The organism is Pseudomonas sp. NCIMB 10586 (genome assembly GCF_023127895.1).
GTDB classification, from domain to species: domain Bacteria; phylum Pseudomonadota; class Gammaproteobacteria; order Pseudomonadales; family Pseudomonadaceae; genus Aquipseudomonas; species Aquipseudomonas synxantha_A.
Genome location: NZ_SPKQ01000007.1, coordinates 1 through 55,959, shown reverse-complemented (window position 1 = coordinate 55,959; position 55,959 = coordinate 1). Strand labels below are relative to the sequence as shown.

At 59.9% G+C, this 55,959-nt stretch carries 55 protein-coding genes (1 of these 55 only partly in view); 23 read left to right on the top strand and 32 right to left on the bottom strand.

The genetic code is table 11. From position 1 onward, the window contains the following. Together E4P01_RS02375 and E4P01_RS02370 are read left to right on the top strand one after the other, a co-directional pair. Positions 1–2 carry a 2-nt sliver of a cytochrome c oxidase assembly protein gene (locus E4P01_RS02375; RefSeq protein ID WP_078822713.1) on the top strand. It extends 550 nt beyond the left edge of the window, so a 2-nt sliver of its 552-nt coding sequence is all that appears in the window; the start codon falls outside the window, past its left edge; its stop codon straddles the left edge of the window (only 2 of its three bases are visible, at positions 1–2). A 35-nt stretch (positions 3–37) separates the two neighbouring features. Next, positions 38–925 (top strand): cytochrome c oxidase subunit 3, encoded by an 888-nt coding sequence (locus E4P01_RS02370; RefSeq protein ID WP_005783427.1) that lies wholly within the window; start codon positions 38–40, stop codon positions 923–925. A 6-nt stretch (positions 926–931) separates the two neighbouring features. On the opposite strand, the gene E4P01_RS02365 is transcribed toward E4P01_RS02370, so the two are convergent. Further along, complete coding sequence (locus E4P01_RS02365) at positions 932–1,135, bottom strand: twin transmembrane helix small protein (RefSeq protein WP_032878566.1); 204 nt, start codon at positions 1,133–1,135, stop codon at positions 932–934. 32 nt (positions 1,136–1,167) lie between these two features. On the opposite strand from E4P01_RS02365, the gene E4P01_RS02360 reads away from it, so the two are divergent. From E4P01_RS02360 to E4P01_RS02340, 5 genes are read left to right on the top strand one after another with little or no spacing between them, the layout of a single operon-like run. After that, positions 1,168–1,932: an SURF1 family protein gene (locus E4P01_RS02360; RefSeq protein WP_078822714.1), complete on the top strand. Its 765-nt coding sequence runs from the start codon at positions 1,168–1,170 to the stop codon at positions 1,930–1,932. Beyond that, positions 1,898–2,482, top strand: coding sequence for a hypothetical protein (locus tag E4P01_RS02355; protein WP_005783430.1), 585 nt, complete (start codon positions 1,898–1,900; stop codon positions 2,480–2,482). The genes E4P01_RS02360 and E4P01_RS02355 overlap by 35 nt, the downstream gene beginning before the upstream one ends. A gap of 10 nt (positions 2,483–2,492) precedes the next feature. Next, entirely contained in the window at positions 2,493–3,572 is a 1,080-nt protein-coding gene (locus E4P01_RS02350) for a COX15/CtaA family protein (RefSeq protein ID WP_216090520.1), read from the top strand. Further along, positions 3,560–4,459 (top strand): heme o synthase, encoded by a 900-nt coding sequence (gene cyoE / locus E4P01_RS02345; RefSeq protein ID WP_216090521.1) that lies wholly within the window; start codon positions 3,560–3,562, stop codon positions 4,457–4,459. Before E4P01_RS02350 ends, cyoE begins: the two co-directional genes overlap by 13 nt. Beyond that, complete coding sequence (locus tag E4P01_RS02340; protein WP_005783433.1) at positions 4,456–5,091, top strand: SCO family protein; 636 nt, start codon at positions 4,456–4,458, stop codon at positions 5,089–5,091. The genes cyoE and E4P01_RS02340 overlap by 4 nt, the downstream gene beginning before the upstream one ends. A gap of 143 nt (positions 5,092–5,234) precedes the next feature. Here the strand turns inward: E4P01_RS02340 and E4P01_RS02335 are convergent, their stop codons facing one another. Genes E4P01_RS02335 through E4P01_RS02325 form a run of 3 tightly spaced genes read right to left on the bottom strand, consistent with a single transcriptional unit; the run spans position 5,235 to position 7,738 of the window. Then, the gene (locus E4P01_RS02335; protein WP_032878561.1) at positions 5,235–6,005 is read right to left on the bottom strand and encodes a MetQ/NlpA family ABC transporter substrate-binding protein; all 771 of its coding nucleotides are present in this window, start codon (positions 6,003–6,005) and stop codon (positions 5,235–5,237) included. Between the two features lie 51 nt (positions 6,006–6,056). Then, positions 6,057–6,731 carry a methionine ABC transporter permease gene (locus E4P01_RS02330; protein WP_005783435.1) on the bottom strand — a complete coding sequence of 225 codons (675 nt, stop codon included), beginning with the start codon at positions 6,729–6,731 and terminating at the stop codon, positions 6,057–6,059. After that, positions 6,731–7,738: a methionine ABC transporter ATP-binding protein gene (locus E4P01_RS02325; RefSeq protein ID WP_103734077.1), complete on the bottom strand. Its 1,008-nt coding sequence runs from the start codon at positions 7,736–7,738 to the stop codon at positions 6,731–6,733. The genes E4P01_RS02330 and E4P01_RS02325 overlap by 1 nt, the downstream gene beginning before the upstream one ends. 265 nt (positions 7,739–8,003) lie before the next feature. Between E4P01_RS02325 and katE the strand changes: the two genes are divergently transcribed. Then, entirely contained in the window at positions 8,004–10,145 is a 2,142-nt protein-coding gene (katE, locus tag E4P01_RS02320; protein ID WP_216090522.1) for a catalase HPII, read from the top strand. A 100-nt stretch (positions 10,146–10,245) separates the two neighbouring features. Here katE and E4P01_RS02315 read toward each other — a convergent pair whose 3' ends face one another. The 4 genes from E4P01_RS02315 to E4P01_RS02300 are packed head-to-tail and all read right to left on the bottom strand — an operon-like array spanning position 10,246 to position 13,048. Next, complete coding sequence (locus E4P01_RS02315) at positions 10,246–10,965, bottom strand: PA5502 family lipoprotein (protein ID WP_005783438.1); 720 nt, start codon at positions 10,963–10,965, stop codon at positions 10,246–10,248. Positions 10,966–11,002: 37 nt separating this feature from the next. Further along, complete coding sequence (gene znuB / locus E4P01_RS02310; RefSeq protein ID WP_032878556.1) at positions 11,003–11,791, bottom strand: zinc ABC transporter permease subunit ZnuB; 789 nt, start codon at positions 11,789–11,791, stop codon at positions 11,003–11,005. Continuing rightward, positions 11,784–12,554 (bottom strand): zinc ABC transporter ATP-binding protein ZnuC, encoded by a 771-nt coding sequence (gene znuC, locus E4P01_RS02305; RefSeq protein ID WP_005783440.1) that lies wholly within the window; start codon positions 12,552–12,554, stop codon positions 11,784–11,786. Before znuC ends, znuB begins: the two co-directional genes overlap by 8 nt. Then, positions 12,554–13,048 carry a Fur family transcriptional regulator gene (locus E4P01_RS02300; protein ID WP_177327430.1) on the bottom strand — a complete coding sequence of 165 codons (495 nt, stop codon included), beginning with the start codon at positions 13,046–13,048 and terminating at the stop codon, positions 12,554–12,556. Before E4P01_RS02300 ends, znuC begins: the two co-directional genes overlap by 1 nt. 46 nt (positions 13,049–13,094) lie before the next feature. Between E4P01_RS02300 and E4P01_RS02295 the strand changes: the two genes are divergently transcribed. Then, positions 13,095–14,024 carry a zinc ABC transporter substrate-binding protein gene (locus tag E4P01_RS02295; protein ID WP_216090523.1) on the top strand — a complete coding sequence of 310 codons (930 nt, stop codon included), beginning with the start codon at positions 13,095–13,097 and terminating at the stop codon, positions 14,022–14,024. A gap of 112 nt (positions 14,025–14,136) precedes the next feature. On the opposite strand, the gene E4P01_RS02290 is transcribed toward E4P01_RS02295, so the two are convergent. Then, positions 14,137–15,090, bottom strand: coding sequence for a homoserine kinase (locus E4P01_RS02290; RefSeq protein WP_216090524.1), 954 nt, complete (start codon positions 15,088–15,090; stop codon positions 14,137–14,139). 55 nt (positions 15,091–15,145) lie between these two features. Next, a complete protein-coding gene (locus E4P01_RS02285; RefSeq protein ID WP_003187366.1) occupies positions 15,146–15,436 on the bottom strand; it encodes a DUF2782 domain-containing protein in 291 nt (96 codons plus the stop codon). Between the two features lie 74 nt (positions 15,437–15,510). On the opposite strand from E4P01_RS02285, the gene polA reads away from it, so the two are divergent. Then, positions 15,511–18,306, top strand: coding sequence for a DNA polymerase I (polA, locus tag E4P01_RS02280; protein ID WP_078822721.1), 2,796 nt, complete (start codon positions 15,511–15,513; stop codon positions 18,304–18,306). Between the two features lie 268 nt (positions 18,307–18,574). Here the strand turns inward: polA and yihA are convergent, their stop codons facing one another. Next, complete coding sequence (yihA, locus tag E4P01_RS02275; protein ID WP_005783451.1) at positions 18,575–19,216, bottom strand: ribosome biogenesis GTP-binding protein YihA/YsxC; 642 nt, start codon at positions 19,214–19,216, stop codon at positions 18,575–18,577. A 192-nt stretch (positions 19,217–19,408) separates the two neighbouring features. Between yihA and E4P01_RS02270 the strand changes: the two genes are divergently transcribed. The 6 genes from E4P01_RS02270 to E4P01_RS02245 all read left to right on the top strand — a co-directional run bounded on the left by E4P01_RS02270 (position 19,409) and on the right by E4P01_RS02245 (position 24,888). Further along, positions 19,409–19,630 carry a cytochrome gene (locus E4P01_RS02270; protein WP_032878550.1) on the top strand — a complete coding sequence of 74 codons (222 nt, stop codon included), beginning with the start codon at positions 19,409–19,411 and terminating at the stop codon, positions 19,628–19,630. Between the two features lie 33 nt (positions 19,631–19,663). Continuing rightward, a complete protein-coding gene (locus E4P01_RS02265; protein ID WP_005783455.1) occupies positions 19,664–20,290 on the top strand; it encodes a cytochrome c4 in 627 nt (208 codons plus the stop codon). Positions 20,291–20,456: 166 nt separating this feature from the next. Then, positions 20,457–21,092 carry a thiol:disulfide interchange protein DsbA gene (dsbA, locus tag E4P01_RS02260; RefSeq protein ID WP_216090525.1) on the top strand — a complete coding sequence of 212 codons (636 nt, stop codon included), beginning with the start codon at positions 20,457–20,459 and terminating at the stop codon, positions 21,090–21,092. A gap of 10 nt (positions 21,093–21,102) precedes the next feature. After that, positions 21,103–21,981: an endonuclease/exonuclease/phosphatase family protein gene (locus tag E4P01_RS02255; protein ID WP_005783460.1), complete on the top strand. Its 879-nt coding sequence runs from the start codon at positions 21,103–21,105 to the stop codon at positions 21,979–21,981. Next, positions 21,978–24,023: a GGDEF domain-containing protein gene (locus E4P01_RS02250; RefSeq protein ID WP_032878547.1), complete on the top strand. Its 2,046-nt coding sequence runs from the start codon at positions 21,978–21,980 to the stop codon at positions 24,021–24,023. Before E4P01_RS02255 ends, E4P01_RS02250 begins: the two co-directional genes overlap by 4 nt. 88 nt (positions 24,024–24,111) lie before the next feature. Further along, positions 24,112–24,888, top strand: a complete 777-nt coding sequence (locus tag E4P01_RS02245; RefSeq protein ID WP_078822724.1) for an N-acetylmuramoyl-L-alanine amidase — start codon at positions 24,112–24,114, stop codon at positions 24,886–24,888. Between the two features lie 32 nt (positions 24,889–24,920). Here the strand turns inward: E4P01_RS02245 and E4P01_RS02240 are convergent, their stop codons facing one another. Together E4P01_RS02240 and algB are read right to left on the bottom strand one after the other, a co-directional pair. Then, on the bottom strand, positions 24,921–26,708 hold the full coding sequence (locus tag E4P01_RS02240) for an ATP-binding protein (protein ID WP_078822725.1): 1,788 nt from the start codon (positions 26,706–26,708) through the stop codon (positions 24,921–24,923). 10 nt (positions 26,709–26,718) lie between these two features. Further along, entirely contained in the window at positions 26,719–28,065 is a 1,347-nt protein-coding gene (gene algB, locus E4P01_RS02235) for a sigma-54-dependent response regulator transcription factor AlgB (RefSeq protein ID WP_032878543.1), read from the bottom strand. Between the two features lie 392 nt (positions 28,066–28,457). On the opposite strand from algB, the gene E4P01_RS02230 reads away from it, so the two are divergent. From E4P01_RS02230 to E4P01_RS02210, 5 genes are all read left to right on the top strand, one after another. Continuing rightward, a complete protein-coding gene (locus E4P01_RS02230; protein ID WP_032881167.1) occupies positions 28,458–28,742 on the top strand; it encodes a hypothetical protein in 285 nt (94 codons plus the stop codon). A gap of 78 nt (positions 28,743–28,820) precedes the next feature. Next, positions 28,821–28,985, top strand: a complete 165-nt coding sequence (locus E4P01_RS02225) for a DUF1328 domain-containing protein (RefSeq protein ID WP_003187386.1) — start codon at positions 28,821–28,823, stop codon at positions 28,983–28,985. Between the two features lie 2 nt (positions 28,986–28,987). Next, positions 28,988–29,455 carry an inhibitor of vertebrate lysozyme family protein gene (locus E4P01_RS02220; protein WP_216090526.1) on the top strand — a complete coding sequence of 156 codons (468 nt, stop codon included), beginning with the start codon at positions 28,988–28,990 and terminating at the stop codon, positions 29,453–29,455. Positions 29,456–30,196: 741 nt separating this feature from the next. After that, positions 30,197–31,528: a glutamate/aspartate:proton symporter GltP gene (gltP, locus tag E4P01_RS02215; protein WP_005783475.1), complete on the top strand. Its 1,332-nt coding sequence runs from the start codon at positions 30,197–30,199 to the stop codon at positions 31,526–31,528. Positions 31,529–31,626: 98 nt separating this feature from the next. Then, positions 31,627–32,856: a spore maturation protein gene (locus E4P01_RS02210; protein WP_005783476.1), complete on the top strand. Its 1,230-nt coding sequence runs from the start codon at positions 31,627–31,629 to the stop codon at positions 32,854–32,856. A gap of 92 nt (positions 32,857–32,948) precedes the next feature. On the opposite strand, the gene E4P01_RS02205 is transcribed toward E4P01_RS02210, so the two are convergent. The 19 genes from E4P01_RS02205 to E4P01_RS02115 all read right to left on the bottom strand — a co-directional run bounded on the left by E4P01_RS02205 (position 32,949) and on the right by E4P01_RS02115 (position 53,246). Beyond that, a complete protein-coding gene (locus tag E4P01_RS02205) occupies positions 32,949–33,560 on the bottom strand; it encodes an ABC-type transport auxiliary lipoprotein family protein (protein WP_216090527.1) in 612 nt (203 codons plus the stop codon). Beyond that, a complete protein-coding gene (locus E4P01_RS02200; protein ID WP_005783479.1) occupies positions 33,557–34,495 on the bottom strand; it encodes an MlaD family protein in 939 nt (312 codons plus the stop codon). The genes E4P01_RS02205 and E4P01_RS02200 overlap by 4 nt, the downstream gene beginning before the upstream one ends. Before the next feature lies 1 nt (position 34,496). Beyond that, positions 34,497–35,300 (bottom strand): ATP-binding cassette domain-containing protein, encoded by an 804-nt coding sequence (locus E4P01_RS02195; RefSeq protein WP_014716351.1) that lies wholly within the window; start codon positions 35,298–35,300, stop codon positions 34,497–34,499. Beyond that, positions 35,297–36,445: an ABC transporter permease gene (locus tag E4P01_RS02190; protein ID WP_216090528.1), complete on the bottom strand. Its 1,149-nt coding sequence runs from the start codon at positions 36,443–36,445 to the stop codon at positions 35,297–35,299. Before E4P01_RS02190 ends, E4P01_RS02195 begins: the two co-directional genes overlap by 4 nt. Before the next feature lie 54 nt (positions 36,446–36,499). Continuing rightward, entirely contained in the window at positions 36,500–37,531 is a 1,032-nt protein-coding gene (locus tag E4P01_RS02185; protein ID WP_005783485.1) for a DUF5924 family protein, read from the bottom strand. 69 nt (positions 37,532–37,600) lie between these two features. Then, the gene (locus E4P01_RS02180; protein WP_078822730.1) at positions 37,601–38,986 is read right to left on the bottom strand and encodes a pitrilysin family protein; all 1,386 of its coding nucleotides are present in this window, start codon (positions 38,984–38,986) and stop codon (positions 37,601–37,603) included. 58 nt (positions 38,987–39,044) lie between these two features. After that, on the bottom strand, positions 39,045–40,703 hold the full coding sequence (locus E4P01_RS02175) for a Na/Pi cotransporter family protein (protein WP_005783487.1): 1,659 nt from the start codon (positions 40,701–40,703) through the stop codon (positions 39,045–39,047). Between the two features lie 212 nt (positions 40,704–40,915). After that, the gene (locus E4P01_RS02170; protein WP_005783489.1) at positions 40,916–41,683 is read right to left on the bottom strand and encodes a TerC family protein; all 768 of its coding nucleotides are present in this window, start codon (positions 41,681–41,683) and stop codon (positions 40,916–40,918) included. 64 nt (positions 41,684–41,747) lie between these two features. Beyond that, positions 41,748–43,055, bottom strand: a complete 1,308-nt coding sequence (locus tag E4P01_RS02165) for a CitMHS family transporter (RefSeq protein ID WP_003187405.1) — start codon at positions 43,053–43,055, stop codon at positions 41,748–41,750. Positions 43,056–43,422: 367 nt separating this feature from the next. Further along, positions 43,423–45,384, bottom strand: a complete 1,962-nt coding sequence (locus tag E4P01_RS02160; RefSeq protein ID WP_216090529.1) for a DUF4105 domain-containing protein — start codon at positions 45,382–45,384, stop codon at positions 43,423–43,425. Next, positions 45,381–45,701 carry a DUF2388 domain-containing protein gene (locus E4P01_RS02155; RefSeq protein WP_005783494.1) on the bottom strand — a complete coding sequence of 107 codons (321 nt, stop codon included), beginning with the start codon at positions 45,699–45,701 and terminating at the stop codon, positions 45,381–45,383. Before E4P01_RS02155 ends, E4P01_RS02160 begins: the two co-directional genes overlap by 4 nt. Before the next feature lie 26 nt (positions 45,702–45,727). Continuing rightward, positions 45,728–46,036 (bottom strand): DUF2388 domain-containing protein, encoded by a 309-nt coding sequence (locus tag E4P01_RS02150; RefSeq protein ID WP_032878533.1) that lies wholly within the window; start codon positions 46,034–46,036, stop codon positions 45,728–45,730. A gap of 105 nt (positions 46,037–46,141) precedes the next feature. Continuing rightward, entirely contained in the window at positions 46,142–46,462 is a 321-nt protein-coding gene (locus tag E4P01_RS02145) for a DUF2388 domain-containing protein (RefSeq protein WP_032878532.1), read from the bottom strand. Between the two features lie 328 nt (positions 46,463–46,790). Then, positions 46,791–47,006: a DUF1127 domain-containing protein gene (locus E4P01_RS02140; protein WP_005783500.1), complete on the bottom strand. Its 216-nt coding sequence runs from the start codon at positions 47,004–47,006 to the stop codon at positions 46,791–46,793. Positions 47,007–47,324: 318 nt separating this feature from the next. After that, positions 47,325–48,818, bottom strand: a complete 1,494-nt coding sequence (locus tag E4P01_RS02135; RefSeq protein ID WP_122732785.1) for an acetyl-CoA hydrolase/transferase family protein — start codon at positions 48,816–48,818, stop codon at positions 47,325–47,327. Between the two features lie 179 nt (positions 48,819–48,997). Further along, positions 48,998–50,434 carry an NAD(P)(+) transhydrogenase (Re/Si-specific) subunit beta gene (locus E4P01_RS02130; protein WP_005783504.1) on the bottom strand — a complete coding sequence of 479 codons (1,437 nt, stop codon included), beginning with the start codon at positions 50,432–50,434 and terminating at the stop codon, positions 48,998–49,000. Beyond that, positions 50,434–50,757 carry an NAD(P) transhydrogenase subunit alpha gene (locus E4P01_RS02125; RefSeq protein ID WP_005783507.1) on the bottom strand — a complete coding sequence of 108 codons (324 nt, stop codon included), beginning with the start codon at positions 50,755–50,757 and terminating at the stop codon, positions 50,434–50,436. The genes E4P01_RS02130 and E4P01_RS02125 overlap by 1 nt, the downstream gene beginning before the upstream one ends. Positions 50,758–50,772: 15 nt before the next feature. Continuing rightward, positions 50,773–51,894 (bottom strand): Re/Si-specific NAD(P)(+) transhydrogenase subunit alpha, encoded by a 1,122-nt coding sequence (locus tag E4P01_RS02120; RefSeq protein ID WP_005783509.1) that lies wholly within the window; start codon positions 51,892–51,894, stop codon positions 50,773–50,775. A gap of 452 nt (positions 51,895–52,346) precedes the next feature. Continuing rightward, positions 52,347–53,246: a LysR family transcriptional regulator gene (locus E4P01_RS02115; protein WP_005783510.1), complete on the bottom strand. Its 900-nt coding sequence runs from the start codon at positions 53,244–53,246 to the stop codon at positions 52,347–52,349. Between the two features lie 156 nt (positions 53,247–53,402). Here E4P01_RS02115 and E4P01_RS02110 point away from each other — a divergent pair, with 156 nt between their 5' ends. Beyond that, complete coding sequence (locus E4P01_RS02110) at positions 53,403–54,584, top strand: acyl-CoA dehydrogenase (RefSeq protein WP_005783512.1); 1,182 nt, start codon at positions 53,403–53,405, stop codon at positions 54,582–54,584. Between the two features lie 13 nt (positions 54,585–54,597). Then, positions 54,598–55,818, top strand: coding sequence for a CaiB/BaiF CoA-transferase family protein (locus tag E4P01_RS02105; RefSeq protein WP_032878530.1), 1,221 nt, complete (start codon positions 54,598–54,600; stop codon positions 55,816–55,818). Positions 55,819–55,959: the final 141 nt, after the last annotated feature.

Sequence of the window (55,959 nt, the reverse complement as noted above, 5' to 3'; positions counted from 1 at the left end):
AGCTACTGTTTGCCCCCTCAATCAGGAGAGCGAATACATGTCGACTCATGATACGTACTACGTACCAGCGCAAAGCAAATGGCCGATAATTGCCACGATTGGCCTGCTGGTCACCGTGTACGGCCTGGCGGTGTGGTTCAACGACTTGAAGGCTGCGCGCCCCGAATCCCACGGGCCGTGGATCTTTTTCGTCGGCGGCCTGTTGTTGGCCTACATGCTGTTTGGCTGGTTCGGTGCTGTGATCAAGGAAAGTCGCGACGGGCTGTACAGCGCACAAATGGACCGCTCGTTTCGCTGGGGCATGACCTGGTTCATCTTTTCGGAGGTGATGTTCTTTATCGCGTTCTTCGGTGCGTTGTTTTATGTGCGGCACATGTCGGCGCCATGGCTGGCAGGTGAGGGCTCCAAAGGCGTTGCGCATATGCTGTGGCCGAACTTCGAGTTCGCCTGGCCCTTGCTCAATAACCCTGACCCCAAGCTCTATCCTGCGCCTGAAGGCACCATCAGCCCGTGGGGCCTGCCGTTGGTGAATACCATCCTGCTGGTGAGCTCCAGCGTGACCATCACCATCGCCCACCATGCCCTGCGTAAAGGCCATCGGGGTGCGCTGAAAATCTGGCTGGCGATCACAGTGCTGTTGGGCCTGGCGTTTCTCGGGTTCCAGGCCGAGGAGTACATCCACGCCTATAAAGAACTGGGCCTGACCCTGGGTTCAGGGGTATACGGCGCCACGTTCTTCATGCTGACGGGCTTTCACGGCGCCCACGTAACCATCGGCACCATCATTTTATTCGTGATGCTGATGCGCATCCTGCGTGGGCATTTCAACGCCGAGCACCAGTTCGGCTTCGAGGCGGCCAGTTGGTATTGGCACTTTGTGGACGTGGTGTGGATCGGGTTGTTTTTCTTTGTTTATGTGCTGTGAGGCGGATTACCAAGGCGCATGAGAGACCAGTTGGCCGCTGAAAAAGCCCCAGGCGATCAAGCCCACGGTGATCACGGCCAGTACCACACGCACGGTCAAGGCAGTGACGAGGCGGTTGGAGTTGCCCTCGTCCTTGACCAGGAAGAACAGGCCACTGAACAGGCTCACGACAGTCGCGATCAGCATCAGGGCAATGGCTGCTTTGAGCATGGTCTGGCTCCAGGGCTACAGAGGGAGGGGCGATGAGATCCAGTATAGCCAGTGCCATGCAGCGCTTTCGTCCAGGTATCGCGCCGACGCTGGTGGTGCTGGTGTTGCTGCCGCTCATGGTGAGCCTGGGGTTCTGGCAACTGTCCCGTGGGCATGAAAAACAGCTGCTGGTGGAGCGTTATGCCGAGCGCCGCGCTGCCGAGCCGATCAGCAGTGCGCAGCTCAATGATATGGCCGACCCTGCCTTTCGCCGCGTCCATCTTCGCGGGCAATTGGACGCTGCGCACAGCATATTGCTGGATAACCGTATGCGTGACGGCAAGGCAGGTGTCGAGCTGCTGCAACCCTTTCAGGACCAGGCTAGCGGCCTGTGGCTGTTGCTTAATCGCGGCTGGTTGCCGTGGCCGGACCGGCGCACGCCGCCGGCCTTCTCCACGCCTGAACAGGCATTGAATCTTGACGCCTGGGTGTACGTCGCCCCCGGCGAGACCTTCCAACTGCATGCCGACCCTGCCAGCGCGCAATGGCCACGTTTGCTCACCGCACTGCATCCCGCCGCGCTGTGGGACGAGCTGGGGCGCAGCGGCTTTGCCTACGAACTGCGTGCCGAAGCGGGCCCGGGTACGTACGAAACCACCTGGCCTATCGTTGCCATGGGCCCGGAAAAACACCTGGCCTACGCAGTGCAGTGGTTCGCCATGGCACTGGCACTGCTGGTGCTTTACCTCTACCTCGGATGGCACAACAAAAAGGAGAAGCCCCATGGGAGCGGCCATGAATCCACCCAGCACGTCTGAAACGCCGGACCGGCGCAAAGGGCGCTGGCAGCTGATTTTGATCCTCATGATGGTGATCGGTCCGATGGCGCTGGCCACCTTCATGTACAAGTTGCAGTTCTGGGTGCCGGACAGCCGCAGCTATCACGGTGAACTGATCGGCAACGGCCAGACCCGTGCCGATATCGGCGTGCAGGCCGGCGAAGGTCGGTGGCAACTGTTGGTCACCGCACCCACCGCCTGCGCCGCCGATTGCCAACAACTGGTGTACCTGGCGCGCCAACTGCAAATCAGCCTTGGCCGTGATGCGTCCCGCGCCAACCATGCCCTGGCGGCTGCGCAACCGCTGAGCACCGACTATGAGGCCAAGCTCAAGGCTGAGTACCCGCAACTGCAGCGCTACCCGCTGGATGTGTCGACCTTTGCCAGGAACGCCGCGGCGCCCGGTGAGGCTCAACTGTGGATCGTCGACCCCCACGGCAACCTGGTGCTGCGCTACGACGCCAAGGTCAAGGGCAAGGACTTGCTCAACGACCTGCGCCTGCTGCTGAAACTGTCGAACATCGGATAGGGGCACCGTCATGGCCAAGCCTGGATTTCGCCTCGCGCTGTTTGCCACCTTATTGGCGCTGATCGTCGTGCTGCTCGGTGCCTATACCCGGCTGACCCACGCCGGGCTCGGCTGCCCGGACTGGCCCGGGTGCTACGGCTTTATCGGCGTGCCGCAAAGCGAAGCCCAGTTGGCCCACGCCGAACTGCATTTTCCGGATACGCCGGTAGAGGCCGATAAGGGCTGGGCAGAAATGACCCATCGCTACTTCGCCGGCACCCTGGGTCTGCTGATCGCGCTGCTGGCGGCGCGTGCGTGGAGCCATCGACGCGACCCGGGCCAGCCGGTGAAATTGCCATTGTTTGTATTGGTGGTGGTGTTCGCCCAGGCGGCCTTTGGCATGTGGACGGTGACCTTGAAGCTGTGGCCACAAGTCGTCACCGGGCACCTGTTGGGTGGTTTTGCGACCTTGAGCCTGTTGTTTTTGCTGACCCTGCGTTTATCCGGCGTGCTGCCGGCGCTGATCGTGCCCAGGCGCCTGCAATATTGGGCAACGGCGGGGCTGGTACTGGTAATCGGGCAGATCGCGCTGGGCGGTTGGGTCAGTTCCAACTACGCGGCCGTGGCCTGTGTCGACCTACCGACCTGTCACGGCCAATGGTGGCCGGCGGCGGATTTTGCCAATGGCTTTCACCTGACCCAGCATATCGGCCCCAATTACCTGGGCGGCCAACTTGATAGCGAGGCGCGCACGGCGATCCACCTGACCCATCGCATCGGCGCGGTACTGGTCACCTTGGTGCTATTGGGGTTGGCCTGGCAACTGCGTGCAGTGGGCATGACGCGGTTGGCGGGCTTGCTGCTGATCGCCCTGGCTGCGCAAATCTGCCTGGGTGTGAGCAATGTGGCGTTCGGCCTGCCGCTGCCGGTGGCGGTGGGTCACAACGCGGGTGGAGCGGCCTTGTTGCTGAGCCTGGTGCTGGTCAATTACCACGCCCGCACGAGCCTGGTCCGGGTTCGCGCCCCGCTGACGCTCGGTTGGCGGTTCATCCCGCGCAAACAGGTCTCAGGCCTGATCACCGTTAAAGGAGAGATGCCATGGCGACCCTGATCGGCGCAGGTCACGATCGGGCAATCTGGCGTGACTATCTGGAGCTGACCAAGCCCAAAGTGGTGGTGCTGATGCTGATCACCTCGCTGGTGGGCATGTTCCTGGCCACCCGCGCTGGCGTGCCGTGGACGGTGCTGGTGTTCGGTAACCTGGGCATTGCCCTGTGTGCAGGCGGCGCGGCGGCGGTGAACCATGTGGTTGATCGGCGGATTGATGCGCTGATGGCGCGCACCCATAAGCGGCCACTGGCTGAGGGCCGTGTATCGCCCGCTGCAGCATTGGCCTTTGCGTTGTTGCTGGCGGTGGCGGGCCTGGCGCTGCTGTTGGCGTTCACCAACCCGCTGGCGGCCTGGCTGACATTGGCGTCGCTGCTCGGGTACGCGTTGATCTACACCGGTTTTCTCAAGCGGGCGACGCCGCAAAATATCGTCATCGGTGGCCTGGCCGGCGCAGCGCCGCCGCTGCTGGGTTGGGTGGCCGTCACCGGGCATGTGAGTGCCGAACCCCTGCTGTTGGTGCTGATTATCTTCGCCTGGACCCCGCCGCACTTCTGGGCGCTGGCCATTCACCGCAAAGAGGAATACGCCAAGGCCGACATCCCCATGTTGCCGGTCACCCATGGTGAGCACTACACCAAGGTGCATATCCTGCTATATACCTTCGCCTTGCTGGCGGTGAGCCTGATGCCCTATGTCATCCATATGAGTGGCGTGCTCTACCTGGCCTGTGCCCTGGTTTTGGGCGCACGCTTTCTGCAATGGGCCTGGGTGCTGTACCGTGGCAGCCAGCCGCACGCGGCGATCAACACGTTCAAGTACTCTATCTGGTACTTGTTGCTGCTGTTTATCGCCCTGCTCGTAGACCACTACTTACTGTTGAACCTATGACTCGAACTCAAAAAACCGTCTTCATCCTCGTGGCCCTGGTGGCGTTGATCATGGGCCTGACCGTCAACAAAGTGCTCTCGGGCAAAGGCCAGGGCGACCCGACCGCGCTGATCGACGCCGGCATCATCCTGCTGCCGCAAAGCCGCCAGTTGCCCGCAGTGAGCATGACCAACCAGGACGGCCAGCCGGTGCTGGCCAATGAATTGAAAGGCAAGTGGAGTCTGTTGTTCTTCGGCTACACCTTCTGCCCGGACATCTGCCCGACCACCCTCGCCCAGCTGCGCCAGATCAAGAGCGAGCTGCCTAAAGAGGCTGTGGATAAGTTGCAGGTGATTTTGGTCAGCGTCGATCCGAACCGCGATACTCCGGCCCAGCTCAAGCAGTACCTGGGTTACTTCGACCCGCAATTCCAGGGCCTGACCGGCGCGAATGTTGAGGATGTGCAGAAGGTTTCGAATGCCGTGAGCATCCCCTTCATTCCGGCAGATACCAGCAAGCCGAATTACACCGTGGACCACAGCGGCAACCTGGCGCTGATCGGCCCGGACGGTACCCAGCGTGGGTTTATCCGTGCGCCGTTGAACAACCAGAAGCTGGTAGCGCAGTTGCCAGGCTTGCTCCAACGCAAGTAAAGACAACACAAAACCAAATGTGGGAGGGGGCTTGCTCCCGATAGCGGTGGGTCAGTCAGCTCATGCATCGACTGACACCCTGCTATCGGGAGCAAGCCCCCTCCCACATTTTTGATCTTCAGTGTTTTGGAGATCTAGGCGGGTCAGAACGCCGGCTTGATCGCGCCTTTGTACTTCTCTTCGATGAATTTTTTCACTTCAGGCGTGTGCAAGGCTGCAACCAGCTTCTTCACTGCGTCCGAATCCTTGTTGTCTTCGCGGGTCACCAGGATGTTCACATAAGGCGAGTCGCTGCCTTCGATGACCAGGGCGTCCTTGGATGGATCCAGCTTGGCTTCCAGGGCGTAGTTGGTGTTGATCAGCGCCAGGTCGACCTGGGTCAGCACGCGCGGCAGGGTGGCGGCTTCCAGTTCGCGGAACTTCAGGTTTTTATCGTTGCCGGTGATGTCCTTGATGGTCGACAGGATGTTGGTCGGGTCCTTCAGGGTGATCAGACCGTTCTTGGCCAGCAGCAACAGCGCACGACCGCCGTTGGTGGCGTCGTTAGGGATCACCACGTTGGCGCCGTCAGGCAGGTCGGCCAGTTTCTTGTACTTGCTGGAGTAGGCGCCCAGCGGCTCCAGGTGCACGCCGCCAACGCTCACCAGGTGAGTACCCTTGGCCTTGTTGAACTCATCCAGGTACGGCTGGTGCTGGAAGAAGTTGGCGTCCAGGCGTTTTTCAGCCACCTGCACGTTTGGCTGCACGTAATCGGTGAAAACCTTAACCTGCAAATCCACGCCTTCTTTGGCAAGGGCGGGCTTCACGAATTCGAGGATTTCCGCATGAGGCACCGGCGAGGCAGCGACCTTGATCGTCTCGGCATGGGCGGAAAACGCGGCAACGGCAGCGAAGGCAACCAGTAGTTTTTTCATCCAGCAAGCTCCTTGTTCGGGCATCTGCCGGCTGTGAGCCGGCAATGGCCGTTATTTTCGAGAAAAATGCACCACCAGCCTGTCGCCGACGGTTTGCAGAATTTGCACCAGGATCAACAGCATTACCACGGTGACTACCATCACATCGGTCTGGAAGCGCTGGTAACCAAAACGGATCGCCAGGTCACCCAGGCCACCAGCTCCGACTACACCGGCCATGGCCGTGTAGGAAACCAGTGTAATCGCCGTCACCGTAATCGCCGCAAAAATGCCGGGGCGGGCCTCGGGCAACAAGGCGTTGGTGATGATCTGGCGGGTGCTCGCACCCATAGATTGGGTGGCTTCGATGATGCCGCGGTCGACTTCGCGCAGGGCCGTTTCTACCAGCCGCGCAAAGAATGGCGTAGCACCTACGACCAGCGGCGGGATCGCGCCGGCAACGCCCAGCGATGTACCGGTGATCAGGACGGTGAACGGAATCATCACGATCAACAGAATGATGAACGGCAGCGAGCGCAGAATATTCACGATCAGCGACAGCAGCGCGTACAGGCCTTTTTGTTCGAACAGTTGGCGCGGGCTGGTCAGGAACAGCAGCACACCCAGAGGCAGGCCCAACAGCACGGTGAAGAACAGCGAGCCGAACAGCATGGTCATGGTGTCGCCGGTGGCGAGCCAGATTTCGGACCAGTCGATATTGGCAAAGAAACTCAGGAAAACGTCCATCAGCGCAGGACCTCCATGTGAACGTCGGCGGCGGTGAAGCGCGCAAACGCGGCCTCCATGTCACCGCCGGTGACGGCGAGGGTCAGTTGCCCGTAAGGGATGTCTTTGATGCGGTCGATACGACCGGCCAGGATGCTGTAGTCCACGCCTGTTTCGCGAGCGACGGTACCCAGCAATGGCGCGTAGGTCGCATCGCCCTGGAACGTCAGGCGTACGATGCGGCCCGGCACGTGGGCGAAGTCGTCGCGCTGCTCGCCTTCGTCAACCTGTTCGGCTTCCTGAACGAAACGCTTGGTGGTCGGATGCTTTGGGTGCAGGAACACATCGGCGACCGAACCTTGCTCGACGATCACGCCAGCGTCCATCACTGCAACTTGGTCACACACGCGGCGGATCACATCCATTTCATGGGTGATCAGCACGATGGTCAGGTTCAGTTCGCGGTTGATCTCGGCCAACAGTTGCAGGACTGACGCGGTGGTCTGTGGGTCGAGGGCGCTGGTGGCTTCGTCGCACAGCAGGATCTTTGGCTTGGTCGCCAGGGCGCGGGCAATACCGACGCGCTGTTTCTGACCGCCGGACAACTGCGCCGGGTACTTCCTGGCGTGGTCCGACAGGCCGACGCGAGCAAGCAGCTCAGCCACGCGCTGGTCGATCTCCTTGCGCGACAATTCACCGGCAAGCGTCAGTGGCAGAGCGACGTTGTCGGCCACGGTCTTGGACGCCAGCAGGTTGAAGTGCTGGAAGATCATCCCGACCTGCTGACGGAAGCGGCGTAGGCCGTTGGCATCCAGGGCGGTGACTTCTTCATCGTCGACCGTGATCTGCCCGCCGCTGGGTTCTTCCAGGCGGTTGATCAGGCGCAGCAGTGTGCTTTTACCCGCACCCGAGTGGCCAATCAGGCCAAACACCTGGCCATTGGCGACGCGCAGGCTGGTGGGGTGCAGTGCGGGGATATCCTTACCGGCGACGCGGTAGGTTTTATGGACGTTTTGAAACTCGATCACGTAGCGAACCTTGTGGGGCGCATTGAAAAGGGATCAGCGGTTAGCCGGGCGCGCATTTTAGCCTGTCCATCTAGTGTTTCTTAGCATTTATTTCGTATCCATCCAGCGATTTGGCAATAACGAGACCAAAGGTCATAAAAAAGGAACGGCGCAAAACCCTGTCAGTCACTACTTAAGCAATTCGATCTCCCGGGTGCCGTGCCTGGGGTTTCGCTCAAACGAGCCGGGGACCGCTCTGGCCACTTTGACTAAGGAGTTTTGACTGATGAGTACCAAGAAGCCAGCCACCCCGCCCAAGAGTGAAGTCGCGGGCACTGATACCCTGGACCGAGGCAATACCAACGCCAAATTGCAGGCGTTGGAAGAATTCCGTTCCGATGCCACCGGCCAGGCCCTGCGCACCAACCAGGGCGTGAAGATTTCCGACAACCAGAACAGCCTGAAAGTCGGCGCCCGTGGCCCTTCGCTGCTGGAAGACTTCATCATGCGTGAAAAGATCACGCACTTTGACCATGAGCGTATCCCCGAGCGCATCGTGCATGCCCGTGGTACCGGCGCCCATGGTTATTTCCAGAGCTATGGTGACCATTCGGCACTGACCAAGGCCGGTTTCCTGCGCACGCCCGAGCATAAAACGCCGGTATTCGCGCGTTTTTCCACGGTGCAGGGCCCGCGCGGTTCCGGCGACACCGTGCGCGATGTGCGCGGTTTTGCCGTGAAGTTCTTCACCGACGAAGGCAACTTCGACCTGGTGGGCAACAACATGCCGGTGTTTTTCATTCAGGATGCGATCAAGTTTCCTGACTTTGTACACGCGGTAAAACCTGAGCCGCACAACGAGATACCTACCGGCGGCTCGGCACACGACACCTTCTGGGATTTCGTGTCGTTGCAGCCGGAGTCGGCGCACATGGTGATCTGGGCCATGTCTGACCGGGCGATTCCAAAAAGCCTGCGCGCCATGCAGGGTTTTGGTGTGCACACCTTCCGCTTGATCAATACCGAAGGTAAATCCAGCTTCGTGAAATTTCACTGGCGCCCAAAAGTAGGCACGTGCTCCCTGGTATGGGACGAGGCGCAAAAGCTGGCCGGTAAGGACACGGACTATCACCGCCGTGACCTGTGGGAATCGATTGAGAGCGGCGATTACCCCGAGTGGGAACTGGGTGTGCAGATCGTGGCGGAAGAAGACGAACACAAGTTCGATTTCGACTTGCTCGACCCGACCAAAATTATCCCTGAAGAGCTGGTGCCGATCACACCGCTGGGCAAGATGGTGCTCAACCGTAACCCGGATAACTTCTTCGCTGAAGTCGAGCAGGTCGCGTTTTGCCCTGGCCATATCGTGCCGGGCATCGACTTTACCAACGACCCGCTGCTGCAAGGCCGCTTGTTTTCCTACACGGATACGCAGATCAGTCGGTTGGGCGGCCCCAACTTCCATGAGATTCCGATCAACCGCCCGGTAGTGCCTTTCCATAACGGCCAGCGCGACGCTCAACATCGCACCGTGATCGATAAAGGGCGGGCCTCGTACGAGCCGAACTCGATTGATGGTGGCTGGCCGAAAGAAACGCCTGCCGGTCCTGCCGATGGAGGTTTCGAGTCCTACTACGAGCGCGTCGATGCCAATAAAGTGCGCGAGCGCAGCGAGTCGTTCGGCGACCATTTCTCCCAGGCCACGTTGTTTTACAACAGCATGAGCCACCACGAGAAAGAGCACATCATCGCGGCCTACAGCTTCGAGTTGGGCAAGGTTGAGCGCGAGTTTATCCGGGCGCGTCAAGTCAACGAGATCCTGGCCAACATTGACCTGGAACTGGCCAAACGCTTGGCGCAGAACCTGGGCTTGCCAGCGCCGACCAAGGGCACGGTGCCCGCACGTGAAACATCGCTGAAGGAATCACCGGCATTGAGCCAGGTGAATTTGCTGTCTGGCGATATCAAGACGCGCAAGGTGGCGATTCTGGCGGCTAACGGCGTTGATGGTGCGGCAATTGATGCGCTCAAGGCAGCGCTGGAGGCAGAGGGTGCCCATGCCAAGTTGCTGGGCCCGACTTCGGCGCCTGTGACCACTGCCGATGGCAAGACGCTACCCGTAGACGCTTCGATGGAAGGCATGCCGTCCATTGCCTTCGACGCGGTGTTTATCCCGGGCGGTAAGGACTCGGTGAAGGCGTTGAGCGGCGATGGCGTGGCGTTGCATTACGTACTGGAAGCGTACAAGCACCTCAAGGCGATTGCGGTGGCCAGTGATGTGAAACCGTTGCTGGACTTGCTGAAGCTGGAAGCGGATGCGGGCTTGATCGTGGGCGCTGATGCCAAGGCGTTCAAGGCGTTCTTTGCTGCGATTGCACAGCATCGGGTTTGGGAGCGGGAGCCGAAATCCAAGGCGATTCCGGCTTAAATTATCGGTTGTTTGTTAGATCGTCATCGCAGGCAAGCCAGCTCCCACACGTGAATGTGTTCACCCTTCAAATGTGGGAGCTGGCTTGCCTACGATGCTTTTAGTCCGCCTTGCGCGGAATCAGCACAACCTGCGCCGGAATGTGTTTCAGGATCTGCCGGTGAATCTTCAAGTCATACCCCGAATCAATTCGTTTCACCCGTTTGGTCAGCAATGTGGCCAGCCACGGGTAATCCTGGGTGCGTGGCACCTGGATGCTGACATCGCACTGGTAATTCACCACGTCGGTGGCGATGGCGTCCAACTGATGACGCATGTCTTCGACATCCGCGAGGTTCAGCGCCACGGTAGTGCTCGGCGCTGCGGGGTCGATGACCTTGGCCGCAGGCTTGGCTTCGGCGGCTTTCAACGCGGCTTCTGCCTGATCCAGCTCGGCCTTGCGCGCATGGCTGATAGCGCTGTTGACGCCACCGGTCAGTGCCGGGGCTTTTGGCATCAGCGCGCGGGCCCGGCTCAGTGCGGTGGCGGCGGCGTTGACATCGCCTTTTTGCAGCACGATCTGGCTGCGCTGCAGGTAGGCTTCGGCCAGTTGACGCTGATAGGCCTCAAGTGCGGGATCGTTGGGGGACTGGGCCTGCAACGCCGCAAGTTGGTCTTCGGCGGTTGCCAGTTCGCTGCTGGCCAGGTTTTGCTCCAGCTGCGCGATGGCCACAGCGCGTGCGTCCGGGGCCTCGGGGGCAGCGGGCGGCGTGCTTTGACAGGCACCCAGCAGCAGGGAAAATGCGGCAAGGAGCAGATAACGGGAGGTGAACGGCTTCATTCCTGCGACTCTCTATTTGCGCAAAAAGCGAGCAAGTCTACACCCCTCGACGGGGCAGGACAAAACTCAGCAGAAACAGGGCGGCCGCCGTAACCACAATCGACGGCCCGGCTGGCGTGTCCTTGAACCAGGACAGCGCCAGGCCCCCGCACACTGCGCACATTCCCAACAGGCTGGCGCCGATTGCCATCTGCTCCGGTGAGCGGGCATGACGCTGGGCGGCGGCGGCGGGAATGATCAGCAGCGACGTGATCAACAATACGCCGACTATCTTCATCGCGACAGCGATCACCACGGCGATGAGCAACATCAGGGCCATGCGCAGCCCCGCGACGGGCAAGCCTTCAACCCTGGCGAGTTCTTCATGCACGGTGATCGCCAGCATCGGGCGCCACAGGGCCACCAACAACACCAGTACGCCAGCGCTGCCGCCGAGGATCCAGGCCAGATCAGTCGGGCTGATCGCCAGCAGGTCGCCGAACAGGTAGGCCATCAGGTCGATACGCACTTCATGCATGAAGCTCAATACCACCAGGCCCAGGGACAGGGTGCTTGGCGCGAGGATGCCCAGCAGGGTGTCGGAGGCCAGCGGCTGGCGTTGTTGCAAGGTCACCAGCAGTACCGCCAGCAGCAGGCAGCCCACGGTTACGGCGATGGTCGGGCTCACGTCCAGCAGAAAGCCCATGGCCACGCCCAGCAACGCCGCATGGGACAAGGTGTCACCGAAATAGGCCATGCGCCGCCAGACCACAAACGAGCCCAGCGGGCCCGCCACCAGTGCCAGAGCCAAGCCTGCCAGCAGGGCGTAGAGCAGAAAATCAGCCATGCTTGCAGCTATCTCCATGAACGTGGGGAGTATCGACAACGGCACCATGCAGGTCATGGGCGTGGTCGTGATGATGGTGATAGATCGCCAGGCTCTGGGCGTTTTTGCCGAACAGTTCCACGAACGCCGGGTCGCCACTGACCTGTTCCGGGTGGCCGGAGCAGCACACGTGGCGGTTGAGGCAGACCACCTGGTCGGTGGTGCTCATCACCAGGTGCAGATCATGGGAGACCATCAGCACGCCGCAGCCATGGCGGTCGCGCAGGCGGGTGATCAGGCTGTACAACTCGGCCTGGCCGGCGACGTCGACGCCTTGTACGGGCTCATCGAGCACCAGCAACTCTGGCTCGCGCAACAAGGCGCGGGCCAGCAGCACGCGCTGCATTTCGCCGCCGGAGATGCTTTGTACCGGGCTGTCGATCACCTGCTCGGCGCCGACTTCCTTGAGCGCGGCCTGTGCACGGGCGCGGTCGACACCGGGCACCAGGCGCAGGAAGCGCAATACGGACAGCGGCAGGGTCGGGTCCACGTGCAGTTTTTGCGGCATATAGCCCACGCGCAGTTTGGGCTTGCGCCATACACTGCCGCTGTCGGGCTTGAGCAGGCCAAGCACGGCGCGCACCAAGGTGGTCTTGCCTGCGCCATTGGGGCCGATCAACGTGACGATTTGCCCCGGCTCCACGCTCAGCGCGATGTTTTCCAGCACGTTCTGTCCGGCGAACGTGACGCCGACCTGCTCCAGACGGATCAACGCGTTGCTCATCAAGCCCCCTGGCAGCCCGCGCACAGGCCGACCACTTCAACCGTTTGCCCCTCGACCTTGAAGCCGACGTCGGCAGAGCTTTGGATAATGGCGTCACTGATGCTTTTTTGTTCAAGCTCGATGGCCGCGTGGCACTCGCGACAGATCAGGAACTGGCCCTGATGCGCGTGCTCCGGGTGGTTGCAGCCGACAAACGCGTTGAGCGAGGCGATACGGTGAACCAGGCCATTTTCCAGCAGGAAATCCAGTGCGCGGTACACGGTAGGTGGTGCAGCGCGGCGGCCGTCCTGTTCGCTGAGTACGCCAAGAATGTCGTACGCGCCCAGCGGTTTGTGGCTCTGCCACACCAACTCCAGCACCCGACGACGCAAGGCGGTCAGGCGCAAGCCTTTTTGTGCGCACAGGGTATCGGCCTCTGACAATGCGGTGTGCACGCAGTGAGAGTGGTCGTGGGGACGGCTGGCAAGCGGTGTTTTAGGCATGAGCGGCGACAGATATTTGATAGAGACGTTATTATGTTACCCGTTCCTACGCCATTGAGTGGTCATCGTGTCCCGACTTTTTCCCGTTTTTGTCGTATTTGTCACCAGTTTGTTCGTTGCGGGTGCCGCTCAGGCCGATGTGAAGGTGCTGACCAGCATCAAGCCGTTGCAGCTGATTGCTGCGGCGGTGCAGGACGGTGTGGCGGTTCCGCAGGTATTGCTGCCGCCGGGTGCGTCGCCGCATAACTTCGCATTGCGCCCATCCGACGTACGGCGCGTGCAGTCGGTGGACCTGTTGTATTGGATCGGACCGGACATGGAAACCTTTTTGCCGCGCGTGTTGAAAGGCCGTACGGCAAATACCGTGGCGGTGCAGGACCTGCCAGGGATGAAATTACGTATTTTCGGCGAAGATAGCCATTCCCACGCCGACGATGCCGACGAGCATGACCATGATCATCGACCTGGCAGCGTCGATGCACACTTGTGGCTATCGACAGTCAATGCGCGGGTAATCGCCAACCGGATGGCTGCCGACCTTAGCACGGCCGATCCTGCGAACGCCGAGCGTTACCAGGCGAATGCCAAGGCATTCGATGGCCGTCTGGACGCGCTGGATGCGCGCTTGAAAACGCGTTTGACGGGTGTCGAAGGCAAGCCTTACTTCGTGTTCCACGAAGCCTTCGATTACTTCGAAGAGGCTTACGGCCTTAAGCACGCCGGCGTGTTCAGCGTGGCCGCCGAGGTGCAGCCAGGCGCCCAGCATGTGGCGGCGATGCGTACGCGCTTGCAGGAGGTGGGTAAGACCTGCGTGTTCAGCGAGCCGCCGCTGCGGCCGCGATTGGCCGAGACGCTGGTTGCCGGGTTGCCGGTGAAGTTGGCGGAGCTGGATGCGTTGGGTGGCTATACCCCGGCTACCGCTCAGGGTTATGAGCAGGTCCTGGAGAAGCTAGGTAATGATTTGGCTGGCTGTCTGGAGTCGCTTTAACCATCGCCGCATAACCAATGTGGGAGCGGGCTTGCCCGCGATGGCGGCGTGTCAGTCGACACCGCTATCGCAGGCAAGCCAGCTCCCACATTGTTTTGACCGAGTAGGCCTTTTAGAGCGCGAACGGCAGGTGGACACTGACCTGCTGGCGTTGCGCCAGCCGGTGCTCGAACTCCGCCGGGTCATGAATCAACACATCCTGCCCGGCAAACGACTCCGCCGCGATCAGTCGTGACAACCAGAACCGTACGCACGCCACGCGCAGCATGGTCGGCCATAGCTCGGCTTCCTTCGCAGTAAACGGCCGCAGCCCTGCATAAGCCCCCAGCAGCGCCCGGGCGCGTTGCCCGTCGATCGCGCCATCGGCATCCGAACACCAGTCATTCAAGGCAATCGCCACGTCGTAGAGCATCGGCCCCGAGCAGGCGTTGTAGAAGTCGATCAAGCCCGTAAGGTGTGTGCCTTCGAACATCGCATTGTCGCGAAACAGATCGGCGTGAACGTTGGCCCGTGGCAGGCCGAGGATGTCAGCTTTGTGGGTTTCGATCTCGCTCAATGTGTCCTGCAGCAGGCGCTGCTGTGCGTCGTTGAGGTGTGAAATCAGCTGCGCGCCCTCACTGAGCATCCAGTCCAGCCCGCGGTCGGTCTTGCGCTCCAGCACTTTTTCGCCCTGAGTCGCCAAGTGCAGGTGGCCGAGCAGGTCGCCGACCTGGGCGCAATGTTGGGCGTTGGCGTCCTTGATGTGCTTGCCGGCCAGGCGCGGTTGCAGCAAGGCGGGTTTGCCCTTGAGTTCGCGCAAAGCGATACCGTCGGTGGTACGCAAGGCGTACGGCACCGGCAGGTCGGCGTCGTGGAGCACGTCGAGCAGTTCGATGAAGAACGGCATTTCTGCCACGGGGCCGCGCTCAACCAGGGTCAGGACAAACTCACCCTGCTCCAGGCTGATAAAGAAATTGGTGTTTTCGCTGCCAGCGGCAATCCCCTGGAAATCAAGCAGGCGGCCGAGCCCATAAGGGGCGAGAAAGGTTTCCAGCTCGGGCCGAGCCAGGGGGGTGAACACAGACATGGTTAAAACTGCCGTTACGGGCGCTGGCTTAGCAGCGCCGGTTAAAATTAAGAAATCATTTCCATTCGAAGATCTTCCATGACGGGATCAGCATATCCGGCTGGTCGGAGCGGATGAAGTTCGCATCGGTTCCGTCCGCGCGCACCAGGAAATAAGGTGGAGCGCCCTTCGGGGTAACCTTGATGGCGTACAGGAAGCCGTTCTGGCGATACTCCTGGATAGTCTTGTCGCCTTCCGTGCGAATGGTAACTTCCGGGTCTGCCGAAGGCGCATCGTCTGCCGCCATGGCAGCCATCGGAGCGAGTGCAATCAAACCGGTCAACAGCAGGCGATTGAATGTACGCATGATAACCTTGTCCCTTTGTTTTCATTGGTCCGGCTATTCTAGCGCCTGACCCGCCGAAAAGGTTGATCCTGCTCATGAGCCAAGCGCCCCTCGTCCTGGTGGACGGTTCTTCTTATCTGTACCGCGCCTTCCACGCGCTGCCACCGCTGACCACCTCCAAAGGCCTGCCGACCGGTGCGGTCAAGGGCGTGTTGAACATGCTCAAAAGCCTGCGCAAGCAGTACCCGGACAGCCCGTTCGCGGTGGTGTTCGACGCCAAGGGTGGGACCTTTCGCGATGAGATGTACGCCGAGTACAAGGCCAACCGCCCGAGTATGCCCGATGACATGCGCCTGCAAATCGAGCCGCTCCATCAAAGCGTGATCGCCCTGGGCTTCCCGTTGCTATGCGTCGAAGGCGTCGAGGCTGACGACGTGATCGGCACCCTGGCGCGCAGCAGCGCGGCCGCCAGCCGCCCGGTGGTGATTTCGACCGGCGATAAAGACATGGCACAGCTGGTGGACGGGCACATTACCTTGGTCAACACCATGACCGGTAGCTCGATGGACGTTGAGGGCGTAAAGGAGAAATTCGGCGTCGCTCCCGAGCAGATCATCGACTATCTGGCGTTGATGGGCGATTCGTCCGACAACATCCCAGGCGTCCCGGGTATTGGGCCGAAGACCGCCTCGGGCTTGTTGGTGGGAGTGAATGGCGGCCTCAAAGAGCTTTATGAGCAGCTGGATATTGTGCCGACGCTGCCTATCCGCGGGGCCAAAACCCTGCCAGCCAAGCTTGAAGAGCACAAGGAGATGGCATTCCTGTCCTATCAGTTGGCGACGATCAAGATCGATGTGCCACTGGACGTGGGCCTGGATGACCTGCACCTGATCGAGCCGGATCGCGAAAAGCTGCTGGAGCTGTACACGCTGCTTGAGTTCAAGAGCTGGTACGACGAGATCCAGCGCGATGCCAAGCGTGTGGAGCTCAAGTCGGCGAGCGAGGTTGCACCTGCCGCCGAAACGCCGGTCGAGGCCGTTATATCGGTACCGGTAGAGGCGGTTTACACCACCGTCCTGGACCAGGCCACCTTCGACGTGTGGCTGAAAAAACTCAACGATGCGCCGTTGTTTGCCTTTGATACCGAAACCACCGGCATTGACGCTCAACAGGCGCAATTGGTTGGGGTCTCGTTTGCTGTGCAGCCCCATGAAGCCGCCTACATCCCGCTGACCCATTCCTATATCGGCGCGCCGGATCAATTGGATCGGGACACCGTGCTGCTGGCCTTGAAACCGCTGCTGGAAGACCCGACCAAACTCAAGGTTGGCCAGCACGCCAAGTTCGATATGAACATCCTCGCCAACTGCGCCATCGGTGGCGACCCTGCACAGGGCATCACTGTGCGTGGCATCGCCTTCGACACCATGCTCGAATCCTACGTGCTGAACTCCACGGCGACCCGCCATGACATGGACAGCCTGGCGAAGAAGTACCTGGACCACGACACGGTCAGCTTCCAGGACATTGCCGGCAAAGGCGCCAAGCAGCTGACGTTCGACCAGATTGCCCTTGAACAGGCTGGCCCTTACGCAGCCGAAGATGCCGATGTGACCTTGCGCCTGCATCAGGAGCTGCACGCAAAGCTGGCCGCGATCCCGAGCCTGGCCAGTGTGCTGACGGATATCGAGATGCCATTGGTGCCGGTACTGGCACGCATCGAGCGCCAGGGCGCATTGGTGGACAAGGAGCTGCTGGGCATCCAGAGCATCGAGCTGGGTAACAAGATGGTCGAGCTGGAGCGCCAGGCCTTCGAGATCGCCGGTGAAGAATTCAACCTCGGCTCACCCAAGCAGCTTGGGGCGATTCTCTACGAGAAGCTGGGGATGCCGGTGTTGAAAAAGACCGGCAAGGGGCAGGCTTCCACCGCCGAAGAAGTGCTGGCCAAACTGGCCGAAGATGATTTTCCGTTGCCCAAGGTGCTGATGCAGTACCGCAGCATGAGCAAGCTCAAAAGTACCTACACCGACCGCCTTCCGGAGCAGATCAACCCTCGCACCGGGCGCATTCATACGTCTTACCATCAGGCGGTAGCGGCAACCGGGCGCTTGTCCTCCAGCGACCCGAACCTGCAGAACATCCCGGTGCGCACCGCCGAAGGGCGGCGGATTCGCCAGGCGTTTGTCGCGCCCAAGGGCTACAAGCTGCTGGCGGCGGACTATTCCCAGATCGAGCTGCGGATCATGGCGCACCTGTCCAAGGACGAAGGGCTGATGAACGCCTTCCGAAACGATCTGGACGTGCACACCGCCACGGCTGCCGAGGTATTCAAGGTTGAGCTGGCTGAAGTCACGTCCAACCAGCGCCGCAGTGCCAAAGCAATCAACTTCGGCCTGATCTACGGCATGGGAGCCCAGAAGCTTGGCAAGGACATCGGCGTCGATACCAAGACCGCCAAGGCTTACATCGATGTGTACTTCGCCCGCTATCCAGGTGTTCGCGAATACATGGAGCGCACGCGTGCCCAGGCAGCGGACCAAGGCTATGTGGAAACCTTCTTCGGGCGGCGCCTGTACTTGCCGGATATCAACTCCAACAAACCTCAGGAGCGCGCTGCGGCAGAGCGCACAGCCATTAACGCGCCCATGCAGGGCACGGCGGCGGACATCATCAAGAAAGCCATGGTGCAGGTGGATAACTGGCTGACCGAGTCGGGCCTGGATGCCAAGGTAATCCTGCAAGTGCACGACGAATTGGTGCTGGAGGTACGTGAGGACCTGGTCCCACAAGTCAGCGAGAAGATTCGCGAACATATGAGTGCTGCAGCCCAGCTGGACGTACCGTTGGTGGTGGATGTGGGCGTGGGCGATAACTGGGACCAAGCGCACTGATTGCAGAGCTGCGCCAACACCGAGGGTGCTGGCGCAGTGCTTTAGAGCGCAAATCGCCGTCAGTTATTTCCAATAGTTTTTTGGAGCTGCCGGAACTTAACCTGTGAACTGCCACTCAGAGTTACTGAATGGGTGGTGAAGCCCTTCAATGCTCCTATGTTGTGTTAAGTGTTGGCAGATATCTGGACCCCGCCCTAGCGGTCCGGAACTTGGACCCCGAACTTCCCTCCCCATACGAAGTCCGGGGTTTTTTTTGCCCGCAGAAAAGTTACTCGGTAGCTTCTGCGCCTTTGTCCGCCAATTCCATCCAGCCGGCCAGCACCGTGTAAGCCTCTTCCAGGCCCATGCGCTTCGGCGCCGAGAACAGCTGGATAGTGATCGTATCGCCCCAGCCTTTACGGATGTCGGACTGCACTTTGAGCAGCGTGTTCTTGGCTGCGCCGTAGGTGAGCTTGTCGGCCTTGGTCAGCAGGATGTGCATCGGCATGCCGCTGGCGACGGCCCAGTCGAGCATCAGCAGGTCGAAGTCAGTCATCGGATGGCGGATGTCCATCATCAGAATCAGACCCTTCAAACTCTCCCGGCCACCCAGGTAAGCCTCAAGGTGACGCTGCCAGTGCAGCTTCAGCGGGATAGGTACTTTTGCATAACCGTAGCCCGGCAGGTCGACCAGACGCCGATCATCGTCTAGCTTGAAGAAATTGAGCAGTTGCGTGCGACCCGGGGTTTTCGAGGTGCGCGCCAGGCTGGCGTGGGTCAGGGTGTTCAGTGCGCTGGATTTGCCAGCGTTGGAGCGGCCGGCAAAGGCGACTTCAAAGCCCTCGTCATCGGGGCATTGGTCCACTTTGGCGGCGCTGAGCATGAACGTGGACTGTTGGCACAGGCCGAGGATGGGATTCTTGAGTTGCATGAGATTTCCGATGTGGGCGGTGCCGAAAAAGGGTGCGGCAAGCGGTGTCGTTTCCGTTTCAGTAGCGCCAGTATATAATGCCGCAGATTTTGTGTGTGCTTTGTCCCAGCGAAGGATGAAGTTCACGGGAGCGAAAGACCTTTATTGCGCATTAGAACGCAAAACGCTCTCAAACCCTGAAAAGGTCGATGTATGGCCTCAATGGTTGCCGCTTTTGGTGTCCTGAACCCGCTTTACGGCGCTCAGGCTACACAGGATCCACAAGCGCTGTACAACCGAGTTTGCGTGGTCATGCTGATGCAGCGCGTGACCCAGGGTTTCAAGGCAATGCCGCCGCGTGGTTTGTGCATGGACTGCAGTACTGAGGATTACCAGGCCGTCATTGAGTTGGCGGTGAGTAAACCCGGTAGATAACTCTTAAACCCTTAGCCGTAGTTGGATTAGCTGATGAACAAACTGATCGTGAGTCTGCTGTTGACCTTGGGCATCACAGGCGCTGCCGTCGCTGCAGAGGGCCCCGTCAAAGGTGATGCCACTGCCGGTCAAGCGAAAGCCGCCGTATGTGGTGCCTGCCACGGGCCGGATGGCAACAGCCCGGCGCCGAACTTCCCCAAACTGGCCGGCCAGGGTGAACGTTACCTGAGCAAGCAGATGCACGACATCAAGGACGGCAAGCGCACAGTGCTGGAAATGACCGGCATGTTGACCAATCTCAACGATCAGGACCTGGCGGACCTCGCGGCGTATTTTGCCAGCCAGAAAGGCAGTGTTGGAGCTGCTGATCCTAAATTGGTCGCTCGCGGAGAAAAGCTGTTCCGTGGCGGTGACCTGGAAAAAGGCTTGCCTGCCTGCACCGGTTGCCACTCGCCAAATGGCGCAGGCAACGCCGCCGCTGGCTTCCCGCACCTGAGCGGCCAGCACGCCACCTACATCGCCAAGCAGTTGACTGACTTCCGTAAAGAAGAAGCCGGCCGGGCCAATGATGGTGATGCAATGACCATGCGCACCATCGCTCGCAAGCTGAGCGACGAAGACATCGCAGCCCTCTCCAGTTATATCCAGGGCCTGCACTGAGCGGGTTCGACGTTAACGCTCGATTAATCCCGCGATGCAAGCATAAAAGGGTGGCTCAGGCCGCCCTTTTTTGTGGCCGCTGCCGTTACACTAACGAACTCATGCCCGCGTAGACCTGTCACAACAAAGGTCGCGTGAGGCGACTTTATTTGTCCAGGAGTAAAGCATGCGTAATCTGATCCTCAGCGCCGCTCTCGTCACTGCCAGCCTCTTCGGCATGACCGCGCAAGCAGCCGATGTGCCGCTTGAAGCCGGTAAAACCTATGTTGAATTGGCTAACCCTGTACCGGTGTCGGTACCCGGCAAAATCGAAGTGGTGGAGCTGTTCTGGTATGGCTGCCCGCATTGCTACGCTTTTGAGCCGACCATTAATCCATGGGCCGAAAAGCTGCCCAAGGACGTTAACTTCCGTCGCCTTCCCGCCATGTTTGGTGGCCCATGGGATGCCCACGGCCAACTGTTCCTGACGCTCGAAGCCATGGGCGTGGAACACAAAGTTCACAACGCCGTCTTCGAAGCGATCCAGAAACAGGGCAAGCGCCTGACCAAGCCGGACGAAATGGCTGACTTCGTCGCCACCCAGGGCGTGGACAAGGACAAGTTCATGGCCACTTTCAATTCCTTCGCCATCCAGGGCCAGATCAAGCAGGCCAAGGAGCTCGCGCAGAAGTACGGTGTGCAAGGCGTTCCAACCCTGATCGTCAACGGCAAGTATCGTTTCGACCTGGGCACTGCCGGTGGTCCTGAAGCGGTCCTCAATGTTGCCGACCAACTGATCGCTAAAGAACGCGCAGCCAAGTAAGGGGCCCGCCATGCGCCGTTGGGGTACCGAACGCGTCGTTGGCCTGCACGAGCCGCAGGTCAACGAACACCACCTGCAAGCCACGGGCCTGCCGGCAGACAGCCGCTTGCGCCTGCTCAGCTTCAACATTCAGGTTGGCAACAGTACCGAGAAATACCGGCACTACCTCACCCGTGGCTGGCAGCACGTTCTACCGCACAAGGGGCGTACCGGTAACCTGCAGAAGATCGGCGACCTGCTCAGCGACTTCGACCTGGTCGCCTTGCAGGAGGCTGACGGCGGTAGCCTGCGCTCGGGCTACATCAACCAGGTGGAGCATCTTGCCCAGCTCGGCGCGTTTCCGTACTGGTATCAGCAGCTCAACCGCAACCTGGGGCGCCTGGCACAGCACAGTAATGGTGTGCTCAGCCGCTTGAAGCCGACCGCCATCGAGGATCACCCGCTGCCGGGTCCGAAAGGCCGCGGTGCGATCCTCGTGCGTTTCGGTGAAGGTCCTGAAGCCTTGGTGGTGGTGATGATGCACCTGGCACTCGGCGGACGTACCCGCAACCTGCAGCTTGCCTATGTGCGTGACCTGATCGGTAACTACAAGCACCAGGTGTTGATGGGGGACATGAACACCCATGCCAACGACCTGTTGCAGAATTCCCCGCTGCGCGACCTGGGCCTGTTGGCCCCGCAAGTCGAAGCCACATTTCCCAGCTGGCGCCCGCAGCGCTGCCTTGACCACATCCTGCTCAGCCCGAGCCTTACACTGGAAAGTGTGCGAGTGCTGGCGCAGCCCATTTCCGATCACCTGCCCGTCGCGGTAGAGATTCGTCTGCCGGGTTCGCTTACCGCTGATGCATTACCCGCGTTGAGCCCAGGCCCTCGCGGACCTCTTGCATGAGCGACGACGCCCAGCGCTGGAAAGAGAAATACCTCAAGAGCATCGAGCAACAAGACAAGCTCGAACGCCGCTGGGCCGCCCGCCTCGACCTGCTGCGCCGCGGCCTGGTACGCAGCACGCTGGCGGCTGAAGGGACTGACCGCGCTGTTGATCAATGCATGAAAGAAATGCGTGATGTAGTGCGCACGGACGACATGGACGCAGCCCTCGCCGCGCTGTTGCCGCGCCTGGAAAAGGCTGTGCTGGATTCCGAGCAGCGCCGCGAAACCCGGGTTGACCAGATTAGCACCGCACTCACGGCCCTGGTTGCCCAGCTGCAAAAGCTTGCGTTGCCCCGCGAGGTGGCCCGCCCGCTGAAGGCCTTTGCCAAACAGCTCGATAGCCGCGTCGGCCAGGCGCGGGAGATACCGCTGTTGCTCAGTGAGCTAAGCAGCCTGCAAGGGCAGGCGCTGAATAATCTGGAGCCTGAAAGCGAAGCCTCACGCGCGGGTCCTGGGCTGCTGCAGCGCCTGTTTGGCAGTAAGGAGGCATCGAGTGAAGCGCCGCAGGTTGACGCTGCGCCACTGCCCACCGCGCAGGTGGCGCCGTCAAAGCCCGCTGCGCCGCCACCTTCGCCCGAGCCGCAGGAGCCCGTACAGTCCGAAGAGTTGACCCAGGCCTTGCGTGCCTTTGCACCGCAACCACAAACGCCGCTCGCTCCCGCATCGGAACTGGTAGCGCCGGCCCCGGTGGAAGCGGCTCGCGACACCTTCGCATTCGAGGCACCGCCTTCTGCAGCCCCGATTGCTTCACCTGTGCAGGCCCCTGAGCCGCCGATAGAAGAGCCAGCCCCTGAAAGCGCGCTCGCCGCCTTTATTGAAGCGCCGCAGGTTGAAGTCGACGCGCCGGATCAAACCAGCATAGGTAGCCTGTCTCTCCCCCCTGTGCTGGAAGTTCCCGAGCCCGACGAACTGCAGCCCGATGGGATATACGCCCTGCCCGACTCGCCTGAGCCGTCCTACAGCTCGGTGGCCAAGCACATTGAAGATACGTTACTGGGCCTGTTGGAAGACCTGTCCCTGCCTGAACGTCACCGGCCCCAGGCCGAAGCCATGCGCGAGCGGCTTGCCCACGGCTTGAATTGGTACGAGCTGATCCCGATCCTGGATGACCTGGCGGTGCTGATGCTGGCGATCACCGACAGTGGCCAGCATGAGTTCGAGGCTTATCTCAAGCAACTCAACGAGCGCCTTGAGGCATTTCAGGGCCACCTGCAGGTTGCCAGCGAGGGCCACGCCGATAGCAGCCTGGCCGCGCGGGAGCTGGATACGCAGATTCGTGAACAGGTCGACGGGTTGCAAAGCAGCGTGCAGGAAGCCGCCGATCTGAGCAGCCTCAAGCAGGTACTCGAAAGCCATCTCGAAGGCTTGCTCGGGACCATGGACGAGCATCAGCAGCAGCGTGACCAACGTGAGCAGGAAGTGGCGGCGCGCCTCAAAACCCTGGCTGAGCGGGTGGCCAACATGGAGCAGGAAGCCCAGGGCTACCGTGAGCACCTGGAAGTACAGCGCCAGAAGGCCTTGCTCGATCCGCTAACCGGCCTGCCCAACCGGGCAGCGTGGAGCGAACGCCTTGATCACGAGGTCAACGCCTGGCATCAACGCGGCAACAGCCTGTCGCTGGCGATGCTCGACCTGGATCATTTCAAGCGCATCAATGATGGCTACGGTCATCTGGCGGGTGACAAGGTGCTCAAGATCATCGCCAACGTGCTGAGCAAGCGCCTGCGGCCCACCGACTTCATCGCGCGTTTCGGCGGTGAGGAGTTTGTGCTGCTGATGCCCGACTCAGCCTTGGCGGATGCCTTGGCTGTCGCTCAAGTATTGCGCGCGGCCATCGAGGCATGCCCGTTCCACTTCAAGGGCGAGCCGGTGACGATCACGGTGTCCATGGGCGTAGCGCAGTTTCAACCTGGCGAGCGCAGCGACTTGGCCCTCAAGCGAGCCGATGAAGCGCTTTACAGGGCCAAGGCAGCGGGACGCAATCAAGTGCAGGTGGCATAAAAGATGTTCCATTTTGTAATTTGACCGCCGGGCTAATTACGTTACGTTACACTGTTGCATTATCGTCTCTCAGTGTACTGCTCCTGCCATGAAATCCTTGTCTATTGCTTTTGTGTTTCTCCTGCTCGCCGGTTGCGCCAGCGGCCCGCGGCTGAATACCAGCCACCCTTCGGTGAACCACGACAACCGCGTGCAGTTTGTTGTCGTGCATTACACCTCTACCAACCTTGAGCGCTCGCTGGCATTGCTGACCCATGGCCAGGTGAGCAGCCATTACCTGATCGGCGACGACGCCTCAGGCACCATCTACAAGCTGGTGGATGAAAGCCAGCGTGCCTGGCACGCGGGGGAAAGCGAGTGGATGGGGCGCACCTGGCTCAATTCCAGCTCCATCGGCATCGAGATCGTCAACCCTGGGTTCCGTGATACGCCGACAGGGCGTGTGTGGTACCCGTATTCCGAAGCGCAGGTGCAGTCGCTGATCGTGCTGCTCAAGGACATCAGCAAGCGTAACGGTATCGACCCCAAGAACATCATCGGGCATAGCGACATTGCCCCACTGCGCAAGCTGGACCCGGGGCCGCTGTTCCCCTGGAAGCGCTTGGCCGCAGAAGGCTTGGCCGTCTGGCCGGATGCACAGGCCGTGGCCCGATTCCAGGTGCAGTACGGCGCTCAGCTGCCGAGCATCACCTGGTTCCAGGAAGAACTCGCTCGCCTGGGCTATCAGACGCCGCAGACCGGGGAGCTGGATGTGGCCACGCGGCACGTGATCGCCGCCTTCCAGATGCGCTTCCGCCCTTCATTGTTTGATGGCACTCCGGATGCTGAAAGTGCTGCGATCCTGCGGGCCTTGAACCAGCGCTGATTGTGTAGATGTTGGAGCGAGCAAGCTCGCTCCTACAACGGTAATGCCATATAGAACTGCGTACCCTGCCCCGGTCGTGAATACACGCCCATGCGGCCGCCGTGCAACTGCACGATCTCCTTGCACAGGGCCAGCCCCAGGCCCGCGCCGCCTTTCTTGCGACCCACCTGCACAAAGGGTTCGAAGATTCGCCCTTGCTGGCCATAGGCGATACCTTCGCCGTTGTCTTCAACACTGATAATCACCCGTTCGCCATGACGCCGTGCCTGCAGGCGAATCTGCCCGCCTTCGGCGGTGTGGCGCAACGCGTTGCCGAGCAAATTGTCGAGCACGCGCTCCAGTTGCACCTGGTCGGCATACAGTCGCGGCAACTCCGGCTGGGCTTCCACCAGCAACTCAATGTGCTGCGCATTGGCGGGTTCGGTAAATCGCGCCCGTGCGTGTTCCAGCAGGTCGGTCACATCGCAGGCCCCCAGGGTGAGTTTTTGTAGGCCGTTCTGGTAGCGCGAGAAGTTGAGCAAGTCGTTGATCAACTGCATCAGGCGTTGCATTTCTTCGTTGACCGTATCCAGCAGGTCCGCTTCACGGGAGTCTGCCGGGAACTTCGCTCGCTCGCGAAACAGGCCGAAGGCCATATGCATGCCGGTCACCGGCGTGCGCAGCTCATGAGAGGCGCGCAACACGAACTCGCTACGCACTCGTTCGAAGGCGCGCTGTTCGGTAACGTCATGCAGCACCATCACAGCCCCCAGAATATGACCCTGTGTATGGCTCACAGGGGTCAGGCTGTAGGTCAGCAGGCGCAGTTCGCCCTCGACTTCCACTTCCAGATCATCCGGCGCCCGCTCCAGGTTGCCGCCGCGCAGCACCAGTTGCAGTTGTTCATCCATCTCTGCACGACCCAGGGCTTCGCCCAGGCCCTGACCGAGGCGCTCTTCGTCCCAGCCCAGTTGGCGCTGTGCAACCGGGTTGAGGTGCTCCAGGCAGCCCTGCCGATCAATCATCAGCAGGCCGTCATCAATACTGTCGAGCACGGCTTGCAGGCGCTGTTGGCCGGCCAGCAGTTCATCGACATTGGTGGCCTGATGCTGGCGCAATGCTTCGGCCATGATGCCGAAACGGCGGGTCAACTGATTCATTTCCGCTGCGGAGGAGATAGGCAGCGTCACTTCAAAATCGCCCTGTCCGATCTTGTCGGCGGCTTTGGCCAGTGCCTCGATCGGTCCGCCAAAACGCCGCGCGATGCCATGGGCCGTGACAAAGCCAATGATCAACACTGCGAGGCCCACCAACCCGAGCAACCCTGCAATCAATAACGCGCGCTCACGGGACTTGTGCTCGCTGGCGCTGATGTTCTCCAGAGCCTGCTTGTGATCGGCAATCAGTCCGTTGCGCAGTATGTTGAAGGTTTCAGTGATTTTTTCCTTGCTGCCCGGCGGCGGTGTTTCCTGTTGGGATTGGTCGAACGCTTCGAGCAGGTTCTGGTAGTCGGAGCGGGCCTGGCCAAAGCCATGGCTTTTACCGATCGACTGCTCATGGGCGACGCCTTGGTCCAGCAGGTCGAAATAATGCTGCTTGGAGGCCCTCAGGGCCTCAGGGTCGGGTCGTTTCTCCAGCATCATGATCAGCTGGTCGCCCAGGCTCTGACGCAATTTGAGTCCCAGATCCAGGGTGATGAAGTTACTGCGAATCAGCGATTCCTGGGTCTTGGCCATTTGCATGACGCTGACCAGGCCCAGGATCAATCCCAGCAAGGCCACGGTGATCAGCGCTGAAATGCTCAGAAATAACCGAGTGCGCAGTTTCATCGCGAGCTTCATAAGGTCCTGCTCACAGGTTGTACTGTTTGCGTTTGCGGTACAGGGTCGACGCGTCGATGCCGAGGGTGCGGGCTGCTTGATCCAGCGTGTCACTGGTGGCGAGCACGGCGCCGATATGGGCTTTTTCCAGCTCGTCCAGGCTCAACGCCGCGCCGATACGGGGCGCGTTGTTGGTCGGTTGCTCAGCCATCCCCAAATGGCTGATCTCTACCTTCTCCTGAGGGCAGATGATGCTGGCGCGTTCCACTACGTTACGCAGCTCGCGAATGTTGCCGGGCCAGCGATAGTTGAGCAGCGCTTCACGGGCCTGATCACTGAATCCGCGCGCGGGGCGGGCGTATTCCTTGACGAAGCGTGCCAGGAAGCGGTCAGCCAGGGTAAGGATGTCTTCACTGCGTTCGCGCAGCGGCGGCAGGTGCAGGGTGATGACATTGAGGCGGTACAGCAAGTCTTCCCGGAAGCGGCCGTCGCGCACCATGTCTTCCAGGTTCAGGTTGGTGGCGGCGAGGATGCGCACGTCGGCGCGGCGGGTGACTGGGTCGCCCACACGCTCATATTCCTTATCCTGAATGAAGCGCAGCAGCTTTGGTTGCAACGTGAGGGGAAAATCGCCGATCTCGTCGAGAAACAACGTGCCGCCGTCAGCCTGGTTAACGCGTCCCAAGGTGCTTTCACTGGCGCCGGTGAACGCGCCGCGACTATGGCCGAACAGTTCGCTCTCCATCAGCTCGGCGGTCAGTGACGGGCAGTTGATGGTCACGCAAGACTTCTTGGAGCGTTTGCTCCAGCCGTGAATGGCACGGGCCAGCTCACCTTTACCGGTGCCGGACTCGCCAAGGATCAAGATGTTTGCATCGGTCCCGGCCACCTGGCGCGCAGTTTCCAGTACCACCATCATCGAGGGGCTGTGAGAGTCGAGGCCATCCTTGGGCTGGCGCACTGCGCCTTCCAGGGCCTCCAGTCGCGCAGAGAGCTGGCGTACTTCCAGTTGCTTGGCGGTGGCCAGGCGCAATTGGTCCGGACTGCAAGGTTTGACCAGGTAGTCGGCGGCACCGGCCTGGATTGCGTCCACGGCGGTATCCACGGCGGAGTGGGCCGTGACGATCACCACACGCATCCACGGAGCCTGGATACGCATCTGCGCGAGTACATCCAGGCCGTTGTCCTCGCCCAGGCGCAAGTCCAGAAAGCACAGGTCAAACACCTGGCGCTGCATCAGGGCATCGGCCTGGGCGGCGCTGTTGGCGGTGGCAACGGTGTAGCCCTCGTCTTCCAGGCAATAACGGAACGTGCGGAGGATTGCGGATTCGTCATCCACTAAAAGAATGCGGCCTTGAAGCTCCTTGGCTGAATCCATCTGTCCCGCGCTCCTTAACTATTAAATAAGATGGTGTTTAGTCCCGGAATAATCGGGCAAGTTGCATGGTTTATTCTGATTCATAAAAGGCATCTTCGTGTAGGTATCTACACGCCTTCCTACAAAGCGCCGGCTGATAGCCTTTTTGTGCGTTATCGCGACTTCGGCAACTGAGCGTGCGCTTTCGATCCCCTGACCCGACCACTGGCCATCGTGCATTTCGCACGGCATCTAGAGAGGCATCGTGCAGGATGCTGGGTGCAACATCCTTTCATGTCACATAACCTATTGATTTTATTGTGTTTTATTTTGCAATAAAGCTGGCACGCAGTCTGCAATATCCCTCCCAAGAGTGTCATGAACGAATAATCAGAATGCGGGAGAACAGCAGCATGACTCGCCAAAGCCTCAGCCAATTGCGTGTATCGCCGCTGCGTATGCAGCAGGGCCTGTTTGCCAGCCTGGCCTTGATGGTCACGTTGATTGCCGGCCAGCAGATGCAGCACTGGCAGCAGAGTGAGCAGCCAGCCCCGCAATTTGAGCGTCCGGTGATGACCCAGAACCATTTCCGTTCCATTGGCAGCGCCAGCGCTAATGTAACTGCCCCGCAATTGAGCTTGGTCGATCAGGATTCCACCCTGGATGAACTGCCTGCTCAAGAGCGCTGGGTGTTCTAGGTAAGAACAAGTCGCTTGTGTTGAGCGACTGCACGGCACTACCGCTGTTACCCCTATAGAAGCATAAGGAGAATCACCATGTTGAGTTGGGCAATCACATTTCTGATCATCGCCATTGTCGCTGCAGTCCTGGGCTTCGGTGGTATCGCTGGCACCGCCACCGGCATCGCCAAGATCCTGTTTGTCGTCTTCCTGGTGATGTTCATTGCTTCGTTCTTCTTTGGTCGTAAAGGCCGAGGTTGAATATGACCACTCTGCCGTTTAAAGCCTTGGCTGCCGCCCTGCTACTGGGCGGCAGCGGCCTGGCGATGGCCGCCAATGACGGGCAATCCCGGGCGAACGAATTGCTCAATTCGGATCCGCAATACCGTGAAACCTGGCAAGGCGTGGTGAAGAAAGAAGAGCGTCTGCCGGAATGGGTGATGAACCTGTCCGGCACCGCTGAGCAAATGAACGCTGTCGAGGAAGATGGCGACAAGTACTTGGTCGGGCCGCTGTGTGAAACCGCGGATACCTGCCGGAGCAAGCGTTTGATCGTGGCCTTCAGTTTCGATAAGGAAGATGCCTACGCGATGTTGGTGGAAGTCCCAGCCGGTTTGCCGGCCGACAAGTCCCCGACACGGCATGCCGATTACCGTTTCCTCGGTAAGCCGGATGAAGGCATGCAAAAGCTGTTGATGGAACAACTGAAGAAAGATCCGAATTGGTACTAGGTTCCGTCTGAGACGGAGCCAGCGTCCATAGAAAGAAGCCCCTGCGCTTCTTTCTGTTTGCATCACTCGCCAAGGGTGGTGCATGACCAGGGGGCCGGGTTGCTCTGATCGATCAAGATCGGCGTGACCTACGGGCACAGGGAGTGCCTGCGAAAGGGCCGGGTTAGGCGAAAAGCTGCGACGCAAGTTCACAAGTCCTCAAGCTTGCTGAACTTGCGGCGGGCTTATGACTCTCATGCCCGCGCTTGGCTCTCGCTTCATGGCTCTCGCTTTATGCCTCTCATAGTCGCAATTTTGCTTTTTGCCTCTCGCCAACCATTACCGGGTATGTCGACGCGACCATCTATCGAGAAATTTTCAGACGCGCCATAGGACACTTCCGGTGCTAGGTGATGGATTTCTCACGCATTTCTGCCAAACGTTGCAAGTCGTTCAGTATCACTGAGCGAGCCTGATTTGGCCGCCTCACGGCATATTCACCCGCCTGAATGGCGTATTCGAACTGACCGTTTGGACAATTATTTTCAAAAAAAGCCATGCCGATTCGGCATAGGGTAGGCGTTTACGGCATTAGACGTCGCTCCCTTGCATGGGAATAGTTGCGCCTTTTTTCGCCTACCAGTAAGCCATTTCGGCCACGCTGCGGTGACCTTCCATGGAGGCTGATGCACACACTTTTTCGCTTTCGAGCGTTGCAGCTGGCGCATTTGCCATAAGTCCACTTGAAGTAAGGGTAATGACATGAAGAAGGCAAAGCTAAGCCTCGCCTGGCAGATCCTCATCGGTTTGGTACTGGGGATCGCAATCGGTGCAGTGCTCAACCATTTCAGTGCTGAAAAGGCCTGGTGGATCAGCAATGTATTGCAGCCGGCAGGCGATATCTTTATCCGCCTGATCAAGATGATCGTGATCCCGATTGTGATTTCCTCGCTGATCGTCGGCATTGCCGGTGTGGGCGACGCGAAAAAGCTCGGTCGCATCGGCGTCAAAACCATCCTTTACTTCGAAGTGGTCACTACCATCGCCATCGTGGTTGGCCTGCTGCTGGCCAACCTGTTCCACCCGGGCGCCGGCATCGACATGAGTACCCTGGGTACCGTCGACATCTCCAAGTACCAGGCCACCGCCGCCGAGGTGCAGCATGAACATGCGTTCATCGAAACCATCCTCAACCTGATCCCATCGAACATCTTCGCGGCGGTTGCCCGTGGTGAAATGCTGCCGATCATCTTCTTCTCGGTGCTGTTCGGCCTGGGCTTGTCGAGCCTCAAGCCTGAGCTGCGCGAGCCGCTGGTGACGATGTTCCAGGGCGTGTCCGAGAGCATGTTCAAAGTCACTCACATGATCATGAAGTACGCCCCTATCGGCGTGTTTGCCCTGATCGCGGTGACCGTCGCCAACTTCGGCTTTGCCTCCCTGCTGCCGCTGGCCAAGCTGGTGATCCTGGTTTACGTCGCCATTCTGTTCTTCGCCTTCGCGGTACTGGGCCTGATCGCCCGTCTGTTTGGCTTCTCGATCCTGAAAGTGATGCGCATCTTCAAGGATGAGCTGGTACTGGCTTACTCCACCGCCAGTTCCGAAACTGTGCTGCCCCGGGTGATCGAGAAGATGGAAGCCTACGGCGCGCCGAAGGCGATCTGCAGCTTCGTGGTGCCGACCGGTTATTCGTTCAACCTCGACGGTTCGACCCTGTACCAGAGCATCGCGGCAATCTTTATTGCCCAGCTGTATGGCATTGACCTGTCGATCGGCCAGCAACTGATGCTGGTTCTGACCCTGATGGTTACCTCCAAAGGTATCGCCGGCGTGCCGGGTGTGTCCTTTGTAGTGTTGCTGGCTACCCTGGGCAGCGTGGGCATCCCGCTGGAAGGCTTGGCGTTTATCGCCGGTGTCGACCGTGTGATGGACATGGCGCGTACCGCACTGAACGTGATCGGCAATGCCTTGGCCGTATTGGTCATCTCCCGTTGGGAAGGCATGTACGATGACGCCAAGGGCGAGCGCTACTGGAACTCCCTGCCGCACTGGCGCAGCAAGGAAGCGTTGCCAGCCGGCGAGACTACTCGCGGCTGATAGCACGATTGCGCTGACACGAACCCCGGATAATTCCGGGGTTTGTCGTTTCTGTCAGCCCCGCTATCATTCGCCCCATCTTTCGGGGGATTCAACTGATGCTAAATGGCCTGTGGCTTGGCTTCTTTGTCGTGGCAATGGTGTCAGCACTGGCGCAATGGCTGGTGGGCGGTAACGCCGGGATTTTTGCGGCGATGGTCGAAAGCATTTTCGCCATGGCCAAATTGTCGGTGGAAGTCATGGTGCTGCTGTTCGGCACCCTGACCTTGTGGCTGGGCTTTTTGCGCATCGCTGAAAAAGCCGGGATCGTCGATTGGCTGGCCAAGGCGCTCGGCCCGTTGTTTCGAAGGCTGATGCCGGAAGTGCCTGCCGGTCACCCTGCCATCGGCCTGATCACCCTCAACTTCGCCGCCAACGGTTTGGGCCTGGACAACGCCGCCACGCCCATCGGCCTGAAAGCCATGAAGGCCTTGCAGGAACTCAACCCCATCCCCAACACGGCGAGCAACGCGCAGATCCTGTTCCTGGTGCTCAATGCGTCCTCGCTGACCCTGTTGCCGGTGACCATCTTCATGTACCGCGCCCAGCAAGGCGCCGCCGATCCGACGCTGGTGTTCCTGCCGATCCTGCTGGCCACCAGCGCATCGACCCTGGTGGGCCTGCTGTCGGTGGCGGTGATGCAACGCCTGCGGTTGTGGGACCCGGTGGTGCTGGCTTATCTGATTCCTGGCGCGTTGGTGCTGGGCGGCTTCATGGCGCTGCTGGCGACACTCTCGGCCACGGCGCTGGCCGGTTTATCCTCGATCCTGGGCAACCTCACGTTGTTTGGCCTGATTATGCTGTTTCTGGTGATCGGCGCGTTGCGCAAGGTCAAGGTGTACGAGGCCTTCGTCGAAGGGGCCAAGGAAGGCTTCGACGTGGCCAAGAACCTGTTGCCCTACCTTGTAGCGATGCTGTGTGCGGTGGGCGTGTTGCGGGCCTCGGGCGCGTTGGACTTCGGTCTGGAAGGGATTCGCCATGTGGTGGCCTGGACGGGCATGGATACACGGTTTGTCGATGCGCTACCGACTGCGATGGTCAAGCCTTTCTCCGGCAGTGCGGCACGGGCGATGCTGATCGAGACCATGCAGACCCAGGGTGTGGACAGCTTCCCGGCCTTGGTGGCGGCGACAATACAGGGCAGTACTGAGACCACCTTCTATGTGTTGGCGGTGTACTTTGGTTCGGTGGGCATCCAGCGGGCTCGACATGCCGTCGGTTGTGCGTTGCTGGCGGAGTTTGCCGGTGTCGTGGCGGCTATTGCGGTGTGCTACTGGTTCTTCGGTTAAGCCTTAGATTGCTATCGGGGGCAAGCCCCCTCCCACATTTTGAATGCATTCGCAGATCAAGTGTGGGAGGGGGCTTGCCCCCGATGAGGCTGTCAGCGTTTAGAGGAAGCCTTGCCTTGCTGCACCACCCAATCCACCACCTGCTTGTTCAACTGATCCCCCGCCTTTCCAAAGGCTGCCACCACCGCCGGCACCTTGGTATCACCCACCGGCTGCCTTACCTCAAACCGCCGGCTGGCGATAATCCGCTGATCGCTGCCGCGCACCAAACGCGCATCCAGGCGAATCACCACCTCCACCGCGTCACCCCGGTATTCACTTTGAAACGCTTGCAACTGCCCGCCCAACTCATAGTCGGCTTGCAGGTTGGTCTCGTCGGTACTCAGCAGCGTTACCCGTCCATCGCGTTGGAAGCCGTCCAGCAGGCGGTTGCGTAAGAGTACCGGCGCCGGGTCGCTCCAGCGTGAGTTCGCATAGCTGCTGATCAGGTTGCCGTCAGGCACCACGGCAATGCGTGGACTGTCGAGAAACTCGCTGGTCTGGGGTTTGGCTACGCGCAGCGACCAACTCACCGGCGTGCCTTGGGTGGTTGGTTGGGTGGACACCAGGCGGTACACGTCTGACGGGTCAGGCTTGGGCAGGATCGAGCAGGCGCTGAGCAGTGCCAGGGCCACAGCGGCGATCATCAGGTAAGCACGCTTCATGGCGTGAACTCCTTGTTCTTGTCACTGCCCAGCAGGTAACCGCTGGGGTTGGCTTCCAGGCGACGGGAGATGGCGCGCAGCGAACCGAGGGTTTCACGCAGCTCACGCACCGCTGGCGCCAGTTCGTTGAGGCCCTGCATACCGCTGTTCACCGAGTCCTGGTTGTTGGTCAGCAAGCTGTTGATGGTGGCGGTGCTTTGTTCCAGGGATTTCATCGCCTGCTCGGCGCTGCCGAAGGCTTGCTTGCCTTGCTCGTTGAGCAGGCCATTGGCGCTGCGCATCAACACGGTGGTTTGTTCCAGCGCGGCACCCGCCTGTTTGCTCACCTGCATCAATTGCTGCATCACCACCTTGATGTCGCCGCGTTGCTCGGCGATGGCACCGGTGGTTTGTTGCAGGTTATCCAGGGTGTTGCTCAAGCGTTCGACGTTTTCCCGGGAGAACATGTGGTTGGCGTTGTGCAGCAGCAGGTTGACGCTGGTCATCAGGTCGTTGCTGTTATTGAGCAGGCGAGCGATGGGCGATGGCGAGGCGATGATTTCCGGCAGGTTGCCGTTCTTGCCCTTGAGTTCCGGGCTCTGCGGGGTGCCGCCGCTGAGCTGGATGATCGAGGTGCCGGTGATGCCGGTCAGCGCCAGCTTGGCCTGGGTGTCTTCCTTGATCGGCGTCTGCCCGGCCAGGCGGATGCGGGCGAGGACGCGACGCGGGTCTTTGGGGTCCAGGCGCAGGCTGGTGACGTCGCCTACCTTGATCCCGCTGTACTGCACCGCACTGCCTTGGGACAGGCCGCTGACCGCTTCGTTGAAGATCACTTCGTAATCCTGGAAGGCGCTGTCGACGCTGGATTTGGCCAGCCATAGGCCGAAGAGCATAGCGCCGACCACCACAATTACGCTGAACAGTCCGATCATCACATGATGGGCTCGGGTTTCCATGTCATACCTCGTTGAGCGATTGAGCGGCATCCAATGCCGCGCGGCCCCGGGGGCCGTGGAAATATTCGTGAATCCAGGCGTCGTCCGTTTCCGAGACGACATCGATGGCGTCGGCCACCAGCACTTTCTTCTGCGCCAGCACCGCCACGCGGTCGGTGATGGTGTACAGCGTGTCGAGGTCGTGGGTGACCAGGAACACGCTCAAGCCCAACGCATCGCGCAGGGTCAGGATCAGTTGGTCGAACTGCGCTGCGCCAATCGGATCGAGGCCAGCGGTGGGTTCATCGAGAAACAGAATGTCCGGGTCCAGTGCCAGCGCACGGGCCAGGGCCGCGCGCTTGATCATGCCGCCGGACAACGAAGCCGGGTATTTGTCGGCGGCCGACAGGGGTAGCCCGGCCAGGGCCAGCTTGACTGCGGCCAAGTGCTCGGCGTCGGCGCGGCTGAGGCCGGCATGTTCGATCAATGGCAGGGCAACGTTCTCGGTAACGGTCAGCGAGGAAAACAGCGCGCCCTTCTGGAACAGCACGCCAAAGCGCCGCTCCACCAGCGAGCGTTCGTGCTCAGGCAGGCTGGGCAGATTCTTGCCGAACACCCGCACCTCACCTTCGCTGGGCCGACGCAGGCCGACGATGCTGCGCAGCAGCACCGACTTGCCGCTGCCGGAGCCGCCGACCACTGCCAGAATCTCGCCTTTGTATAAATCCAGGTCGAGGTTTTCATGCACGCTCTGGCTACCAAAGCGGTTGCACAAGCCGCGCACTTCAATCACCGCCTCAGTGGGCGCACGGTGTAGACGACTCACCAGCCCATCTCCATGAAGAACATCGCGGCGACCGCATCCAGCACGATCACCACAAAAATCGATTGCACCACGCTGGAGGTGGTGTGCGCGCCGACTGATTCGGCGCTGCCGCTGACCTTGAAGCCTTCCAGGCAACCAATGGCCGCAATCAGGAAAGCGAAGATCGGCGCCTTCACCATGCCCACCAAAAAGTGCTGCACGCCAATGTCCGATTGCAACAGCGAGAGGAACATCGCCGGTGAAATATCCAGGGCCACCGCACACACCACGCCACCGCCGACAATCCCCGAGAGCATCGCCAGGAAAGTCAGCATCGGCAGCGCCACCAGCAGCGCCAGAACCCGCGGCAATACCAGCAGCTCCATCGGGTCCAGGCCCAGGGTGCGGATAGCGTCGATTTCTTCGTTGGCCTTCATTGAGCCGATTTGTGCGGTGAACGCACTGGCGGTACGGCCGGCGATCAGGATCGCGGTGAGCAGCACGCCGAATTCGCGCAGGAAAGAGAACGCCACCAGGTCCACGGTAAAAATCGTTGCGCCAAAACTCTTGAGCACGGTGGCGCCAAGAAACGCCACCACCGCGCCCACCAGAAAGGTCAGGAGGGCCACGATGGGTGCGGCATCGAGACCGGTCTGTTCGATATGGGCGACCATCGGCGTAAGGCGCCAGCGCTTGGGTCGAAACATCCCGCGGACGAAGGTCTCAAGGATCAGGCCAATAAAACCCAGGAGTTTCTTGGCGTCTTGCCAGACGGTGTCCACCGCGCGGCCGATACGGGCCAGCACCTGGATGCCGGCGCTTTCTTCCGGCTCTTTGAGCGGGACGCAAAAATCATTGAGGGAGCGGTAGACCGTCTTGAGCAGCGCCCGGTCGGCGGCCGACAGGCTGCAATCGGTCTGCTCGGCGCAGTGCTGGATGCGGTCGGGGCCCAGCAGCTCGACCAGCAGTGACGCGCCGGCGGTATCCAGCGCACCGAGGCCGTTAAGGTCGATGCGGGCGCTGGCGTCGTATTGGCCGTCGAGTGTGTCCGACAGCTTTTTCAGGTTGGCGTAGTGGGCAAGCGTCCAGTCGCCGGTAATCCGCAGCGAAGGCGGGGTGCTGGACGTATCAAGATGGGCTGCGCCGGCGGTCGTGCGAGTGGTCATAAGCTCCGAGCTTGTTTGGCTATCCACAATGGCTACGTAATAGCACGATCTGACCTACTTTGGGTTGTCCGCTTGTGCTGTGTCGATCACCTTGAAGCGCAAGACGCCGATCACTTGGCCGTCCTCGGTGAGGACCTGCACTTGCCAGCGCCCCGCTGCGTCGCCCGGGAAATTCTGCTTGTGCGTCCAGGCGCGATAGCCCTCCTTGCGCCCACCATGGATATCCAGAGCAATGCGGTCGACTTCCTTGCCGTTGAATTTCCACACATGGTAGATCCGCTCATCCAGCCCGCGTGGGGCGTTGATCGCGGTGTAGGCGTAGAGGCCACCGCTGCGCAACTGGTCGGCGGTGACCTCCTTGAGGTCATCGCCCGGGGTGCGATCCTGCAGTTGGGTGCTGATGGCGACTTCGGTCATCCACAAGGTGGCCGGCGGCACCCAACTGCGCAGGAACCAGCCGGCGCAACCGATCGCCGCCGTGACCCCCAGCAGCATCGCCCAGCCTTTGAGGCTGCGCAGCGGCAGGCTGACCGCCAGGCTCGGGATCGACAGCGCCATGGCCACGCCCAGCGCCAGCTTGTAACTCTGGGCAGTGGTCAGGTGCATGATAATCGGCAGCGCGGTGAGCAATGCGGCAAACAAGGTCAGGGTGTGCAGGGCCAGGAACAGCGAGCGCTTGGGCGCCAGCCACTTGTAGTACAGCGGGTCGATGATCGACACCAGTGCCGCCGCGCCGAGCAGGCCGGTGAACAGCGATTGGCCGCTGTTCCAGGCAGTGGTGACGAAAAAGAAGGGCAGGACAAAGAACAGGCTTTCCTGGTGGATCATCTGCGTGGCATAGCGCAGCAGCGGTTCCGGGATCTCGCGCTTGAAGAGCTTGGCAAACAGTTGGGTGAAGCTGTTTTCCAGCATCAGCCACAACCAACTGACCAGCATGATGACGGCGATCCAGCTGGCCATGCCTTGCTGGCGGTCCACCAGGATGAAGCTGCCCACACCCGAGATAAAACCGCCGAGTGCAATTACCCCTGGGTAGCGCTTAATCAGTTCGAGGATGCGCTGGATTAGATGGGTCAGGTTTGGCATTCGGCGGTTCGCAGTCTTTGTAGGAAAAAATCCCAGACAGAATAACGTCTTAGCGCTGGGCTCGGTGCTTCATTCCATGATCCGTTGGCGATAACGCCGAACGCCAATCAACACTATGGCGATGAGCCCAAGAACGCCCGCACCTATCCAGGTCAGGGCGTCATAGCTCAACAACGGCTTTTCGATGCGCCAGTAGCCCGGTTGCTTGAAGACCTCGCGCATCGCCTGGTTGGTTTGCGAAAGGCTCACTGCCTTGATGCGCTTGACCGGGTCGCTGAAGCGGCCGTCAGCGTAGTCGCCGGCGGCACTCCAGTAATAATCGGCCAACGCACTGTTGCCCTGTACCGCCCAGGCTTGGCGAGCAATGGCAGCCTGCTGCAGGCGAGTGAACACCTTCGGGTCGAGGCCGTCCTTGAGCAGTTGTGCCTTGAGGTCTTGCAAGACCTGCTCGGCTTCAGGGAGATTTTCCCGTTCGAGGTCGGCGTTCAGGCTCAGGAAGCCTACGCCGCCGAGCACTTCGCGTTCGCTCCACGGACCGTAGGACAAACCATGCTTCAGACGCAGCTGTCGATACAGCGCCCAATCGAGATAATCCTTGAGCAGGTCGTAGGTTTCGTCATGCTGGTCGTCCAGCACCGGCTCGGGGAACAGCCAGTGCAGTTTGGCGCCATCGCCGACCCAGCCATGCACCAGGTCGCGCTGGCGGGCGGCGGTGTGCTGGATCTGCGGCAGCGGGCGATGCTCGCTCGGGTCTACCGGGTCGAGCTGGCCGTAGGTGCGTTCCAGGTAGGCTGGCAGCAGCTTGTCCAGATCGCCGACGACGATCAGGGTCATGTTGTTGGGCGCGTACCAGGCTTTGCGCAGTTTCTCCAACTGATCGCGGGTCAGGTGGCCGACCTGCGCGCGTTCGGCGCATTTGAGCCCCAACTCGACGGCTAATTGGTTGCTGGCGCTGTGGCCCAGGTCCTGGCGATCCAGCAAACGTTGCAGGTGCGAATAATGGCCGCCGTCTTCGCGCTCGACCACCTGCTTGGCGGCGTTGATATTGGCATCGGTCAACTGCGTGCGGGTCAGGATTGCCAGCAGCAGGTCCAGCACCTTGCGTTGGTTGTGCGCGGGGGCCTCGATGACGAATGTGGTGTCGGCGTTGCTGGTGTAGGCGTTCCATTCGCCGCCCAACGCTTGCATGCGGTCTTCGAGGTCGCCTTCGCCACCGCCGTCGATGCCGCTGAACAGCAGGTGTTCGAACAGGTGGGGAAGCTCTTTGTCTTCGCAACCGAAATCATCCAGGCCCACGCCGACCACCAGGCGGATGGCCACGTGCCCGCGTTCGGTGCCCGGTTTGAGCAGCAGCTGCAGGCCGTTGGGCAAGGTGTAGCCCTCGACTTGCTGACGGTCGAAGGCAAAGGTGTGTGCCGATCCTAGAAGCAGGCAGGCGAGTAACAGGCGACGCATAACAAGCTTCCTGGCGAGTGAGGTCCATTGTTAACTGACTTCACTGGCCGTCGTACGTTCAGGGCGAATGGGTGATGTCGGCAATATCTTCGGTGGAGAGTGCGCCAGTGTCGGACGTTTCCAAGACTACATAAGCGCTGCTGCAAAACAACGAGTTCAAGCGTTTCATGTCGGCGATCAGCTCCAGGTGCAGGGAGCTGGTTTCCAGGCTCTGTACGATTTTGCGCTGCAGGCGGCTGACATGGGCGTGAGCCAGGCGACGTTCCTGGGCGCGGAAGCGGCGCTTTTCACGCAGCAATTGGCGAGCGCTCTCCGGGTCGCCGCTGAGGAACACCGACAGACCCAGGCGCAGGTTGGCGATCAGCTGGCTGTGCAAACCGCTGAGTTCTTCCAGGCCCACTTCGGAAAATTGCCGCCGCTGCGAGGTTTTCTGCTGCTGGACCTTGCGCAACATGCGTTCGATCAAGTCACCTGCCAATTTCAAGTTGATCGACAACTCGATGATCTCCGCCCAGCGGCGGTTGTCTTGTTCGCTCAGGTCTTCACGAGGCATTTGCGCCAGATAGAGTTTGATCGCGCTGTAGAGCGCCTCGACATCATCGCTGAGGCTGCGCATTTGCTGGGTGATTGCGGTTTGATTACCGCGCAGCACCTCCTGCATCGAGGTGAGCATATTGTCGATCAGGTCACCCAGGCGCAGGGTTTCGCGGGCGGCGTTGGCTAAGGCCAGGCTCGGCGTGGTGAGCGCGGCCAGGTCGAGGTGGCGTGGTTTGGCCTTGCCATTGGTTTCTTCGCGCTCGGGCAACAGCCAGGCGCACAGCCGCGCCATAGGGCCAATGGTGGGCAGCAGAATCAAGCAGCGCGTGACGTTATAGAGCAGGTGAAAGGTGATGACCATGCCTTGGGCGCTGTAGTCCAGACCGTCCATCCAGCCCACGAGCGGGTCAAGCACAGGAATGATCAGCAACAGGCCGATCAGTTTGTACAACAGGCTGCCCAGGGCCACTTGGCGGCCGGCGGTGTTTTGCATGCTGGTGCTTAGAAATGCCAGCACACCGCTGCCGATATTCGCGCCGATCACCAGGCCGATGGCCACGTGCAAACCGATCACGCCGGCGCCGGCAAGGGTGGCCGTAAGCAGCACGGCGGCGAGGCTGGAGTAGGAAATCATTGCGAACAGCGCGCCGACCAAGGCGTCGAGCAAGATATCGCCGGTCAGCGAGGCGAAGATCACCTTGACGCCTTGGGCATGGGTGATGGGCCCGGCGGCCTCGACGATCAATTGCAGCGCAAGGATGATCAGCCCAAGGCCGATCCCCACCCGGCCCAACTGCCCTGCCCGCGTCTGTTTGCGCGACAGGAAGAAAATCACCCCAAGGAAGATCAGCAGCGGCGACAGCCAGGACAAGTCGAAGGTCAGCACCCGCGCCATCAGCGCGGTACCGACGTCGGCGCCAAGCATGGTGGCCAAGGCCGGTGTAAGGCTCATCAACCCCTGGCCGACAAAGGAAGTGACCAGCATCGCCGTGGCGTTGCTGCTTTGCACCATGGCGGTCACCAGGATCCCGGCGATAAAGGCCAGCCAGCGCTTGGACATGTTCTGCCCGATGACTTGGCGCAAGTTGGAGCCGTAGACCCGCAGGATGCCGGTACGGACGATGTGCGTGCCCCAGATAAGCAGGGTCACGGCGGAAAGCAGATTGAGCAGGGTCAGCATGCTCGGCCCCCCGTGTGGGTGCGCTCCAAGAGGAGCGAAGGAAAGTTACCGCGTGCCGTTCTACGTCTTGTACTTAAGCTGTAGTTGGCGAATGGGCTCTGCGCCAGCATCGCATAGCTAAAGTGGGGATTGAAACAAAACTGTCATGAAATCAGCTTTTTGGCAGACGAAAAAATGGGGCGCAAGCGCCCCATTTCAGCAGCGGGTCAGGTTTATTGACCCGGAATGTCTTTACGCAGTTTCACTGGATCCTGCTGCTTCTTCTTTTTCGCGATGGCGGTACGCATCTTGATGTTCACCGCTTCCACTGCCAGCGAGAACGCCATGGCGAAGTAGACATAGCCTTTTGGCACATGCACGTCGAAGGATTCGGCGATCAGCACGGTACCCACCACCAGCAGGAACGACAGCGCCAGCATTTTCAGCGACGGGTGCTTGTCGATGAACTCGCTGATGGTGCCGGCAGCCAGCATCATCACCAGTACGGCCACGACGATTGCAGCTACCATCACCGGCACATGGGAAACCATGCCGACGGCGGTGATCACCGAGTCCAGGGAGAACACGATGTCGATGATGGCGATCTGGATGATGGTGTAGATGAACTTGCCACCGGCGCCTTTGGGCTCGTCGTTGGTTTCGTCTTCCCCTTCCAGGGCGTGGTACATCTCCTGGGAGCTTTTCCACAGCAGGAACAGGCCACCGAAGAACAGGATCAGGTCACGGCCGGAAATGCCCTGGCCAAACACCACGAACAGGTCGGCGGTCAGTTGCATGACCCAGGTGATCGACAGCAGCAACAGGATGCGCGTGACCATGGCCAGTGCCAGGCCGAAGATCCGGGTGCGCGCCTGCATATGCTTGGGCATGCGGCTGACCAGGATCGAAATCATGATGATGTTATCGATGCCCAGGACGATCTCGAGAGCCGTCAGGGTGAAGAAGGCAATCCAGATTTCCGGATTGGTCAGCCATTCCATGTGTATTCCTTTGAGCAAGTGTTAAACCGCGCAAGCTGTAGCGCCGCGCGGTGAGTCAGTACGATTATAGAGTGCTGAACAGCGGAAAAATCCCCATCAGCAATGCGGCGAACATTATGCACAGGCATACCAGCACTGCCCACTTCAAGGTGAAGCGTTGGTGGTCGCCGAACTCAATACCCGCCAGCGCCACCAGCAAGTAAGTCGAAGGTACCAGCGGGCTGAGCAGGTGCACGGGTTGCCCGACGATCGACGCACGGGCCATTTCTACCGCGGTGATGCCGTAGTGACTGGCCGCTTCGGCCAATACTGGCAGTACGCCGTAATAGAACGCATCGTTGGACATGAAGAAGGTGAACGGCATGCTCACCAGCGCAGTGATCACTGCCAGGTACGGGCCCATGGCTTCCGGGATGACCGCCAGCAGGCTTTTTGACATGGCGTCGACCATGCCGGTGCCCGACAGGATGCCTGTGAAGATCCCGGCGGCGAAGATCAATCCGACGACCGCCAAGACGCTGCCGGCGTGGGCCGCGACGCGGTCTTTCTGCTGTTGCAGGCACGGGTAGTTGACGATCATCGCGATACTGAACGCCACCATAAACAGCACCGGCAGCGGCAACAGGCCGGCAATCAGGGTGCACATCAGGGCCAGGGTGAGGGCGCCGTTGAACCAGATCAGTTTCGGGCGGCGGGCGTCGGGGAATTGCGACACGCTGATTTCGCTGTGGTCGATCTCGTCGCCCTGCAGGTGCAGTTCACCCAGGCGTGCGCGCTCACGCTTGCCGTACATGTAGGCAATTACCAGGATCGCCACGACGCCAGCGGCCATGGCCGGAATCATCGGTACGAAGATGTCGGACGGATCAACATGCAACGCACTGGCCGCACGAGCCGTCGGGCCACCCCAGGGTGTCATGTTCATTACACCGCCGGCGAGAATGATCAGACCGGCCATGATCCGCGGGCTCATGCCTATGCGCTGGTACAGCGGCAGCATGGCGGCGACGCAGATCATGTAGGTGGTGGCGCCATCACCGTCCAGGGATACCACCAAAGCCAGCACGGCAGTGCCGACCGAGACTTTCAGCGGGTCGCCCTTGACCATCTTGAGGATCTTGCGCACGGCCGGGTCGAACAGGCCGGAGTCGATCATCAAGGCAAAGTAGAGGATGGCGAACATCAGCATCACGCCAGTTGGCGCGAGCTTGGTGATGCCTTCAAGCATCATTGGGCCGATCTTCGGCGCGAAACCGCCGAACAGTGCAAACAGGATGGGCACGATGATCAAGGCGATCAGCGCAGACAGGCGCTTGGTCATGATCAGGAACATGAACGTGATGACCATGGCAAAGCCAAGGAAAGTCAGCATAGGAATACTCCAGGCGTAGCGCGGCTAGGGAATGGCGAACCGGGTGAGGGTCAGCGCAGAACGAAAGGCACGAGGCGTACGGGTGGAGTGGGTGCGAACAGGCGGGTACGAGCGGACATCGGGAATCACCATTGTTGTTGTTTACAGCCGGTCTGTTGCCGGCAGTTGGGGCGATCCTAGACGGGTAAGCTTTCAGCCAGCTTTCGCTGGAGAAACTGGTGACACACGGTTTTAAGGCTCATGCAGATAAAAATATGGGAGGGGGCTTGCTCCCGATAGCTGGAGTTCAGTCAATATTTCCAGTGACTGATACACCGCTATCGGGAGCAAGCCCCCTCCCACAATTTGATTGTGTACCGCTATGTTTTTAGGGCAGTTCGAGGCCGCCGGCCGCTTTATGCAGCGCACGCAGATGCTCACCCAACTGCTTGAGGTTGGCCTCACAGGCCGCAATCTCGGCAGCGCGGGCCGGATCGAGCAGCGCCCTCACCTCTTTATCCAGCTCGCCGGTCAATGATTGCAACTGCTTCTGACGTTCGGCGCTCTCCGACTCCAGGCGCTTGGCTTCCGAAGGTTGCGGTAGGCCATAGCCGCCACTGTCGAGCAACTCGGCCGGGCGACTGAGAAAGCCACTGTTGGCGAGGATCTGTTGCAGCGTGTTGTTGGCTTTCTCCATGCCGCCATTTTTCAGCTCGCGGGCATTGAGATAGCGCTGTTTGACTTCGTCCTGAGCGAGCATCAGTTGCTTGCGATAGCTGGCTTGTTCAAGCAACAACAATGCAGCGCTGGTACGCAGGTCGGCCTGGCTGAACCACTGGCGGCGCGCTTGCGCATCCAGGGCCAGCCAGTCTTCGACCTGGGTCTGCTTGATCGGCAGGCGCTTGCGCAGCACATCGAACATCGCCTGGTAACGCTCACGGAATGAGTCGAAGTGATACCCCAGGCGCAGTGCCTCGCGCTTGTCATTCAATACGCTGGTGTCGGCCAGGCCGCGCGCGCTGAGGACTTCCAGCAAACCGTTGGGGGTGATGTTGTCCAGGCCGGTCAATTGCGGGTTGGCACTGCCACTGCGTAACAGTTTCAGGCTTTCAACCGCACAGTTGTTGGAGATAAAGAAATAGTTGCCGTCATAGCTCCAGTGCATTTCAGCCGCATGCTCGACGGTGTCGTTGATTTCCTGGCGGTTGAGCTTCAGCGGTACCGACGCCAGGCCTCGTAATTCGGTCTTGGTGTATTCATCGATGACCTGGGCCAGCGGCAATACGAACAATCGCGACGGGTACTTGCCCACCAGGCCATCCCAGCTCGACAGCTGTACGTCACCGACGAAGGCGCGGTAGGACAGCACCAGGTGGCGGTCCAGATCCAGCCGACAGTCAGGGCCACGCGGGCGACCTGGCGCGCAGATCACCAGCCGCAGCATGCTATGGCCCCAGCGGCTCACCAGATTCTGGTTGGCTTCGGCGAGCAGGTAGTCGATTTCATACACCCGCTCCGGGTCTATTTGCCCCAGTGGCGTCTTGGCGAAGTCATTGCCGGCGTTCAGGAACGGGTATGTCTTGGCACAGGGTTGCTGTTCGGGCGGCGTCCAGCCGAAATGTTCCTTGTAATAGCGGAACAGCGCGGGGCGTCGGCAGGCGTAGCTGGGGTCGAGGAGGAAGTACTCCATGTTGACCGCCACGAACTCCAACGGGCTGGTGGTTTCGTAGATGTCCGGGCTGCGCACCACCTGATTGTTATGCTGTTCACGCTCGCCGCGGCGGCCGACATATTGTGGCCAGCCGGCGAGGTCCAGCAGGCGGGGATCATCACTGAGAGTGAAGCGCCGGTCGTTCTGGCCACGGCATTGATCGGGCAGGCCGATCAAGCCGGTAATGTTGTTCTGGCGACTGCAACGCTGGATCAGTGCGCGCTCGTCTTTGGGCCACAGGCGTGCGCGGTCATAGATGTGGGTCAGTTCATGCAGCACCGTGGCGAGCAATTCCTGGCGCACGGTGCCGTGGGGGCGATTGGTTTTGAGGGTGGCGGCGCTGCCGTCGGTCAGGCTGGCGAGCAGGTTTTGATTAAGGTCCAGCTCGGACACCAGGGACGCCTGGCCATAGGCATTTTCAGGCATCTTGTCGGTCCAGCCGACATCAATCCTCCGATCCAATTGCTCGACAAAACGTGGCGGCAAGGCGCGCAGCGCTTCATCGAGCAATGCCTGGCTGGCCTGCTGTTCGGCCGGGCTCAAACCATCGGTTTTGAGCCGCAGTTGCAGGCTGGCCTGGGCTGTACTTGCACACAACAGCACAACCCCGGCCAGGAGCCAGGTTTTGATGCGCCTCACAGAGCGAGGATAGCTTCGGCGAGGGTCTGGTCGCTGGCATCACGGGCTTCTGGCACGCGGGTGCGAAGGGTATCGAACGCAGCTTCAAGCTGGGCACCACGGATCTCTCCATTCGTGGCTACGAAGCTGGCGGCGTCGTCGTGGGCTTCGCGCACGATTTTGGAGTCGCGGATGGACGTGGTGGTGTCTGAGGTGAAATCAATGGTGCGCGCCGACGCACGCACGATGATGTTGCTGGTGGCCTTCAAGGTTTGCGCCTGGGCGACATCGACCAAAAACAGCAGGCCGAGGGCGGCGACGATCAACGGGCTACGCATCGAGTGACTCCGAAATACAAAGATAACTATTGGACGAGAATTGCTTGCGCCAGTTCAAGGTCGCTCGCATGAAGTTTTGGCCGACTGTGGCGCAGATAATCCAGCGCGGACTCCAGGCGTGCGCCCCGCCATTGGCCGTCAGTGGCAATGAAAGCGGCAGCATCATCCTGAGCGGCCATCACCAACTTGTTGTCGAACGGCGCAGAGGTCACCTTGCCGGTGGCATACACGCTGACAACGGTGCTCTGGGTGGACACATCCATGGCCAAAGCCAAGGGTGACCAGCAGGCGCAAAACAGTACGGGAACAATCAACAGGCGGTATGAAAAAGCCATGGGACTCGACAACTGAAAACGAGCGCCAAGGCTAGCGCAATGACCAGGCGAGGGCCAGCGCCGAGGCATTCGGGAGCGGCAGGCGCTCCCGTCTGTTGCCGCAGATCAGATCGCCAGGATTGCCTGTGCCAGCTGTGCATCGGTAGCGATGGCCAGTTGCGGCGCTTGCTGGCGGATGTGGGCCAGGGCGCTTTCCAGTTTCACGCCACGGATAGCGCCTTCGCTGGCGACAAAGCTGGCTGCGTCATCACGGGCGGCCTGTACGACCTTATTGTCGCGCAGGGAGGAGGTCGCATCGGAGGTGGCGTCGGAAGTGGCTTTCAGGGCACCAACGATCGAGTCGGTGGTCATGATGAAGCTGCTCGCGTTAGCGTTGGCGGCCAGGGTCAGCACAGCGGCGGTGCACAGCAGGCGAAGGCGGGACATGGGGTAACTCCTGTAGACGAAATAAGGTGGCGCGACGCGGCCACAGTGAGACGGACTGGGACTGTTGAGCATCAGACGCTCGCTCTACAGGGTTCGCCACGTGGTGAGTGGATATTAGGCTTGGACCGGTGCAACAGGAAGCCTGTAATTTAACTGTACTGGTTAATAATAATTTTATTAAAACTGTACCTGTAGGTGGAAATCCTACCGATTCAATGCCCTTTCGCAGAAACAACAAAGCCCGCCTCCGGTTACCCGGGGCGGGCTTTGCTTTAACAAATCAGAGTGCTGGCGGTGGACCCGGTGGGTCAGGGCCAGCGGGCGCTGCTTAGCGCCAGAACGGCTTGCTCAGCTCTTCGTAGCGTTGAGCTTCGCTGATACCGGCGTCAGCCAGCAGACGCGAATCCAGGCGAGCCAATTGGTGGCGGCTGGAGATGCGGCGCTGCCACAACATCAGGTTGGCGAGAACGCGCAAAGGCAGGGAAGCGTTGGTGTTTACAGCTTTCTCTTCGAAGAACAGTTCGGAACTGAGTGTACGTTCCATGATGACATCCTTCCGCTTGTGGCGGGATTAGGTAGTGGTTTAACTGATGCCAATGATCCTCCTCCGGCGCAAGACTCTCTAGATACAGTTCACCTGTATTGTGAGGGGCCAGTTAACTGTTTAATACGGCTGTACGGTACGGAAATGGGGCAACTGTACCTGTGCGCACCCAAAAGGTGCGAAATGGGTGTTTTCAAGATGAGTTGTGGGATATTTAAGTAGGAAATGAGCGGTACAGTAGTACAGTTTTTTGCATAGACACTGGCTAGGCTGCCGAGCTGATGAAACTGTAGTTGCATCAGCTCGGATCTGTATTCATCAAGCCTTGAGCATATGCCCGGTTTCTTCCAGGTTGATGTGCCAACTCAGTGCCTGGCGCAGGATATGCGGCGTGTGCCCACCGATGGCGCAGGCGGCTTCGAAGTAAGTATTGAGCGCGTCGCGGTAGGCCGGATGCACACAGTTGTCGATGATCACCCGCGCACGCTCCCGCGGTGCCAGGCCGCGCAGATCGGCCAAGCCCACTTCGGTGACGAGGATGTCCACGTCATGTTCGGTGTGGTCCACATGGCTGACCATCGGCACCACGCTGGAAATCGCGCCCCCCTTGGCAATCGATTTGGTGACAAAGATTGCCAGGTGCGCGTTGCGCGCGAAGTCCCCGGAGCCGCCAATGCCATTCATCATCCGCGTGCCGCAGACGTGGGTGGAGTTGACGTTGCCGTAGATATCGAACTCCAGCGCGGTGTTGATACCGATGATGCCCAGGCGGCGCACCACTTCAGGATGGTTGGAGATTTCCTGTGGGCGCAGTACCAGCTTGTCCTTGTAGTGCTCCAGGTTGCCGAAAACGTCGGCATTGCGGCGCTCCGACAAGGTAATCGAGCTGCCGGATGCGAAGCTCAGCTTCCCGGCGTCGATCAGGTCGAAGGTCGAATCCTGCAGCACTTCCGAGTACATCGTCAGATCTTCGAAGGGCGAATCGATCAAGCCACACATCACGGCGTTGGCAATGTTGCCGATCCCGGCTTGCAGCGGGCCGAGTTTGTTGGTCATGCGTCCGGCGTCAACTTCCTGCTTGAGGAAGTTGATCAGGTGGTTGGCGATGCCTTGAGTGTCATCGTCGGGCGGCGTCACGGTTGAGGCAGAGTCGGCCTGGTTAGTGACCACGATAGCGACGATTTTCTCTGGCGGGATCGGAATCGCAGTGCTGCCAATGCGGTCGTCGACCTTCACCAGCGGGATAGGCGTGCGCGTCGGCCGGTAGGTCGGGATATAGATGTCGTGTAGCCCTTCCAGGTTCGGATTGTGCGCGAGGTTGATCTCGACGATCACGTGCTTGGCGAAAATTGCGAAGCTGGCTGAGTTGCCTACGGACGTGGTGGGCACGATGTGCCCTTGTTCAGTGATGGCGACCGCTTCGATTACCGCAATGTCCGGCAACTTGAGCTGGTTGTTGCGCAGTTGCTCGACGGTTTCCGATAGGTGCTGGTCAATAAACATCACCTCGCCAGCATTGATCGCTTTGCGTAGCGTGCTGTCGACTTGAAACGGCATGCGTCGCGACAGTACGCCAGCTTCAGTCAGTTGCTTGTCCAGGTCGTTGCCCAGGCTGGCGCCGGTCATCAGGGTGATTTTGAGGGGCGAAGTCTTGGCGCGTTCGGCCAGGGCGTGGGGGACGGCCTTGGCTTCACCGGCGCGGGTGAAGCCGCTCATGCCGACGGTCATGCCGTCCTCGATCAGTGCAGCGGCGTCTGCCGCGCTCATGACCTTGTTCAACAACGAAGGCAAGCGGATACGATCACGGTACATGAATTGTTATCTCAGGCTACGGAAGCAAGGTGGGCAGTGTAGTGATTTCAAAAAGTTTCGGCCCGCTACCATGGTCGAATGCCAGGTGGCGATTTAGAGCCTTTGGTCGGGTTTCATCCGCTAATAAAAAACCCCAGCCTACGTGAGGCCAGGGTTTCGGGTATTGCGCTGGCGCAGTGTTATTCGACGGCTTTGACCATATCTTCGATGACCTTCTTGGCATCACCGAAGACCATCATGGTCTTGTCCAGGTAGAACAACTCGTTATCCAGGCCTGCATAGCCGCTGGCCATCGAGCGCTTGTTGACGATGATGGTCTTGGCCTTGAACGCCTCGAGGATCGGCATACCGGCAATCGGTGAGTTCGGATCGTTCTTGGCCGCCGGGTTGACCACATCGTTGGCGCCCAACACCAGCACCACGTCAGCCTGGCCGAACTCAGAGTTGATGTCTTCCATCTCGAACACCTGGTCGTAAGGCACTTCGGCCTCGGCCAGCAGCACGTTCATATGCCCAGGCATACGGCCCGCCACCGGGTGGATCGCGTACTTCACGGTGACGCCGCGATGGGTGAGCTTCTCGGTCAGCTCTTTAAGCGCGTGTTGTGCCCGTGCGACAGCCAAGCCATAGCCCGGCACGATGATGACCGTGTCGGCGTTGGTCAGCAGGAAGGTAGCGTCGTCGGCCGAGCCGGACTTCACCGGCCGAGCTTCTTTCGAGCCAGCTGCTGCACCGGCGTCTGGCGTATTGCCGAAACCGCCCAGCAGTACATTAAAGAAGGAGCGGTTCATCGCCTTGCACATGATGTAAGACAGGATCGCGCCGCTGGAGCCGACCAGGGAGCCGGCGATGATCAGCATCGAGTTGTTCAGCGAGAAACCAATGCCCGCCGCTGCCCAGCCGGAATAACTGTTGAGCATCGATACCACTACCGGCATGTCGGCGCCGCCGATCGGGATGATGATCAGCACGCCCAGCACGAAGGCCAGGGCCAGCATCAGCGCGAACGCAGTGAGGTTGCCGGTGAACATGAACGCCAGGCCCAGGCCCAGGGTTGCCAAGCCGAGCACAAGGTTCAGCTTGTGTTGCCCACCAAACTGTACCGGTGCGCCTTGGAACAGGCGGAACTTGTACTTACCCGACAGCTTGCCGAATGCGATCACCGAGCCGGAGAAGGTGATAGCACCGATGGCGGCACCGAGGAACAGCTCCAGGCGGTTACCGGCCGGGATCGAATCGCCCAAGTGTTTGACGATACCCAAGGATTGCGGCTCGACGACCGCTGCAATCGCGATAAACACCGCTGCCAGGCCGATCATGCTATGCATGAACGCCACCAGCTCCGGCATCTTGGTCATCTCTACGCGTTTGGCCATGATCGAGCCGGCCGTGCCGCCGACCAGCAGGCCGACGATGACGTAGCCGATACCGGCGGTAGCCAGCTCCGCGCCGAGCTTATAGATCAGGCCTACGGTGGTCAGCACCGCCAGTGCCATGCCGAGCATGCCGAACAAGTTGCCGCGTCGGGAGGTGGTGGGGTGCGACAGGCCTTTGAGGGCCTGGATGAAGCAGATCGACGCGATCAGGTAGAGCGTCGTCACCAGATTCATGCTCATTACTTCTGCACCTCTTCTTTCACAGCTTTGGGCGCTTTCTTCTTGAACATCTCAAGCATCCTACGCGTAACCAGGAAACCGCCGAACACGTTAACCGCAGCCAAGGCTACCGCCAGGGTGCCCATCGTCTTGCCCAACGGCGTCACGGTGAGGGCGGCGGCCAGCATGGCGCCCACGATCACGATCGCGGAAATCGCGTTTGTCACTGCCATTAATGGCGTATGCAGCGCGGGGGTAACGTTCCAGACCACGTGGTAACCGACATAAATCGCCAGCACAAAGATGATCAGGTTGTAGATACCGGGGGAGATAAGCTCTTCCATCGTCTGAATCCCTGCTTAGGCGTTTTTGCGGATGACTTGGCCGTCGCGGCACATCAGGCACGCGGCGACGATGTCGTCTTCGAGGTTGATTTCAAACTGCCCTTCCTTGGTGAAGACCAGCTTCAGGAAGTCCAGCAGGTTGCGCGCGTACAAGGCCGAGGCATCTGCGGCGACAGCGCCTGCCAGGTTGGTCGGGCCGCAGATGATCACACCGTTTTCCACCACGACTTGGTCAGCGACGGTCAACGGGCAGTTGCCGCCCTGAGCTGCGGCGAGGTCGATGACCACCGAGCCGGGTTTCATCTGCGCGACGGTATCGGCGCTAAGCAGGGTAGGTGCCTTGCGGCCTGGAATCAGTGCGGTGGTGATGACGATGTCGGCCTGCTTCGCGCGTTCGTGCACGGCCAGGGCCTGGCGCTGCATCCAGCTGGTGGGCATCGGGCGCGCGTAGCCGCCGACACCGACGGCGCATTCACGCTCTTCATCGGTTTCGTAGGGCACGTCGACGAACTTGGCGCCCAGGGATTCGATTTGCTCTTTTACCGCCGGACGGACGTCGGACGCTTCGATGACCGCGCCCAGGCGTTTTGCCGTGGCGATAGCTTGCAGGCCCGCGACACCGGCGCCGAGGATCAACACGCGCGCAGCTTTCACAGTGCCGGCGGCGGTCATCAGCATCGGCATGAAGCGCGGGTAGTGATGAGCGGCCAGCAACACAGCCTTGTAACCGGCGATATTGGCTTGCGAAGACAGCACGTCGAGGCTTTGGGCCCGTGAAGTGCGTGGCGCGGCTTCGAGGGCGAAGGCGGTGATGCCGCATTCGGCAAGCTTGGCGATGGTTTCGTTGCTGAACGGATTGAGCATGCCCACCAATACGGTGCCGCTTTTGATCAGCGCCAGTTCGCTGTCGCTGGGGGCAACCACCTTGAGGATCAGCTCGGCGCCGAACGCATCGCTGGCACTGCCAATGGTTGCGCCTGCCGTTTCATAAGCACTGTCGACGATGCTGGCGTTGATGCCTGCACCGCTTTGTACAGTGACCTTATGGCCCTGGCCGATCAGCTTCTTGATGGTTTCCGGGGTGGCAGCCACCCGCGTTTCACCGGTCTGGGTTTCGAGAGGAACACCAATGTGCACGTCAAATCTCCTGCATGATCTTTTTGCTTTTGATCTTTTTGTAAAAAGGCCAGTGCACCGCGAGTGGCGCAACTGGGGCGACCGATCAGCACGATCCCGCTGAAATGACAGCGGGGCGCGGCATTTTGCAGGCGAACTTTACGGCCTTCAAGAGATTATGACGGGTGACGAAAAATTAACTACAAGTCACCCTGTGACTGATTGTCGCAACCGCCTTGAATAACCTCTTTAAATACAAGTCTTTAAAGGCTCAAGGGCATTTACTCGATGTTTTCCAATCGCCGATGTGAATGGTCGCTTATAGGCTGGTATTAGTCGCTACAAGCCCTGTAGATCATGGCTTTGAGCCTTGTTTTTGCTCAACCGGTACAGACTGTCTAAATGCGACATATACGTATATCTGTAGGATTCAAATTAACCTGACTACAGGGTCAACAAGGCGGCTTTATCCTTTAAATGCCGGGGTTGTAGCGCTTTGATTGTTCAATCAGCCAGTCCTTGAATGCGTGTAGGGAGGCCGATTCGACTTTTTTATCGGGAATCATGAGGTAGTACGCCTTTTCGCTGCTTAGCGTTTCGGTGCTCGCAATCACCAGTCGCTGCTCCTTCAGCTCGCGCTGGATGAGGAAGGGAGGTATCAGTGCGATGCCCATGTCATGCATAGCCGCTTGGGACAACATCGAGAATAGCTCGTATCGAGGGCCTGTCATGTCGCGAGGCAGACTCAGCTGTTGCGCGTTGAACCACTGACGCCAGGCATAGGGGCGTGTTGTCTGCTGTAGCAGCGGTAATTCGGCGATCTCTTGAGGAGTTAAGTGCGCGCGGCCTCCAAGTAAGTGTGGACTGCACACCGGGACAGGGTTTTCTCCCATCAGCCGGTGTGACTCTGTGCCGGACCAATCGGCATCGCCGAAGTAGATCGCGGCGTCGAACGCGGTGTCGGCGAACAGGAACGGGCGTGTCCGATTGGTCAGATTCACGGTCACCTCCGGGTGCCGGTCCTGAAAGTCCTTGAGGCGTGGAATCAGCCATTGCGTGCCGAAGGTCGGTACCACCGCCAACTCGATGGCGTTGGTGCCCTGCTGACCCATGACCGAGAGGGTGTCGCGCTCTACGGCGTCCAGCTGTGTAGCAACTCTGCGGCTGTAAGAGAGGCCTGCCTCTGTCAGCTTCACCCCGCGACGCGAGCGGCGAAACAGTTCGACACTTAAAAACTCCTCAAGGCTGGCGATCTGTCGACAGATGGCGCCTTGGGTGATGGAAAGCTCCTGTGCCGCCTTGGTGAAGCTTTCGTGACGGGCTGCCGCTTCGAAGCTGATAAGCGCGGTGGTGCTAGGGATTTTTCTGCGCATGTACGTTGCCCTCACAGATAAGGCGCATTTATGGGCTTTTCGAGTGTTACGGAGTGAGAAATTAGCACAACCCTATGCAGAAACCTCGTTTGCCCTCTGCGCGTGGCCGGCCTAGTCTGAATCACGACTTCCGTTTTTATCCGCGAGGACTTATTCATGGCTGGCAAGGCAAGCTTCAACTGGATCGATCCACTGCTGCTGGATCAACAGCTCACCGAAGAGGAGCGCATGGTGCGTGACAGTGCCGAGCAGTTTGCTCAGGACAAGCTGGCCCCTCGCGTGCTCGAAGCCTTCCGTCATGAAAAGACTGATCCCGCTATCTTCCGTGAGATGGGAGAAACCGGTTTGCTGGGGGCGATGATTCCCGAGCAGTACGGTGGCAGCGGCTTGAACTACGTCAGCTACGGGCTGATTGCGCGTGAGGTGGAGCGTGTCGACTCCGGCTATCGTTCGATGATGAGTGTTCAGTCGTCACTGGTCATGGTGCCGATCAATGAGTTCGGCACCGAGGCGCAAAAACAAAAATACCTGCCGAAATTGGCGTCCGGCGAATGGATTGGCTGTTTCGGGCTCACCGAACCCAACCATGGTTCTGATCCGGGCGCGATGATTACCCGTGCGCGAAAGGTAGATGGCGGCTACAGCCTGACCGGCGCGAAGATGTGGATCACCAACAGCCCGATAGCCGACGTGTTTGTGGTGTGGGGCAAAGATGATGCAGGCGATATCCGTGGTTTCGTCCTGGAAAAAGGTTGGAAGGGCCTTAGCGCCCCGGCGATTCACGGCAAGGTCGGCTTGCGAGCGTCCATTACCGGCGAAATTGTCATGGATAACGTGTTTGTGCCGGACGAGAACATTTTTCCGGATGTGCGTGGCTTGAAGGGGCCTTTTACTTGCCTGAATTCGGCGCGCTACGGTATCTCCTGGGGGGCGTTGGGGGCTGCTGAGTTCTGCTGGCATACCGCGCGCCAGTACACCCTGGATCGTCAGCAGTTTGGTCGGCCATTGGCTGCAACGCAGTTGATCCAGAAGAAGCTGGCCGATATGCAGACCGAGATCACCTTGGCTCTGCAAGGTTGCCTGCGTCTGGGGCGGATGAAAGACGAGGGGACCGCAGCGGTCGAGATTACATCGATCATGAAGCGTAACTCGTGTGGCAAGTCCCTGGACATCGCCCGCATGGCCCGCGATATGTTGGGCGGCAACGGCATCTCCGACGAATTCGGGGTGGCGCGGCACCTGGTCAACCTCGAAGTGGTCAATACCTATGAGGGAACCCACGACGTGCATGCCTTGATTCTTGGGCGCGCACAGACCGGTCTTCAGGCGTTCTATTAATAGGAGCACGGACATGGGCGCGCTTTCCCACCTGCGGGTACTGGATTTATCGCGTGTACTGGCGGGCCCTTGGTCCGGGCAGATTCTTGCGGACCTTGGGGCCGAGGTGATCAAGGTCGAAAGGCCAGGCAGCGGTGATGACACGCGCGCCTGGGGGCCGCCCTTCCTCAAGGACGCATACGGCGAAAATACCAGTGAGGCGGCGTACTATCTGTCCGCCAACCGAAATAAAGAATCGGTGACCATCGACTTCACTAAGCCTGAAGGGCAGAAACTGGTGCGTGATCTGGCGGCCAAGTCAGACATCCTGATCGAGAACTTCAAAGTGGGTGGTCTGGCGGCTTATGGGCTGGATTACGAGTCGCTCAAGGAGATAAATCCTGAGTTGATCTACTGCTCGATCACGGGCTTTGGGCAGACGGGGCCTTATGCCGCGCGTGCCGGCTACGACTTCATGATTCAAGGGCTGGGTGGGTTGATGAGCCTGACCGGCCGGCCTGAAGGTGATGAGGGCGCAGGGCCGGTGAAAGTCGGTGTGGCATTGACCGATATTCTCACGGGACTCTATTCGACCGTCGCGATCCTGGCAGCGTTGGCTCACCGCGATCATGATGGCGGTGGGCAACATATCGATATGGCGCTGCTGGATGTGCAGGTGGCTTGCCTGGCTAATCAGGCGATGAATTACCTGACCACCGGAGTCTCGCCAAAACGCCTGGGCAATGCGCATCCGAACATCGTGCCGTATCAGGACTTTCCTACGGCTGATGGTGATTTCATCCTGACGGTGGGTAATGACGGCCAGTTCCGCAAGTTCGCTGAAGTTGCTGGGCAGCCGCAATGGGGGGATGACCCGCGTTTCGCCACTAACCAGGCGCGAGTGGCCAACCGTGCTGCGCTGATTCCGTTGATCCGCCAGGCGACTGTCTTCAAGACAACGGCTGAGTGGGTGTCGCAATTGGAGCGAGTGGGCGTGCCGTGTGGACCGATCAATGATCTGGCGCAAGTTTTTTCCGATCCTCAGGTCCAGGCGCGCGGCCTGGCGATGGAGCTTCCCCATGCGCTGGCGGGGATGGTGCCTCAGGTTGCCAGCCCGATACGCTTGTCCAAGACGCCAGTGGAATATCGAAATGCACCACCTCTCCTGGGGGAGCACACGCTTCAGGTGCTGCAGGGGATTTTGGGGTTAGGGGCAGCTAATGTGGCTGCGTTGAAGGAGGCGGGCATCGTCTGAATGATTCCTTCTATATAGAGGGCACTCATGGCGTTCCTATAAGTGGTGGTGGTTTTTTAATCAATTCTAACTAATTGATAGAAAAGCAGAATTAAGAGTTGACGGCAGATTCTGGAAGCCTATAATTCGCCCCACTTCCGG

What these genes read in the sequence shown, in the direction of transcription:
- E4P01_RS02135 (WP_122732785.1), bottom strand. Translation starts at nt 48,818, where the DNA reads ATGTACCGTGATCGTATCCGCTTGCCTTCGTTGTTGAACAAGGTCATG.
- yihA (WP_005783451.1), bottom strand. Translation starts at nt 19,216, where the DNA reads ATGCAACTCAAGAATCCCATCCTCGGCCTGTGCCAACAGTCCACGTTC.
- E4P01_RS02200 (WP_005783479.1), bottom strand. Translation starts at nt 34,495, where the DNA reads ATGGAAACCCGAGCCCATCATGTGATGATCGGACTGTTCAGCGTAATT.
- E4P01_RS02205 (WP_216090527.1), bottom strand. Translation starts at nt 33,560, where the DNA reads ATGAAGCGTGCTTACCTGATGATCGCCGCTGTGGCCCTGGCACTGCTC.
- E4P01_RS02240 (WP_078822725.1), bottom strand. Translation starts at nt 26,708, where the DNA reads ATGAAGCTCGCGATGAAACTGCGCACTCGGTTATTTCTGAGCATTTCA.
- E4P01_RS02140 (WP_005783500.1), bottom strand. Translation starts at nt 47,006, where the DNA reads ATGGAACGTACACTCAGTTCCGAACTGTTCTTCGAAGAGAAAGCTGTA.
- E4P01_RS02265 (WP_005783455.1), top strand. Translation starts at nt 19,664, where the DNA reads ATGAACAAACTGATCGTGAGTCTGCTGTTGACCTTGGGCATCACAGGC.
- E4P01_RS02290 (WP_216090524.1), bottom strand. Translation starts at nt 15,090, where the DNA reads ATGTCTGTGTTCACCCCCCTGGCTCGGCCCGAGCTGGAAACCTTTCTC.
- E4P01_RS02185 (WP_005783485.1), bottom strand. Translation starts at nt 37,531, where the DNA reads ATGCCAAACCTGACCCATCTAATCCAGCGCATCCTCGAACTGATTAAG.
- E4P01_RS02245 (WP_078822724.1), top strand. Translation starts at nt 24,112, where the DNA reads ATGAAATCCTTGTCTATTGCTTTTGTGTTTCTCCTGCTCGCCGGTTGC.
- E4P01_RS02180 (WP_078822730.1), bottom strand. Translation starts at nt 38,986, where the DNA reads ATGCGTCGCCTGTTACTCGCCTGCCTGCTTCTAGGATCGGCACACACC.
- katE (WP_216090522.1), top strand. Translation starts at nt 8,004, where the DNA reads ATGAGTACCAAGAAGCCAGCCACCCCGCCCAAGAGTGAAGTCGCGGGC.
- E4P01_RS02355 (WP_005783430.1), top strand. Translation starts at nt 1,898, where the DNA reads ATGGGAGCGGCCATGAATCCACCCAGCACGTCTGAAACGCCGGACCGG.
- gltP (WP_005783475.1), top strand. Translation starts at nt 30,197, where the DNA reads ATGAAGAAGGCAAAGCTAAGCCTCGCCTGGCAGATCCTCATCGGTTTG.
- E4P01_RS02155 (WP_005783494.1), bottom strand. Translation starts at nt 45,701, where the DNA reads ATGCGTAGCCCGTTGATCGTCGCCGCCCTCGGCCTGCTGTTTTTGGTC.
- E4P01_RS02365 (WP_032878566.1), bottom strand. Translation starts at nt 1,135, where the DNA reads ATGCTCAAAGCAGCCATTGCCCTGATGCTGATCGCGACTGTCGTGAGC.
- dsbA (WP_216090525.1), top strand. Translation starts at nt 20,457, where the DNA reads ATGCGTAATCTGATCCTCAGCGCCGCTCTCGTCACTGCCAGCCTCTTC.
- E4P01_RS02340 (WP_005783433.1), top strand. Translation starts at nt 4,456, where the DNA reads ATGACTCGAACTCAAAAAACCGTCTTCATCCTCGTGGCCCTGGTGGCG.
- E4P01_RS02125 (WP_005783507.1), bottom strand. Translation starts at nt 50,757, where the DNA reads ATGGAAGAGCTTATCTCCCCCGGTATCTACAACCTGATCATCTTTGTG.
- E4P01_RS02315 (WP_005783438.1), bottom strand. Translation starts at nt 10,965, where the DNA reads ATGAAGCCGTTCACCTCCCGTTATCTGCTCCTTGCCGCATTTTCCCTG.
- E4P01_RS02145 (WP_032878532.1), bottom strand. Translation starts at nt 46,462, where the DNA reads ATGTCCCGCCTTCGCCTGCTGTGCACCGCCGCTGTGCTGACCCTGGCC.
- E4P01_RS02105 (WP_032878530.1), top strand. Translation starts at nt 54,598, where the DNA reads ATGGGCGCGCTTTCCCACCTGCGGGTACTGGATTTATCGCGTGTACTG.
- E4P01_RS02190 (WP_216090528.1), bottom strand. Translation starts at nt 36,445, where the DNA reads ATGACCACTCGCACGACCGCCGGCGCAGCCCATCTTGATACGTCCAGC.
- E4P01_RS02220 (WP_216090526.1), top strand. Translation starts at nt 28,988, where the DNA reads ATGACCACTCTGCCGTTTAAAGCCTTGGCTGCCGCCCTGCTACTGGGC.
- E4P01_RS02115 (WP_005783510.1), bottom strand. Translation starts at nt 53,246, where the DNA reads ATGCGCAGAAAAATCCCTAGCACCACCGCGCTTATCAGCTTCGAAGCG.
- znuB (WP_032878556.1), bottom strand. Translation starts at nt 11,791, where the DNA reads ATGGCTGATTTTCTGCTCTACGCCCTGCTGGCAGGCTTGGCTCTGGCA.
- E4P01_RS02170 (WP_005783489.1), bottom strand. Translation starts at nt 41,683, where the DNA reads ATGGAATGGCTGACCAATCCGGAAATCTGGATTGCCTTCTTCACCCTG.
- algB (WP_032878543.1), bottom strand. Translation starts at nt 28,065, where the DNA reads ATGGATTCAGCCAAGGAGCTTCAAGGCCGCATTCTTTTAGTGGATGAC.
- E4P01_RS02230 (WP_032881167.1), top strand. Translation starts at nt 28,458, where the DNA reads ATGACTCGCCAAAGCCTCAGCCAATTGCGTGTATCGCCGCTGCGTATG.
- E4P01_RS02270 (WP_032878550.1), top strand. Translation starts at nt 19,409, where the DNA reads ATGGCCTCAATGGTTGCCGCTTTTGGTGTCCTGAACCCGCTTTACGGC.
- E4P01_RS02370 (WP_005783427.1), top strand. Translation starts at nt 38, where the DNA reads ATGTCGACTCATGATACGTACTACGTACCAGCGCAAAGCAAATGGCCG.
- E4P01_RS02285 (WP_003187366.1), bottom strand. Translation starts at nt 15,436, where the DNA reads ATGCGTACATTCAATCGCCTGCTGTTGACCGGTTTGATTGCACTCGCT.
- E4P01_RS02330 (WP_005783435.1), bottom strand. Translation starts at nt 6,731, where the DNA reads ATGGACGTTTTCCTGAGTTTCTTTGCCAATATCGACTGGTCCGAAATC.
- E4P01_RS02250 (WP_032878547.1), top strand. Translation starts at nt 21,978, where the DNA reads ATGAGCGACGACGCCCAGCGCTGGAAAGAGAAATACCTCAAGAGCATC.
- E4P01_RS02150 (WP_032878533.1), bottom strand. Translation starts at nt 46,036, where the DNA reads ATGGCTTTTTCATACCGCCTGTTGATTGTTCCCGTACTGTTTTGCGCC.
- znuC (WP_005783440.1), bottom strand. Translation starts at nt 12,554, where the DNA reads ATGAGCAACGCGTTGATCCGTCTGGAGCAGGTCGGCGTCACGTTCGCC.
- E4P01_RS02165 (WP_003187405.1), bottom strand. Translation starts at nt 43,055, where the DNA reads ATGCTGACTTTCCTTGGCTTTGCCATGGTCATCACGTTCATGTTCCTG.
- E4P01_RS02210 (WP_005783476.1), top strand. Translation starts at nt 31,627, where the DNA reads ATGCTAAATGGCCTGTGGCTTGGCTTCTTTGTCGTGGCAATGGTGTCA.
- cyoE (WP_216090521.1), top strand. Translation starts at nt 3,560, where the DNA reads ATGGCGACCCTGATCGGCGCAGGTCACGATCGGGCAATCTGGCGTGAC.
- E4P01_RS02175 (WP_005783487.1), bottom strand. Translation starts at nt 40,703, where the DNA reads ATGCTGACCCTGCTCAATCTGCTTTCCGCCGTGACCCTGCTTATCTGG.
- E4P01_RS02360 (WP_078822714.1), top strand. Translation starts at nt 1,168, where the DNA reads ATGAGATCCAGTATAGCCAGTGCCATGCAGCGCTTTCGTCCAGGTATC.
- E4P01_RS02225 (WP_003187386.1), top strand. Translation starts at nt 28,821, where the DNA reads ATGTTGAGTTGGGCAATCACATTTCTGATCATCGCCATTGTCGCTGCA.
- polA (WP_078822721.1), top strand. Translation starts at nt 15,511, where the DNA reads ATGAGCCAAGCGCCCCTCGTCCTGGTGGACGGTTCTTCTTATCTGTAC.
- E4P01_RS02110 (WP_005783512.1), top strand. Translation starts at nt 53,403, where the DNA reads ATGGCTGGCAAGGCAAGCTTCAACTGGATCGATCCACTGCTGCTGGAT.
- E4P01_RS02350 (WP_216090520.1), top strand. Translation starts at nt 2,493, where the DNA reads ATGGCCAAGCCTGGATTTCGCCTCGCGCTGTTTGCCACCTTATTGGCG.
- E4P01_RS02335 (WP_032878561.1), bottom strand. Translation starts at nt 6,005, where the DNA reads ATGAAAAAACTACTGGTTGCCTTCGCTGCCGTTGCCGCGTTTTCCGCC.
- E4P01_RS02130 (WP_005783504.1), bottom strand. Translation starts at nt 50,434, where the DNA reads ATGAGCATGAATCTGGTGACGACGCTCTACCTGATCGCGTCGATCTGC.
- E4P01_RS02255 (WP_005783460.1), top strand. Translation starts at nt 21,103, where the DNA reads ATGCGCCGTTGGGGTACCGAACGCGTCGTTGGCCTGCACGAGCCGCAG.